Annotated in this window: 66 protein-coding genes and 1 tRNA gene (1 of these 67 cut by a window edge); 32 read left to right on the forward strand and 35 right to left on the reverse strand. The window is 34.5% G+C overall.

What is annotated here, in order from left to right; all coding sequences use genetic code 11:
- The first annotated feature begins 241 nt into the window (after positions 1–241).
- Together DNG35_RS05625 and DNG35_RS05630 are read left to right on the forward strand one after the other, a co-directional pair.
- Complete coding sequence (locus tag DNG35_RS05625; RefSeq protein ID WP_111126790.1) at positions 242–808, forward strand: helix-turn-helix transcriptional regulator; 567 nt, start codon at positions 242–244, stop codon at positions 806–808.
- Between the two features lie 31 nt (positions 809–839).
- Positions 840–1,217, forward strand: a complete 378-nt coding sequence (locus tag DNG35_RS05630; RefSeq protein ID WP_111126791.1) for a PH domain-containing protein — start codon at positions 840–842, stop codon at positions 1,215–1,217.
- Positions 1,218–1,959: 742 nt separating this feature from the next.
- On the opposite strand, the gene truA is transcribed toward DNG35_RS05630, so the two are convergent.
- The 13 genes from truA to DNG35_RS05700 all read right to left on the reverse strand — a co-directional run bounded on the left by truA (position 1,960) and on the right by DNG35_RS05700 (position 14,629).
- Entirely contained in the window at positions 1,960–2,745 is a 786-nt protein-coding gene (gene truA / locus DNG35_RS05640) for a tRNA pseudouridine(38-40) synthase TruA (protein ID WP_111126793.1), read from the reverse strand.
- A gap of 3 nt (positions 2,746–2,748) precedes the next feature.
- Positions 2,749–3,426, reverse strand: a complete 678-nt coding sequence (locus tag DNG35_RS05645; protein WP_111126794.1) for a DUF2461 domain-containing protein — start codon at positions 3,424–3,426, stop codon at positions 2,749–2,751.
- A gap of 4 nt (positions 3,427–3,430) precedes the next feature.
- Positions 3,431–4,261 (reverse strand): prohibitin family protein, encoded by an 831-nt coding sequence (locus DNG35_RS05650; protein WP_111126795.1) that lies wholly within the window; start codon positions 4,259–4,261, stop codon positions 3,431–3,433.
- Between the two features lie 10 nt (positions 4,262–4,271).
- On the reverse strand, positions 4,272–6,293 hold the full coding sequence (locus DNG35_RS05655) for a VWA domain-containing protein (protein WP_111126796.1): 2,022 nt from the start codon (positions 6,291–6,293) through the stop codon (positions 4,272–4,274).
- Positions 6,294–6,448: 155 nt separating this feature from the next.
- Positions 6,449–7,195, reverse strand: a complete 747-nt coding sequence (gene fabG, locus DNG35_RS05660; RefSeq protein ID WP_111126797.1) for a 3-oxoacyl-[acyl-carrier-protein] reductase — start codon at positions 7,193–7,195, stop codon at positions 6,449–6,451.
- 112 nt (positions 7,196–7,307) lie between these two features.
- Positions 7,308–8,180, reverse strand: coding sequence for a succinate--CoA ligase subunit alpha (gene sucD, locus DNG35_RS05665; protein WP_111126799.1), 873 nt, complete (start codon positions 8,178–8,180; stop codon positions 7,308–7,310).
- A gap of 61 nt (positions 8,181–8,241) precedes the next feature.
- The gene (locus tag DNG35_RS05670) at positions 8,242–8,649 is read right to left on the reverse strand and encodes a nuclear transport factor 2 family protein (protein ID WP_111126801.1); all 408 of its coding nucleotides are present in this window, start codon (positions 8,647–8,649) and stop codon (positions 8,242–8,244) included.
- On the reverse strand, positions 8,649–9,587 hold the full coding sequence (gene lpxD / locus DNG35_RS05675) for a UDP-3-O-(3-hydroxymyristoyl)glucosamine N-acyltransferase (RefSeq protein ID WP_111126803.1): 939 nt from the start codon (positions 9,585–9,587) through the stop codon (positions 8,649–8,651). The genes DNG35_RS05670 and lpxD (DNG35_RS05675) overlap by 1 nt, the downstream gene beginning before the upstream one ends.
- A complete protein-coding gene (gene efp / locus DNG35_RS05680) occupies positions 9,588–10,154 on the reverse strand; it encodes an elongation factor P (protein WP_111126805.1) in 567 nt (188 codons plus the stop codon).
- Positions 10,155–10,171: 17 nt separating this feature from the next.
- Positions 10,172–10,954 (reverse strand): acyl-ACP--UDP-N-acetylglucosamine O-acyltransferase, encoded by a 783-nt coding sequence (gene lpxA, locus DNG35_RS05685; protein WP_111126807.1) that lies wholly within the window; start codon positions 10,952–10,954, stop codon positions 10,172–10,174.
- Positions 10,955–10,958: 4 nt separating this feature from the next.
- Positions 10,959–12,344: a bifunctional UDP-3-O-[3-hydroxymyristoyl] N-acetylglucosamine deacetylase/3-hydroxyacyl-ACP dehydratase gene (locus DNG35_RS05690; protein WP_111126809.1), complete on the reverse strand. Its 1,386-nt coding sequence runs from the start codon at positions 12,342–12,344 to the stop codon at positions 10,959–10,961.
- An 11-nt stretch (positions 12,345–12,355) separates the two neighbouring features.
- Positions 12,356–13,378, reverse strand: a complete 1,023-nt coding sequence (gene lpxD, locus DNG35_RS05695; RefSeq protein ID WP_111126811.1) for a UDP-3-O-(3-hydroxymyristoyl)glucosamine N-acyltransferase — start codon at positions 13,376–13,378, stop codon at positions 12,356–12,358.
- A 27-nt stretch (positions 13,379–13,405) separates the two neighbouring features.
- Positions 13,406–14,629, reverse strand: coding sequence for an HD domain-containing protein (locus DNG35_RS05700; protein WP_111127064.1), 1,224 nt, complete (start codon positions 14,627–14,629; stop codon positions 13,406–13,408).
- A gap of 32 nt (positions 14,630–14,661) precedes the next feature.
- Between DNG35_RS05700 and DNG35_RS05705 the strand changes: the two genes are divergently transcribed.
- The 6 genes from DNG35_RS05705 (at position 14,662) to DNG35_RS05730 (ending at position 19,426) form a co-directional block, all read left to right on the forward strand.
- On the forward strand, positions 14,662–16,209 hold the full coding sequence (locus DNG35_RS05705; RefSeq protein WP_111126813.1) for a bifunctional response regulator/alkaline phosphatase family protein: 1,548 nt from the start codon (positions 14,662–14,664) through the stop codon (positions 16,207–16,209).
- Entirely contained in the window at positions 16,209–16,640 is a 432-nt protein-coding gene (tsaE, locus tag DNG35_RS05710) for a tRNA (adenosine(37)-N6)-threonylcarbamoyltransferase complex ATPase subunit type 1 TsaE (RefSeq protein WP_369908050.1), read from the forward strand. The genes DNG35_RS05705 and tsaE overlap by 1 nt, the downstream gene beginning before the upstream one ends.
- A gap of 199 nt (positions 16,641–16,839) precedes the next feature.
- On the forward strand, positions 16,840–17,370 hold the full coding sequence (locus DNG35_RS05715) for a hypothetical protein (RefSeq protein WP_111126815.1): 531 nt from the start codon (positions 16,840–16,842) through the stop codon (positions 17,368–17,370).
- A gap of 32 nt (positions 17,371–17,402) precedes the next feature.
- The gene (locus DNG35_RS05720; RefSeq protein WP_111126817.1) at positions 17,403–18,599 is read left to right on the forward strand and encodes an alanine dehydrogenase; all 1,197 of its coding nucleotides are present in this window, start codon (positions 17,403–17,405) and stop codon (positions 18,597–18,599) included.
- 3 nt (positions 18,600–18,602) lie between these two features.
- On the forward strand, positions 18,603–18,971 hold the full coding sequence (locus DNG35_RS05725) for a hypothetical protein (protein WP_111126819.1): 369 nt from the start codon (positions 18,603–18,605) through the stop codon (positions 18,969–18,971).
- Between the two features lie 89 nt (positions 18,972–19,060).
- Entirely contained in the window at positions 19,061–19,426 is a 366-nt protein-coding gene (locus DNG35_RS05730; protein ID WP_111126821.1) for a hypothetical protein, read from the forward strand.
- A 33-nt stretch (positions 19,427–19,459) separates the two neighbouring features.
- On the opposite strand, the gene DNG35_RS05735 is transcribed toward DNG35_RS05730, so the two are convergent.
- A complete protein-coding gene (locus DNG35_RS05735) occupies positions 19,460–19,780 on the reverse strand; it encodes a hypothetical protein (protein WP_111126823.1) in 321 nt (106 codons plus the stop codon).
- 39 nt (positions 19,781–19,819) lie between these two features.
- Complete coding sequence (gene folE, locus DNG35_RS05740) at positions 19,820–20,416, reverse strand: GTP cyclohydrolase I FolE (protein ID WP_111127068.1); 597 nt, start codon at positions 20,414–20,416, stop codon at positions 19,820–19,822.
- 84 nt (positions 20,417–20,500) lie between these two features.
- On the opposite strand from folE, the gene DNG35_RS05745 reads away from it, so the two are divergent.
- The 7 genes from DNG35_RS05745 to DNG35_RS05775 all read left to right on the forward strand — a co-directional run bounded on the left by DNG35_RS05745 (position 20,501) and on the right by DNG35_RS05775 (position 27,380).
- Positions 20,501–21,163, forward strand: a complete 663-nt coding sequence (locus DNG35_RS05745; RefSeq protein WP_111126825.1) for an ABC transporter ATP-binding protein — start codon at positions 20,501–20,503, stop codon at positions 21,161–21,163.
- A gap of 1 nt (position 21,164) precedes the next feature.
- Positions 21,165–21,929 carry a TIGR02757 family protein gene (locus DNG35_RS05750; RefSeq protein WP_111126827.1) on the forward strand — a complete coding sequence of 255 codons (765 nt, stop codon included), beginning with the start codon at positions 21,165–21,167 and terminating at the stop codon, positions 21,927–21,929.
- Positions 21,930–21,993: 64 nt separating this feature from the next.
- Positions 21,994–23,208, forward strand: coding sequence for an ATP-binding protein (locus DNG35_RS05755; protein ID WP_111126829.1), 1,215 nt, complete (start codon positions 21,994–21,996; stop codon positions 23,206–23,208).
- Between the two features lie 7 nt (positions 23,209–23,215).
- Positions 23,216–25,141, forward strand: a complete 1,926-nt coding sequence (locus DNG35_RS05760) for a BatA domain-containing protein (protein WP_111126831.1) — start codon at positions 23,216–23,218, stop codon at positions 25,139–25,141.
- 7 nt (positions 25,142–25,148) lie between these two features.
- On the forward strand, positions 25,149–26,402 hold the full coding sequence (locus DNG35_RS05765; RefSeq protein WP_111126833.1) for a dihydroorotase family protein: 1,254 nt from the start codon (positions 25,149–25,151) through the stop codon (positions 26,400–26,402).
- Positions 26,395–26,730 (forward strand): hypothetical protein, encoded by a 336-nt coding sequence (locus DNG35_RS05770; RefSeq protein ID WP_111126835.1) that lies wholly within the window; start codon positions 26,395–26,397, stop codon positions 26,728–26,730. The genes DNG35_RS05765 and DNG35_RS05770 overlap by 8 nt, the downstream gene beginning before the upstream one ends.
- Complete coding sequence (locus tag DNG35_RS05775) at positions 26,727–27,380, forward strand: alpha/beta hydrolase (protein WP_111126837.1); 654 nt, start codon at positions 26,727–26,729, stop codon at positions 27,378–27,380. Before DNG35_RS05770 ends, DNG35_RS05775 begins: the two co-directional genes overlap by 4 nt.
- Here DNG35_RS05775 and DNG35_RS05780 read toward each other — a convergent pair.
- Both DNG35_RS05780 and DNG35_RS05785 read right to left on the reverse strand, forming a co-directional pair.
- Positions 27,377–27,871 carry a hypothetical protein gene (locus DNG35_RS05780; RefSeq protein ID WP_111126839.1) on the reverse strand — a complete coding sequence of 165 codons (495 nt, stop codon included), beginning with the start codon at positions 27,869–27,871 and terminating at the stop codon, positions 27,377–27,379. The two genes, DNG35_RS05775 and DNG35_RS05780, sit on opposite strands and share 4 nt — an antisense overlap.
- On the reverse strand, positions 27,868–28,632 hold the full coding sequence (locus DNG35_RS05785) for an MBL fold metallo-hydrolase (protein ID WP_111126841.1): 765 nt from the start codon (positions 28,630–28,632) through the stop codon (positions 27,868–27,870). The genes DNG35_RS05780 and DNG35_RS05785 overlap by 4 nt, the downstream gene beginning before the upstream one ends.
- A gap of 97 nt (positions 28,633–28,729) precedes the next feature.
- On the opposite strand from DNG35_RS05785, the gene DNG35_RS05790 reads away from it, so the two are divergent.
- Positions 28,730–30,202: a TonB-dependent receptor gene (locus tag DNG35_RS05790; protein WP_111126843.1), complete on the forward strand. Its 1,473-nt coding sequence runs from the start codon at positions 28,730–28,732 to the stop codon at positions 30,200–30,202.
- 43 nt (positions 30,203–30,245) lie between these two features.
- Here the strand turns inward: DNG35_RS05790 and murA are convergent, their stop codons facing one another.
- The 3 genes from murA to DNG35_RS05805 form a co-directional block, all read right to left on the reverse strand.
- Positions 30,246–31,562 carry a UDP-N-acetylglucosamine 1-carboxyvinyltransferase gene (gene murA / locus DNG35_RS05795; protein ID WP_111126844.1) on the reverse strand — a complete coding sequence of 439 codons (1,317 nt, stop codon included), beginning with the start codon at positions 31,560–31,562 and terminating at the stop codon, positions 30,246–30,248.
- 3 nt (positions 31,563–31,565) lie between these two features.
- Positions 31,566–32,204, reverse strand: a complete 639-nt coding sequence (locus DNG35_RS05800) for a DUF4290 domain-containing protein (RefSeq protein WP_111126846.1) — start codon at positions 32,202–32,204, stop codon at positions 31,566–31,568.
- Positions 32,205–32,304: 100 nt separating this feature from the next.
- On the reverse strand, positions 32,305–32,598 hold the full coding sequence (locus DNG35_RS05805) for a DUF493 family protein (protein WP_111126848.1): 294 nt from the start codon (positions 32,596–32,598) through the stop codon (positions 32,305–32,307).
- Between the two features lie 82 nt (positions 32,599–32,680).
- On the opposite strand from DNG35_RS05805, the gene DNG35_RS05810 reads away from it, so the two are divergent.
- The 5 genes from DNG35_RS05810 to DNG35_RS05830 all read left to right on the forward strand — a co-directional run bounded on the left by DNG35_RS05810 (position 32,681) and on the right by DNG35_RS05830 (position 37,205).
- On the forward strand, positions 32,681–33,223 hold the full coding sequence (locus tag DNG35_RS05810) for an AAA family ATPase (RefSeq protein ID WP_111126850.1): 543 nt from the start codon (positions 32,681–32,683) through the stop codon (positions 33,221–33,223).
- On the forward strand, positions 33,216–35,126 hold the full coding sequence (locus DNG35_RS05815; protein ID WP_111126852.1) for an ATP-dependent DNA helicase RecQ: 1,911 nt from the start codon (positions 33,216–33,218) through the stop codon (positions 35,124–35,126). The genes DNG35_RS05810 and DNG35_RS05815 overlap by 8 nt, the downstream gene beginning before the upstream one ends.
- Positions 35,119–36,069 (forward strand): methionyl-tRNA formyltransferase, encoded by a 951-nt coding sequence (gene fmt / locus DNG35_RS05820; protein ID WP_111126854.1) that lies wholly within the window; start codon positions 35,119–35,121, stop codon positions 36,067–36,069. The genes DNG35_RS05815 and fmt overlap by 8 nt, the downstream gene beginning before the upstream one ends.
- Before the next feature lie 184 nt (positions 36,070–36,253).
- Positions 36,254–36,526, forward strand: a complete 273-nt coding sequence (locus DNG35_RS05825) for an HU family DNA-binding protein (RefSeq protein WP_111127070.1) — start codon at positions 36,254–36,256, stop codon at positions 36,524–36,526.
- 112 nt (positions 36,527–36,638) lie between these two features.
- Entirely contained in the window at positions 36,639–37,205 is a 567-nt protein-coding gene (locus tag DNG35_RS05830; protein ID WP_111126856.1) for a YqgE/AlgH family protein, read from the forward strand.
- A gap of 5 nt (positions 37,206–37,210) precedes the next feature.
- Here DNG35_RS05830 and DNG35_RS05835 read toward each other — a convergent pair whose 3' ends face one another.
- Together DNG35_RS05835 and DNG35_RS05840 are read right to left on the reverse strand one after the other, a co-directional pair.
- Entirely contained in the window at positions 37,211–38,056 is an 846-nt protein-coding gene (locus DNG35_RS05835; RefSeq protein ID WP_111126858.1) for an aminotransferase class IV, read from the reverse strand.
- Between the two features lie 51 nt (positions 38,057–38,107).
- Positions 38,108–38,494, reverse strand: a complete 387-nt coding sequence (locus DNG35_RS05840; protein ID WP_111126860.1) for an START-like domain-containing protein — start codon at positions 38,492–38,494, stop codon at positions 38,108–38,110.
- Between the two features lie 128 nt (positions 38,495–38,622).
- Between DNG35_RS05840 and DNG35_RS05845 the strand changes: the two genes are divergently transcribed.
- A tRNA-Met gene (locus DNG35_RS05845) sits at positions 38,623–38,696 on the forward strand.
- A gap of 76 nt (positions 38,697–38,772) precedes the next feature.
- Positions 38,773–39,231, forward strand: coding sequence for a hypothetical protein (locus DNG35_RS05850; protein WP_111126862.1), 459 nt, complete (start codon positions 38,773–38,775; stop codon positions 39,229–39,231).
- Positions 39,232–39,285: 54 nt separating this feature from the next.
- On the opposite strand, the gene DNG35_RS05855 is transcribed toward DNG35_RS05850, so the two are convergent.
- Together DNG35_RS05855 and hisS are read right to left on the reverse strand one after the other, a co-directional pair.
- Complete coding sequence (locus DNG35_RS05855; protein ID WP_111126864.1) at positions 39,286–39,846, reverse strand: hypothetical protein; 561 nt, start codon at positions 39,844–39,846, stop codon at positions 39,286–39,288.
- Positions 39,839–41,218 (reverse strand): histidine--tRNA ligase, encoded by a 1,380-nt coding sequence (gene hisS, locus DNG35_RS05860; RefSeq protein WP_111126866.1) that lies wholly within the window; start codon positions 41,216–41,218, stop codon positions 39,839–39,841. Before hisS ends, DNG35_RS05855 begins: the two co-directional genes overlap by 8 nt.
- Before the next feature lie 97 nt (positions 41,219–41,315).
- Here hisS and DNG35_RS05865 point away from each other — a divergent pair, with 97 nt between their 5' ends.
- Positions 41,316–42,557, forward strand: coding sequence for an ABC transporter permease (locus tag DNG35_RS05865; protein ID WP_111126868.1), 1,242 nt, complete (start codon positions 41,316–41,318; stop codon positions 42,555–42,557).
- A 3-nt stretch (positions 42,558–42,560) separates the two neighbouring features.
- Here DNG35_RS05865 and DNG35_RS05870 read toward each other — a convergent pair whose 3' ends face one another.
- The 4 genes from DNG35_RS05870 to rpsF all read right to left on the reverse strand — a co-directional run bounded on the left by DNG35_RS05870 (position 42,561) and on the right by rpsF (position 44,213).
- Positions 42,561–43,031 carry a DUF6495 family protein gene (locus tag DNG35_RS05870; protein WP_111126870.1) on the reverse strand — a complete coding sequence of 157 codons (471 nt, stop codon included), beginning with the start codon at positions 43,029–43,031 and terminating at the stop codon, positions 42,561–42,563.
- Between the two features lie 78 nt (positions 43,032–43,109).
- Complete coding sequence (gene rplI, locus DNG35_RS05875) at positions 43,110–43,559, reverse strand: 50S ribosomal protein L9 (protein WP_111126872.1); 450 nt, start codon at positions 43,557–43,559, stop codon at positions 43,110–43,112.
- A gap of 12 nt (positions 43,560–43,571) precedes the next feature.
- Positions 43,572–43,871 carry a 30S ribosomal protein S18 gene (gene rpsR / locus DNG35_RS05880; protein ID WP_111126874.1) on the reverse strand — a complete coding sequence of 100 codons (300 nt, stop codon included), beginning with the start codon at positions 43,869–43,871 and terminating at the stop codon, positions 43,572–43,574.
- 3 nt (positions 43,872–43,874) lie between these two features.
- On the reverse strand, positions 43,875–44,213 hold the full coding sequence (gene rpsF / locus DNG35_RS05885; RefSeq protein WP_111126876.1) for a 30S ribosomal protein S6: 339 nt from the start codon (positions 44,211–44,213) through the stop codon (positions 43,875–43,877).
- A gap of 126 nt (positions 44,214–44,339) precedes the next feature.
- On the opposite strand from rpsF, the gene DNG35_RS05890 reads away from it, so the two are divergent.
- The 4 genes from DNG35_RS05890 to DNG35_RS05905 all read left to right on the forward strand — a co-directional run bounded on the left by DNG35_RS05890 (position 44,340) and on the right by DNG35_RS05905 (position 46,704).
- Entirely contained in the window at positions 44,340–44,915 is a 576-nt protein-coding gene (locus DNG35_RS05890) for an RNA polymerase sigma factor (protein ID WP_111126878.1), read from the forward strand.
- The gene (locus DNG35_RS05895) at positions 44,916–45,110 is read left to right on the forward strand and encodes a hypothetical protein (protein ID WP_111126880.1); all 195 of its coding nucleotides are present in this window, start codon (positions 44,916–44,918) and stop codon (positions 45,108–45,110) included.
- Complete coding sequence (locus tag DNG35_RS05900) at positions 45,103–45,921, forward strand: mechanosensitive ion channel domain-containing protein (protein ID WP_111126882.1); 819 nt, start codon at positions 45,103–45,105, stop codon at positions 45,919–45,921. The genes DNG35_RS05895 and DNG35_RS05900 overlap by 8 nt, the downstream gene beginning before the upstream one ends.
- A gap of 69 nt (positions 45,922–45,990) precedes the next feature.
- Positions 45,991–46,704, forward strand: coding sequence for a LytTR family DNA-binding domain-containing protein (locus DNG35_RS05905; protein ID WP_233494462.1), 714 nt, complete (start codon positions 45,991–45,993; stop codon positions 46,702–46,704).
- Here the strand turns inward: DNG35_RS05905 and priA are convergent.
- The 4 genes from priA to ruvX form a co-directional block, all read right to left on the reverse strand.
- Complete coding sequence (priA, locus tag DNG35_RS05910) at positions 46,701–49,142, reverse strand: primosomal protein N' (RefSeq protein ID WP_111126884.1); 2,442 nt, start codon at positions 49,140–49,142, stop codon at positions 46,701–46,703. The two genes, DNG35_RS05905 and priA, sit on opposite strands and share 4 nt — an antisense overlap.
- Before the next feature lie 78 nt (positions 49,143–49,220).
- Positions 49,221–49,646, reverse strand: coding sequence for a DUF5606 domain-containing protein (locus DNG35_RS05915; RefSeq protein WP_111126885.1), 426 nt, complete (start codon positions 49,644–49,646; stop codon positions 49,221–49,223).
- 58 nt (positions 49,647–49,704) lie between these two features.
- Complete coding sequence (def, locus tag DNG35_RS05920) at positions 49,705–50,295, reverse strand: peptide deformylase (protein WP_111126887.1); 591 nt, start codon at positions 50,293–50,295, stop codon at positions 49,705–49,707.
- Between the two features lie 44 nt (positions 50,296–50,339).
- Positions 50,340–50,750 carry a Holliday junction resolvase RuvX gene (gene ruvX / locus DNG35_RS05925; protein ID WP_111127074.1) on the reverse strand — a complete coding sequence of 137 codons (411 nt, stop codon included), beginning with the start codon at positions 50,748–50,750 and terminating at the stop codon, positions 50,340–50,342.
- 86 nt (positions 50,751–50,836) lie between these two features.
- Between ruvX and DNG35_RS05930 the strand changes: the two genes are divergently transcribed.
- On the forward strand, positions 50,837–51,652 hold the full coding sequence (locus DNG35_RS05930; protein ID WP_111126889.1) for a 2,3,4,5-tetrahydropyridine-2,6-dicarboxylate N-succinyltransferase: 816 nt from the start codon (positions 50,837–50,839) through the stop codon (positions 51,650–51,652).
- Positions 51,653–52,705, forward strand: a complete 1,053-nt coding sequence (locus tag DNG35_RS05935; RefSeq protein ID WP_111126891.1) for a glycosyltransferase family 9 protein — start codon at positions 51,653–51,655, stop codon at positions 52,703–52,705.
- On the opposite strand, the gene DNG35_RS05940 is transcribed toward DNG35_RS05935, so the two are convergent.
- Together DNG35_RS05940 and DNG35_RS05945 are read right to left on the reverse strand one after the other, a co-directional pair.
- Positions 52,690–53,508: a glycosyltransferase family 2 protein gene (locus tag DNG35_RS05940; RefSeq protein ID WP_111126893.1), complete on the reverse strand. Its 819-nt coding sequence runs from the start codon at positions 53,506–53,508 to the stop codon at positions 52,690–52,692. The genes DNG35_RS05935 and DNG35_RS05940 overlap by 16 nt on opposite strands.
- Complete coding sequence (locus tag DNG35_RS05945) at positions 53,505–54,332, reverse strand: glycosyltransferase family 2 protein (RefSeq protein WP_111126895.1); 828 nt, start codon at positions 54,330–54,332, stop codon at positions 53,505–53,507. Before DNG35_RS05945 ends, DNG35_RS05940 begins: the two co-directional genes overlap by 4 nt.
- 80 nt (positions 54,333–54,412) lie before the next feature.
- On the opposite strand from DNG35_RS05945, the gene DNG35_RS05950 reads away from it, so the two are divergent.
- Positions 54,413–55,174: a glycosyltransferase family 2 protein gene (locus tag DNG35_RS05950; RefSeq protein ID WP_111126897.1), complete on the forward strand. Its 762-nt coding sequence runs from the start codon at positions 54,413–54,415 to the stop codon at positions 55,172–55,174.
- Between the two features lie 2 nt (positions 55,175–55,176).
- Here DNG35_RS05950 and DNG35_RS05955 read toward each other — a convergent pair whose 3' ends face one another.
- Positions 55,177–55,932, reverse strand: coding sequence for a lipopolysaccharide kinase InaA family protein (locus DNG35_RS05955; protein ID WP_111126899.1), 756 nt, complete (start codon positions 55,930–55,932; stop codon positions 55,177–55,179).
- Positions 55,933–56,042: 110 nt separating this feature from the next.
- On the opposite strand from DNG35_RS05955, the gene DNG35_RS05960 reads away from it, so the two are divergent.
- On the forward strand, positions 56,043–56,284 hold the 5' end (the start) of the coding sequence (locus DNG35_RS05960) for a CDP-glycerol glycerophosphotransferase family protein (protein ID WP_111126901.1). It continues 886 nt past the right edge of the window; only the first 242 of its 1,128 coding nucleotides appear in the window; it begins with the start codon at positions 56,043–56,045; the stop codon falls past the right edge of the window.

Raw genomic sequence — 56,284 nt, forward strand, 5'->3', positions numbered from 1 at the left:
TTTCATCAAAAAACAATTACTATTTTTAATAATGAAATAAATGTTTAATAACGGTCAACTCTATTCAGGGAAGTTCAGTAACGGTCAACGATATTCAGGGAAGTTCAGAACAAGTTTGAATTTTGAATGATGAATTAAGAATTCCGAGTTAATCATTAGTAAATAGCTTTAAAAGTCGTAAAAAAGTCGGCTTATTTTCGTTTGGTGGTAATGCACAAATCTTTAATTTCGAAAATAAAAAATGAATCTATTAAGCGAGCAAATTACTGAGAGTAGAAAAGCAAAAGGATTAACACAAGAAGAATTGGCGGCATTAGCAAAAGTCAATTTACGAACGATTCAACGTCTAGAAAATAACGAAAATATACCAAGAGCAAAAACACTTCAGTTGGTGGGTAATGCTTTAGAGATTGACTTGATAAATGAAATAGGTTCATCAGAAAACAAAATGGAGTTTTATTTCACAAAAGTGATGAATGTAATTTTTTTTATTATTCTAAATATCGTCATCATAATGGCATTGGGGTACCTCACGATAGACTCCGCTGCCAATACAAATAGTAGGATTGGTGCATTTTTACTAAGTCTTTTTATCCCTTATTTTATAGTAAGACAAACTGAGCATATGAACAGTATGGAGCGTTTTCTGAAATTAGGTAGTGGTTTAATTCTCTATTTCTTATTGTTTTTTGTGCTTCATGGTTTTCCAGCTGGCTTTACTTCAGGTTTGTTTGTATGTATTCCTATTTTTATAAGTATTTTGTTTTACGGAAATAAACTGAACTTATCTTCGCTTTTGAAAATCTAGATTTGTTTATCTTTATCAGAAAACAAATCCAATGAAAATCCTAAATACCATTCTGGGCAATGCCAGTGAAGTTTCGGTAGAAAAACTGACCGATAAATACAGCCGATTATTAACTGATAGCGAAAGTATTGAACTCGGCTTCCAACTTTTTCGCGACACGTTTATGTTTACCAATAAACGCTTGATTTTAGTCGAAGTGCAAGGCGTTACGGGCAAAAAAGCAGAATACCGTTCTTTTCCCTACAAAAGTATGTCGCGTTTTTCGCTCGAGTCTGCAGGCACTTTTGACCTCGATGCCGAACTAAAAATCTGGATTTCGAGTGCGACTGAACCTGCCGTTAATAAAAAATTTAATAAAAGCATAGATGTTTACGCCGTGCAAAAATATTTAGCAACAAAGATTTTATAATTATAACTTATGTTTTTCAATTAAATTCGGAAGTTGTGATTAATATGAAAACTGAACGCAAATAGACTTTAAAATCACTGAATTGAGATGAACGAAGACGTAAAATGGACATTTTTTCCTTTTATTTTTTTATCTAAAATTTATATCAAATTCTATCGTGGAAAAAAAGACTTTTGGATTATTTTTCCTTCACTTATTTTAAGTCTAATCGTTAGTTTGAATATTTATGTTTTCTTAAATCTGAAATACGATATAAATATTTACTGGATAATCGGGCTTTACTTTCTACTCTATTTTGTTTTCTTTTTTATTTTTCATCGAAGATTTCCAGATTATGAACTAGTTGAAAAAATTAAACTGACTAAAACTGAAAAAACAATAACTCTGATTACTATTTTATCAGCAATAGCGATGTCTTTCATAATCCTTAATATCTTAAGGAGTCAAAACATCTGAATTAAAAATTAATGAATTAATGGAAAAATACTAACCGCAACAACGTAAATCGCAAATTGCTACGGATTTGTCCTCACGGATAAATCCTTGCGTAATCGCAATATTTGTGTGTTCTAAATTTTAGTCCAAACTCGACCGCAAATTAGATCGATATAGAAAAGTGTTAATGTTTTTAAACCCGACAACCTATGCCGAAACTAAAAGAATTTCAGGTTCTCACAACAGTAAACTATAATGGGATTCTGAAATAAATTCAGAATGACGGTAAGCAGGTTCAGAATGACTTTTATGATTTCAACTCTACCCGATGTAAAATCAAGCCAGAAGGTGGAGCAATGCGTTCGAGTTTGATGCGCTGTGTTCCATCTAGCGCGTTCTTTAAATCCTCAATCGTTTTTTGGTGTTCGCCAATATCCAGCAACATGCCCATCATCAGGCGAATTTGCTGTCGTTTAAAACCCTTACCTTCTACCCTGAACAAATAACTCTTTCGAGGGAAAAAATTGGCTTGGTATATCGTATTTTCGATAATTTCAGCTTCCTGTATTTCAAACACCGTTTGCGTTTCGGCTTTGGGTTTGTAACAAAACGACCAAAAATCGTGTTTCCCAGTAAATAATTGGGCGGCTTCTTGCATCAATTCAATAGACAAATCGTGCGGTGCATTATGAATAAAAGGAGCCGCAAACGGATGGTTTTTTTCACCAAACGAAAACACATAATGGTATTCCTTGCGTTTTGCATGTTTGATGATATTAAAATCTTTGGTGGTGGGTTCAATCGATAAAGCCCGGATGTCTTGTGGCAAATTCTGATTAAATAGCATTAAAAAAGCTGCTAAGTCATCTATTTCTTTTTCCACAATCAGTTCTATATAGGTTTGATTAACCGAAACTTTTGCATCGGTTCTACCCGAAGCAATGACCTTAAAATATGCTCTTTCGAGAATATAGGAAAAGGTACGTTCAACCATTTTTTCTACCGTTTTCACTTCTGGTTGTTTTTGCCACCCGTGAAAACGAAAACCTAAATACTGCAAACCAATAATGTAAAAGTACTGTTGACGTTGCATGGTTTATTTTAAAAGCGAAACCCCATTCAAATCGGTGGTGAGTACCGAAGTCATATAATCAAAAAAAGGTCGAATGCCCTTGAAATGTTCGTTTACTTTCGCAGTAAAATTTTCACTTAATACTTCTTTATCGGTAAATTTCGCGGTAAAAATAAATTGTTTGTGATTGATATAGTTAATCGCCGCATGTTCTTTATCAAAACCTTTGGGTGCCGTTTTGAGTTGTTTACCTTCTAATTCGCCCCAATATTTCTGTAATTTTTTATCTAAAACCACTGCTTTAAACTCATCGGCATCACTTTCTATTTCTTTGCGAATGCGATACAAGTCATTTTTCTCAGGACTCCAAAAACCAACCGCCAAAAAAGATTGGTCATGAGGTTCTATATGTAAATAATAGCCTCCTCGTAAGGTCGGTTTTTTTCGCATAAAATGCGCCGCAAAATGATGTTTGTAAGGGGTTTTATCTTTACTGAATCGTACATCTCGATAAATTCGAAAAGCTTTGGTTTTCTCAATCTCATCGTGTTGTTGCATCAAACTTTCTACATGCTTATAGAAGGTTTTCATTTCGCTTTCAAGCTTCTTAAATTTTGGTTTGTTTTCTTCAAACCACTCGCGGTTATTGTTTATTTTGAGTTGTTTTAGAAAGCTCAGGGCTTCTTTATTGATACTTTCCATAGGATTAATTATTTCCTAAAATTAAAGGCATTCCGTCTTCGCCACTTCCAATCACGATTACTTTAGAATTAGATGACTTTGAAAGCTCTATAGTCGCTTGGATACCCTTTTCGCGAAGTATGGCATCGTTAAGCGAAGCACTTAAAATTTTATTGGCCATGGCCTTTCCTTCGGCTTCTATCTTTTGGCGTTGCGCTTCTTTTTGCGCTTTCGTTAAACGGAATTCGTATTCCAAAGATTCCTGCTCTTGTTTTAATTTACGCTCGATAGCGTCTTTGATACTTGGCGGAAGTGAAACATCACGCACTAAAACCTCATTTACCTGTACGTATTGATTTTCAAGAAGCATTTGGGTCTCTTCTAAAATTTCTTTCTGTATCGCTTCTCTTTTACTCGCATACAACTGCTCAGGATTATAACGGCCCACCACTGCTCTTGCTGCAGATCTAATGGCCGGTTTTAAAAGCCGCTCGATATATTGTTCTCCCTTTTCCTTGTGGAGTCTTCCCAAATCTTCGTATGTAGGCTGAAACCAGGTAGAGGCATCTAATTTGATTTCTAAACCGTTTGAGCTCAAGACCTGCATTTTTTCTTCCAAAGACTGTTGCCTTACTTCGTAAATAAAGACTTTATTCCACGGGGCGATGACATGAAAACCTTCGCCCATAGGTGGTTCTTCAGTCACTACTCCGCCTCCTAAGGTTCGGTATAAAACTCCGGCTTCACCTGAACCAATTGTAACTGTAGACCTCAATAGTATAATGATAAGCACTATAAAGACGATTACTAACGGAACGGCTATTTTTGGAAAGTTGAAGTTGGATTGATTGTTCATTTTTTGTATTTTAAATTAAACCTCTGTATTTTCTTAAAAACCACTCTGCTGAAAGGCAAAGCACAATGATTGCCAATAAATGTTTCCAATCGATTAAGTTTGTTTTTTGTGTCGTACTTTTTTGAATGGTTTTAAAATTTTCATTTTCGATTAGATTGTTGATCAGTTTTTCTACCTGATTTTTATCGTATATTTTACCTTTACTAGCTTGCGATAGTTTGGTTATATTGGCATTTACAAACTGTTCTTCGATGTTGTAGTCTAATATGCTAAAACTACCTGACTTTTGCAAATTTTCGCCCTCAACCACCACCGTATAACGGTAATCTCCCGCAGGTAATAGATTGAGGTTGACGTTGTAAAAATTATTATTCGCGATAAACGGATAGGTTTTAGAAGTGTTCGTATTGACATCGCTGACGCGGATATTGATTTTTGCCCGATTGTCGAAGACGTAGTTTTTATCGAAATAGCTTACCGAAATTGCTAACTCCTCACCAAAATTGTATATATTTTCAGCATCGACACGCAAACGCTCTTTTCGTTTTTTAGAAGAAGTAAACTGTACTAAATTGGCCATAAAATTGTCGAATGCCACAAAATCACCTGAATCACGATAGGCTTTTGCTCGCCACTGCCATAAGTTTTCGCCAAACCAATAAGCTTTTTTATGGTTGTTATCCTCAACAAAAAACAATATTGGGTTTTCGATGACCACCCCATTGATATTTTGATACAACAAAACTTGTGCTTCTGAAGTAATATTGATTTCTCCAAACTTATCCTTGAGGGGTGGAAAGTCTTGAAAGCCTATATTTTCTTGTTGAAAAAAACCAAAATCCTTGTTCTGAAATGGTTGAAACTCTTCCGTCTGATTGGTCAAATCTTTCTTAAAATCTTCTTGAGTTTTATTGACGAAATTATAGTCCGTTTTTTCACCTGTAACCAGTATGTAATTTATTTTCTGGGATTCGATTTGAGTAAAAACACTATTGAATCTTTGGTTAGGTTGATACAATATAACCAATTGATAATCCGATATATTCAAATCTTTATCGTTAATCAATTTTATAGTTGCTTTTCGCTGTTTATTGGCTGCTATTGCATTTTTAAAAGCGCCTAAATCGGGATGTAAAATCGAACTTAAAATAAGTACATTGGTTTGCTCGTCGATTACTTCTACTAAAAAGGATTTTACGTTATTCGAAGTATTTTTTTCGTTCGTCAAAGTTTCGATGGAAGCGACATAGTTTTTTAGCCCTACGCTATTGGTTTTGATATGGGTGGTGACCAATTCGCTATTTTTTGTGGGTGAAAATTCTAATGTCTTTGAAAAGATTTCTTCATTTCCCGATTTAATCACAAATCGTTTACGCACATTTTCGTCACCTGCATAGGTTACAAAGGTTTCGACCGGAAAATTGTTTCCTAAAAAAGAATAACGATTGTTGTTGATGCGATCTATTTTAATGTCGCTATATTGTGTGGTGTCGCCAACAGCGATAGCATACACTTCATTGGGTTGGTCTAAAGCCTTGTAGAGGTAATCTTCGCCCAGGGTTTGGTTTCCGTCGGAAATGAGTATCATGGGAGCAATTTGCTCGGTGTAGATTTCTCTTAGGTTGGAAAAAACCTGATCGATTTTTGTTTGTTGCTCAGAAAAACTTAAGCTATCCCGAAGCTTAAATTCGTTACCAAAACGGTAATAATCAATGTCAAATTTTTCGCTTAAAGCTTTGTGGGTACTTATTTCATCAAGTATTTGATTAACCTTGGCTGTTTCTTCAAAATAAGCTATCGATTCCGAGTTATCGATTGCCACGATCAAATGAGGCTTTTCTTGGGTGTATTGGGTGTTGGTGATTTTTGGGTTGACCAACAACAAAAGAAGTGAAAAGTAAGTGATTGTACGTAAAATAAAGTACCACCACCAGTTTTCACTTCTCTTTTTAGTAAAATAATATTGAAAAAGTGCGATGCCTACGGCTACTATAAAAAATAGTATCAATAAAAGAATTGTTTTTGTGGGCATTAATTTTCTGTCTATTTTATTATGTTTTGTCATTAAAAACCGTCAATTCGAGTGAAATTCTGAAAGAATTTTGTATCGAGAATAGGTTTTTGAGCATCAGTTCTCGATACAATTTTTGTTGAAACAAAAATCCCTCGAACTGACCAATAATGAAATTAAGTCAACATTCCACCATCAACATTCAAGACTTGTCCGGTAACGTAGCTACTCAAATCACTACCCAAGAAAACACAAGCATTCGCAATATCTTCTGGAGATCCGCCACGTTTTAATGGAATGGCATCGCGCCAACCCTCAACAGTTTTTTTGTCAAGCTTGGCGGTCATTTCAGTTTCGATAAATCCGGGAGCAATCACATTGGTTCTGATGTTACGCGAACCTAACTCCAATGCCATCGATTTGGAAAAACCAATCATTCCCGCTTTAGAAGCCGCATAATTGGCCTGACCAGCGTTACCTTTTACCCCCACCACAGAACTCATGTTGATGATACTCCCTTTCTTCTGCTTGAGCATCGTACGTTGTACGGCTTTGGTCATATTGAAAATTGACTTTAAGTTGACTTCGATGACCTTATCGAAATCCTCTTCCGTCATACGCATTAACAAGTTATCTTTGGTAATTCCTGCATTATTTACTAAAATATCGATACTTTCGAAATCGTTATTTACCTGATCGATCAAGGCTTGGGCTTCTTCAAAACTAGCGGCATTACTTTTATAGCCTTTGGCTTTTACCCCTAAACTTTCCAATTCTTTTTCTAATGCTCTAGCCGCTTCTTCTGACGAACTATAGGTAAAAGCAACATTGGCACCGTGTTCTGCAAAGACTGTCGCAATACCCTTACCAATACCACGGCTTGCTCCGGTAATAATGGCGTTTTTTCCTTCTAATAATTTCATTTTTTTATATTAAAACCAGTTAGTTCACCAAATATAACAAACTCCCACTTTTGAGCATAAAAAAACCGCTCTTAAATGAATAAGAGCGGTTATAATTTTATCGAATCTATGTTTAGCCTAAAACTTCGGCTACTTTTTTACCAATTTCAGCTGGAGAATCTACCACGTGGATTCCGCAATCTTTCATAATTTTCTTTTTTGCTTGAGCCGTGTCTTCACTTCCGCCAACAATCGCTCCTGCGTGCCCCATGGTTCTACCTGCTGGAGCAGTTTCACCTGCGATAAACCCAACGATAGGCTTTTTAGAACCACTTTGTTTGTACCAGTTTGCCGCATCTGCTTCTAACTGACCTCCAATTTCACCAATCATGACCACAGCTTCTGTCTCTGGATCGTTAATGAGCATTTCTACCGCATCTTTTGTTGTCGTCCCGATAATTGGATCTCCACCAATTCCGATTGCCGTAGTAATTCCTAAATTTTGCTTGACCACTTGGTCTGCAGCTTCATAAGTTAAGGTTCCTGATTTAGAAACAATACCTACTTTTCCTTTTTTGAAAACAAAACCTGGCATAATCCCAACTTTTGCCTCCCCTGGCGTAATCACACCCGGACAGTTTGGTCCGATTAAACGGCAGTCTTTGTCTTTGATATAATCCGCCGCTTTTACCATATCCCCTACAGGAATACCTTCGGTAATGGTGATGATGACTTTAATTCCTGCGTCAGCAGCTTCCATAATGGCATCGGCAGCAAAGGCTGGTGGAACAAAAATAATGGTGGTATCTGCGCCTACTTCTTTTACCGCTTCTGCAACGGTATTGAATACAGGTTTATCTAAATGTTTCTGACCTCCTTTTCCCGGAGTTACCCCACCAACAACGTTGGTACCGTATTCTATCATTTGTTCGGCGTGAAACGTACCTTCACTACCTGTAAAACCTTGTACTATTATTTTGGAATCTTTGTTTACTAAAACGCTCATATTATTTTCTTGAATTTATGGAATGCAAATTTAATTTTTATAACGCAACTCTAAAAAGATTTTACTCATTTTTTGAGAAAAACGAAGTCATGTTTTCCGGACTATCGTCATCCAATTGGCTTATGATATACATTTTATGGATTTTTTCTTCTTTTATTTCTGCCATCACCATAAAATGTGCCAACGGAATTTCCGTACCTGGATTTTCGATAATGTCTGCAAAATAAGTAAATCGGGCACTCACCTGATTGTTTTCTGCTATGAGGTGGGTAAACTCACACACCAAGTTGTTGTATGATTTCCCCATTTCTTTTACCTTGCTTTTAAATTTATCGAAATCAAGGTGAAGAAAACCAATCGTACTATTCCAGAAGAACTCTACTTCCGGATGTAGGTATTTTTCTAAATCGCTAGAGTTCTTGTAAAATGAAGAATTAAAAAAATCTTTTATAATCTGTTTGTTGTTCATCACTTCGATGATTTTTGTTGTTGAATTAAATATGGAATTTGTCGAATGGATGCAGCTTCTTTAAACCATTTTTTAGCTTCAATGGCAGGCGAACCAAAATACTGTTGGTTTCCTTCTAAGGTTTTACTTACGCCCGATTGTGCAAAAATTTCGGCTTTCGTTTTGATGGTCACATCACTTCTAATCCCTACTTGCCCCCAAATGGTGACTTCGTCTTCGATGATCACACATCCTGCAATTCCTACTTGCGAGGCAATCAAACATTTTTTGCCAATCACGCAATCGTGACCGATATGCACTTGGTTATCGATTTTAGTGCCTTCGCCAATGGTTGTATCTCCGCTAACCCCTTTATCGATCGTACAAAGCGAACCAATATGCACATTGTTTTCTAGAATTACCCGTCCACCCGAAACTAATTGATCGAAACCTGTTTCCCGCTTTTTGTAATAGAAAGCATCGGCTCCTAAAACGGTTCCCGCGTGAATGACAACATTATCGCCAATTTCGGTATGGTCATAAATGGAAACGTTGGAGTGAATGATACAATTTTTACCAATTTTCACATGATTTCCCACAAAAGTGTTGGGCTGAATCACCGTACGCTCGCCTATTTGAGCGGTTTCGGAAATACGGTTTGACGAAGATTGAAAAGGTTTAAATTTGCGCGTCAGCTTATTGAAATCCCTAAACGGATCGTCTGAAATTAGTAAAGCTTTCCCTTCGGGACAATCTACTTTTTTGTTGATTAAAACAACAGAAGCCTTAGAGTTTAAGGCTTTGTCGTAATATTTTGGATGATCTACAAAGACGATATCGCCTTCACGAACCACATGAATTTCGTTCATCCCCAAAATTTTATAATCAGGGTTTCCAACAAATTCAGCCGCTATTATGGAAGCAATTTGCTGAAGTGTCTGTGGTTGTGGAAAATCCATTTATTCTTTGATTCTTTCTTTGTAAGTTCCCTTTTCGGTTTCAATACGAATTTTATCGCCTTCGTTGATAAATAAAGGCACGTTTACTTCCGCCCCTGTTTCTACCGTTGCTGGTTTGGTGGCATTGGTGGCGGTATTTCCTTTTACACCCGGTTCTGTATGCGTCACTTCTAACACTACACTTGCTGGCATTTCTACTGAAAGTGGCATACTATCTTCTGTATTTATTAAAACAGTTACCACCTCACCTTCTTTCATCAAACCTGGCATATCTAAAGCAGACTCCGTAAGACGAATTTGTGTGTAGTCTTCTGTATTCATAAAATGGTAAAACTCACCATCGTTGTACAAAAACTGAAATTTGTGTGTTTCTACGCGCACATCTTCGATTTTGTGACCGGCAGAAAAAGTGTTTTCGATGACTTTTCCTGTGGTAACACTCTTGAGTTTGGTACGTACAAAAGCTGGTCCTTTTCCAGGTTTTACGTGTAAAAATTCGATGATTTTATAAATATCGTGGTTGTATCTAATACATAAACCGTTTCTGATGTCACTTGTACTTGCCATATTTTATTTTGTATAATTTAATTTGAAAAATAGCCTTTCATAATTCCTCGTTGGGAGTTTTTGATAAACTCTAAAATATCATCTCTCTCTGGTGTAGCCTCCATTTCGGCTTCAATAATGGCTACCGCTTGAGAATTGTTATAATTTTTTTGGTAAAGTATTCGATATATATCTTGAATCTCTCTTATCTTTTCGGTGCTAAAACCTCTTCGGCGTAAGCCAATAGAATTGATACCCACATACGAAAGCGGCTCACGTGCTGCTTTTACAAACGGAGGAACATCTTTTCTTACCAAAGAACCTCCAGTGATAAAAGCGTGACTACCAATACTACAAAATTGTTGCACAGCTGCCATACCAGCCAAAACTACATAATCTCCAACGGTAATATGTCCGGCTAAGGTACTGTTGTTTGAAAAAATACAGTTATCTCCCACAAAACAATCGTGAGCGATATGGCAATAGGCCATAATCCAGCAATTGTTACCAATAACTGTTTTCATTTTATCGGTTGTGCCACGATTGATCGTAACACATTCTCTGATAGTGGTGTTATCGCCGATAATAGTTACCGTATCTTCGTCGTTAAATTTTTTATCTTGTGGAACTGCAGAAATCACCGCTCCTGGAAAAATATTTACGTTCTTCCCGATTCTTGCGCCTTCCATAATGGTAACGTTAGAACCTATCCAAGTTCCTTCGCCAATCACTACATTGTTGTGAATAGTCGTAAAAGGCTCTATCACCACATTTTTGGCAATCTTTGCTCCTGGATGAACGTATGCTAAAGGTTGATTCATAACTTTATTTTGATTTTACAATTTGTGCCATCAGTTCAGCTTCAGCACACAATTTTCCATTCGCGTAAGCGTAACCTTGCATATGACAAATTCCTCTTCTGATAGGTGATAACAATTCACACTTAAACACCAACACATCTCCCGGAACTACTTTTTGCTTGAATTTTACTCCATCTATTTTCATAAAATAAGTAAGGTAATTTTCCGGGTCCGGAACGGTACTTAAAATAAAAATCCCGCCTGTTTGTGCCATGGCTTCTACAATAAGAACGCCGGGCATTACTGGAGCGCCTGGGAAGTGACCTCTAAAAAAATCTTCGTTCATCGTGACCGATTTTGAACCAATAACGTGATTGTCGGTAAGTTCAAAAATTTTGTCAATCAGTAAAAATGGCTGTCGGTGTGGCAACATCTTCATGATTTTATTGACATCCATAAGCGGTTCTTGGTGAAGGTCTACTTGCGGAATGGTATTTCTACGCTCATTTTTGATATGATTGGCCATTTTTTTGGCAAACTCGGTATTGACTTTATGACCAGGTTTGGTCGCAAAGACTTTTCCTTTGATTTTTGTTCCGATTAAAGCTAAATCACCAATAACATCGAGTAATTTATGTCTTGCAGCTTCGTTTGGATAATGAAGTGTCAAATTGTCTAAAATACCATTTGATTTGATAGAAAGTGAGTCTTTATTGAAAACCTTCTTTAGTTTTTCGGTAGTTTCTGGAGATAGCTCTTTATCTACATAAACGATGGCATTATTCAAATCTCCTCCTTTGATTAACCCGTGGTCCAACAAAGTTTCTATTTCGTGAAGGAAACTAAACGTTCTAGAATCTGCAATTTCTGATTTAAACTCTGAAATCTTATTAATGGAGGCATTTTGAGTTCCTAAAATTTTAGTCCCAAAATCTACCATGGTTGTAATCTCATACTCTTGAGAAGGTACAATCATAATCTCACTTCCAGTAGCTTTATCTTTATAGCTGATTACTTCTTTTACTTCGTAAACATCTCTTTCTGCATCTTGCTCTTCAATTCCAGCTTTTTCAAGTGCTTCAACAAAATATTTTGCTGACCCATCCATAATTGGAGGTTCACTCGCGTCTATTTCTATCAAAATATTGTCTAAATCTAAACCTACACAAGCCGATAACACGTGTTCTGTGGTATTGATTTCTACACCTTTATTTTCGATAGTTGTGCCGCGCTGTGTATGGGTAACAAAATTTGCTTGCGCAGGAACTTCGGGTTGGTTTTCTAAATCGGTTCTTTTAAAAACAAAACCGTGATTTACAGCCGCAGGTTTAAAAGTTAAAGTTACTTCTTTTCCTGTGTGAAGACCAACACCTTTTAGTGAAACTTCTTTTTGAATAGTTTGTTGTTTCATTATATCAATTTCTAGCTATTCAGCTTTTTTTCTAATTTATTTAATCGTTCTATATTTTGAGGTAAATTTTTAAAGTGTACATAAGATTTATTGAAATCTCCATAATTTAGAGCGGGTGAACCCTGTAGGATTTCTCCATCTTTTACATGTCTACCTATGCCTGTCTGCGCTTGTATCCTTACATTATTTCCAATAGTAATATGTCCTACAATTCCAACTTGACCACCAATCAAACAATGTTTACCGATTTTGGTCGATCCTGCAATGCCTGTTTGAGCTGCGATAGCGGTATGTTCGCCAATTTCTACATTATGGGCAATTTGTATTTGATTGTCAAGCTTTACTCCTTTTCTAATGATCGTTGAACCTAAAGTTGCTCTATCGATTGTGGTTCCCGCGCCAACATCTACAAAATCTTCGATGATCACGTTGCCAATCTGCGGAACACGTTGGTATTCTCCTTTTTCGTCAGGCGAAAACCCAAAACCATCTGCACCAATCACAGCACTACTGTGAATAACACAGTAATCACCTATAATGGTTTCTGAGTAAATTTTTGCACCAGCAAAAATCACTACATCATTACCAATACTTACATTATCACCTATGTAAACATTGGGATATATTTTTACGTTGTCACCAATTTTTACATTTTTACCAATATAAGCGAAAGCTCCGATAAAAATTTCGTTGCCATAGCTAGTGTTTTCACCAATAAAATGTGGATCTTCTTTGCCTGCCTTATTTAGTTTTACCTGATTGTAATACTCTAAAAGCCTGTGAAAAGACTTGTAAGCATCATCTACCTTGATGAGTGTGGTGTCTACTTCTTTTTCTAATATAAAATCTCTATTGATGATACAAACGCTTGCGGCAGTTGTATAAATATGGTGCTGATACTTTGGATTTGCCAAAAAAGTAAGCGACTCGTCTGAACCTTCTTCTATTTTAGAAAGTTTAGATACTTCAGCTTCTGGGTTACCTTCTATTTCCCCTTCTAAAATATCGGCGATTTGTTGAGCTGTAAATTTCATTCTGACAAAAATAGAAAAAAATGTTTATTACGGTTTAGGGTAACAGATATAATATTTAACAACAGGTTTGGTGAGTGCGTTTAAATTGAGTTGATCTGAAGCTTTTACGACATCGCTCACTTTTCCGTTTTTATGTAAAACCTTTACACTTTCTTGATTTTCGCTGTAAGCTAAATTATCTACACTTCCCGTAAACACAAAATACGCGGCTTCTTCTTCGCTTATTTTATATTTCTCGATAAGTTTTTTCTTCTCTGCGTTTACTTTCGAGATTTCAATTGACTTTTTCTTGAGCTTTACTTTGAGCAAGTCTCTATTAATAATAGTGCCACATAAATTAGACAGCACAAAATCATCACTATGCTGCCATTCTTTCATAGCTGAAATGATATCATAATCATCTAATTTACTGAAAATTTCTAAGGTTTCCTCTGTAAAATCATCTATGGTAATTTCATTTTTCAGAAAATACCCAAAAGCCGAACTCGCGGGTAAATCGACACCTTGACTTACCAAATATTTTACTCTTTTCAGTACTCTTATCAGTAATTGTTCTGCTCCTAAACTGGTTTTATGCAAATAAACCTGCCAATACATTAGACGTCTTGCTACCAAAAATTTTTCTACAGAATAAATTCCTTTATCTTCAATCACTAACTGATCATTGTGCACATTCAGCATGGTAATGAGACGTTCTGAATTGATATTTCCTTCGGCAACACCTGTGTAAAAACTATCTCTTTTGAGGTAATCTAACCGGTCTATGTCAAGTTGACTTGAGATAAGGTCTTTAAAAAACTTTCGGTGGTATTCTCCTTTAAAAATTTGAATCGCAAGCGTTAAACTTTGGTTAAATTCTGTATTTAATTTCTCCATAAACTGAAGTGAAATCCACTCATGGTTCACATCGTTTACGATACTGTTTTCCATGGCGTGAGAAAAAGGGCCATGACCAATATCGTGTAAGAGAATAGCCTTGAGCAAGGCATCTGCTTCTGTTTCAGAAATATCAACACCTTTAAAGCGAAGCACTTGTATGGCTTTTTGCATCAGGTGCATACAACCTAAGGCATGGTGAAATCTGGTGTGATGTGCTCCAGGATAAACCAAATACGACATTCCCATTTGGGAAATTCGGCGCAATCTTTGAAAGTATTTATGTTCAATAATATCAAAAATGCCCGAGTTGGGTATTGAAATAAATCCGTAAATTGGATCGTTAAATATTTTGAGTTTATTACGGTGATTCAAAATCAAACAATTTTAATAACAAAAATACAAATATGAGCAATATAAGTGTACTTTGGGTAGATGACGAAATAGATTTATTAAAACCACACATTCTTTTTTTAGAGAACAAAGGTTATAAAGTCACCACTTGCCAAAGCGGTACCGAAGCTATAGAAGAAATACAAGATCAAAATTTTGATATCGTCTTGTTAGATGAAAATATGCCAGGTTTAACTGGATTAGAAACCTTGACAGAAATAAAATCGAAACGAAATAGTCTTCCCGTGATTATGATCACCAAAAGTGAGGAAGAATATATTATGGAAGAAGCCATTGGCTCCAAAATCGCTGATTATCTAATAAAACCTGTTAATCCCAACCAGATTTTACTAAGCTTAAAAAAGAATCTTGACCACTCGCGATTAGTTTCCGAAAAGACCACTTCTAATTACCAACAAGAGTTTAGAAAGATTGCGATGGATATGAATATGATCAACTCTTTTGAGGAATGGCAAGAACTCTACAAAAAACTTATCTATTGGGAAATTCAATTAGAAAATATAGAAGATACTGGAATGTTCGAAATTTTGGAATCCCAAAAGATTGAAGCCAATAATTTATTCTGCAAGTTTGTTGAAAAAAATTACACCAATTGGTTTGAGGGCGATGACAAACCAACCATGTCGCATACCTTATTTAAAGATAAGGTTGCACCTGAATTATCTAAAGAACAACCTACACTTTTGGTGGTAGTAGATAATTTACGTTATGACCAATGGATGGCGTTTGAACCTATCATCAATAATCATTATAAAAAAACCAAAGAAAACTCGTATTATAGTATTCTACCAACAGCAACACAGTATGCAAGAAATGCTATTTTTTCAGGTTTGATGCCTTCCGAAATGGAAAAACGCCACCCCTACTTATGGCTTAACGATACCGATGAAGGCGGAAAAAACATGCATGAAGAAGCGTTTTTACGTGCGCAGATGAAACGTCTTGGACTCGATTACCAAATGGAATACCATAAAATAACCAGCCTTCGAGACGGAAAAAGCCTTGCGAACAACTTTAAATCTCAAAAAGATAATGACTTGGTTGTGGTGGTTTATAATTTTGTAGATATGCTTTCACACTCCAAAACCGAAATGGAAGTCATCAAAGAGTTAGCTTCTAACGATAAATCATACCGTTCGCTTACAGAGAGTTGGTTTAAGAACTCACCATTGTTAGAAATGATACAAAAAGCACAGCAATTAGGCTTTAAATTGATCATCACTACCGATCACGGAACCATCAATTCTAAAAACCCTTCAAAAGTTATTGGTGATAAAAACACCAGTTTGAATTTAAGGTATAAAACCGGGAAAAGTTTGACTTACGAAGAAAAAGATGTGATTGCAGTAAAAAACCCAAAAGACTTTTACTTACCGAGTATCAATATGAGCAGTTCTTACATTTTTGCCAAAGGTGATTTATTTTTTGCTTACCCCAACAACTACAATCATTATGTAAGTTACTATAGAAATACCTACCAACACGGTGGTGTTTCACTAGAAGAAATGATTATTCCTTTTGCAGTTTTATCTCCCAGGTAATGAATATAGAATTAGATTACAGCTTACGCGAAATTGAGGATGTCGCCAAAACGATTATCGAAAATGCTTCTTCAAAAACATTGTTGTTTTACGGTGATTTAGGCGCCGGGAAAACCACTCTTATTAAAACCATCGTATGTTTATTAGGTTCAGATGATATAGTGACAAGCCCTACTTTTTCTTTGGTAAATGAATATAAAAACAAAAAAGAAATCATGTATCACTTCGACTTTTACCGTATCGAAAATGAAGATGAAGCCTACGATATTGGTTTTGAAGAATATTTTACCTCTGGAAAATGGCTTTTTATCGAATGGCCTGAAAATATTTCGAATATCTTGTATGGAGAAGCGATTTCCATCAAAATAGAGAAAAACGAAAAAACAGAAGGAAAAGCAAGAAATGTTAAGATAAATTCAATAATTTTATAAAAAAAATGATTATTTTTCATTAAAAATTTGCAAAGGTACGGCAAAGAAAATTATTTTTTTTAAGTATTTTCGGCTTAGGTTTGTAGTGTAATTAAGTAAAATAAACAACTAAATATTTACACTATGAAAACAAAAAACTTTATTTTCGCCCTTGCAACATTAGCATTTTTAACTATTTCATGTACTCCTCAATCTATTGATGAAGATACGACAGACATCCAACAAACGACAGACATCGAAAAGAAAGATATCAAAATCCCTAGTAACGGGTAGTATTATCGCTGCTATCATTGCAGCGACACCATACTTATTTTATATATACGAAAGTTTTCCAGATGAAAAAATTTGGAAAACTTTTTTGTTTACTTACGAAGCTAATTACTACGAAATGGTAAACGTAAGTGTGTGGACCATCATGAGTAAGTTTGTTCCCTTACTATTACTAGTTATATGGTTTTTTACATGTAAACATTGGTGGTACCATGTGCTGCTTATCCCTATGGGAATGTACTTTTTTCAATTGGTAACTGTTCTTAATGATGATTTGAGTTTTACCGATGAAACCGAATTTTGGTACGTTTTCATCATTATGGTTATTATTGTGCCTTTTATTTATCTTATTAGGACTAAGATTTTCACCAACGTTCATTATAGTGATCTAGAAGACGTAGAAAGAGAAATGCTCGAAAACAAAGGTTTTGTTCAGCAGATTAAAGATTTATTCAAATAAACTTACTATTTTAGTGTTTAATCTTTTGATGTATGAATCAACCTAAAACACCTTTTAGTCAATCTGAGCTAATCCCGCAAGAAGAGACCTTAGAAATTCAAAAAAAGAAAGGGCAACTTTATATAGGTGTTCCTAAAGAAACGAGCTATCAAGAAAAGCGAGTTTGCCTCACTCCAGACGCTGTGGCGGCAATTACTGCAAATGGTCATCGTATTCTTATGGAAAGTGATGCTGGAAAAGGCTCTAATTTTACTGATAAAGACTATAGCGACGCTGGCGCAGAAATTACCAAAGACACTGCTAAGGTTTTTGCTTGTCCTATGATTCTAAAAGTAGAACCACCTTCTTTTAAAGAATTAGAACTCATCAATCCGCAAACGATATTAATTTCTGCCGTACAGTTAAAAACGCGTGATAAAAAATATTTTCTAAAACTAGCCGAAAAAAGAATTACCGCTTTAGGGTTTGAGTTTTTACGTGATGAAGATGGCAGTTATCCTGCGGTAAGAACTTTAAGCGAAATTGCAGGAACCGCTTCTATCCTTATCGCTTCAGAACTTTTGGCAGATCATCGAGCAAGCAGGGTTATGTTTGGTAACATTACAGGTGTTCCTCCTGTAGAAGTAGTAATTCTAGGCGCAGGAACTGTTGGCGAATTTGCAGGAAAAGCAGCTATTGGCCTTGGGGCTAACGTCAAAATTTTTGACAATTCACTTACCAAACTTAGAAACATCCAAAACTGTCTTGGAAGAACAATCTATACTTCGACTGTACAACCCAAATACCTTCTAAAGGCTTTGAAAAGAGCAGATGTTGTTATTGGTGCTGTTCGTGGTGATAATCGTTCACCAGTACTGATTTCAGAAGACATGGTCATGCAAATGAAAAAGGGCGCGGTCATTATAGATGTAAGCATCGATATGGGTGGCTGTGTAGAGACTTCAGAAATTACTTCCCATAAAGAACCTATTCATATAAAACACGGAGTGATTCACTATGGTGTCCCTAATATTCCGTCAAGGTATGCGAGAACTTCTTCTATTTCTATTAGCAATATTTTCACACCATACCTCTTGCATATTGGTGATGAAGGCGGGTTGGAGTATGCTCTACGTTATGACAAAACCTTACGTAGTGGTTTATATTTTTATCACGGGGTGCTCACCAACAAATCTATTGCCGAATGGTTTGGGTTAAACTATCGTGACATCAATCTTTTAATTTTTTAATGTATGAAACTCATTCATAGAATAGGCTACTACTCTATTGGTTTATTTTTTGGTATTATTATTTTAATCTTTTTCCTTGGCGGAAAAAAAACTTCATGTGATTACGGCCCAAACGCAAGGGTCCTAAAAAGCATAAAAAACAAAGAGAAAACCTATTCTCCTGAAACCTTATTGTTTTTCAATAACAATGACACCACAAATTTTCACCTAATATTCGAAAATGGGGAAGTTAATTTCAACGAAAGCGAGGTAAAAAAAGACACTTGCAGTTGGTATGTTATTGAAGGAAAACTACAAGCAAAAGCTATCGCTCTAAAGGTAGAAAACTGCGACTCTATTGCAAAAATTCAACAGGTAAGTTTTAAAAATTAATTTTTTTAAAATTTTTAATAGAAGCTACCTAATTAAAAATCTTTTTATATACTTGCTCTAAACTTACAAAGCTTAAATACCATATTCATATGAAACGAGTAATTGTTGATTACAAGAAACTTACCCCCGAAATTCTCGGCCTATTGGTCGAAAAATATCCTGACGGATATGATGATGATCATATAATTACCTTTAAAAATGCAAAAAACGAGACCATAGAGGCTGTTGAAGTAAGAACAGAAGACGCTATTTATCTCGTAAAAGTAAGTACACGATTAGAAAACACCATGGCAAATTATGACGAAGATGATTATGAAGATGGAGACTTTAATGAGCCAATTGTTGAGATTTCTCAAAGTGACAAAAAGCTCATCGAAGAAGAAGATGATGATTTAAACGATGAAGATGAAGACGATGATGATTTAAACAACGATAATGACGACAGCGAAGAATAGATTTTAAGCTACCACACTTGGTAGCTTTTTTATTTATTTAGAAATGATTTCTGCGTCTATAATTTTTGGTTCTTGGTTGTGGTTTTCTACATTTTTACTGAAAACAAAAGTATAAAACCACATGATGGTAAAAGTGGGCACAAAATCAGTAAATGGTAAAATCTCTTCCACAAAAACAATTACCGAAGCTATTTTTCCTTTTCTATCAGGATACATTTCGCTCATTTGTTTAGCCGCAAACGGTGCCCATACAATATCCAAAAAAAGTCCGATTGCAGGAATAAAACTAGTAGCCATCCCAAGAGCATCAAACAAAAGACCTTTCAAAAGCAAATTACTTTTTAGGTTATTCATAGTGTTTTTTATGTATTATCAACAATAAAAATGCCAAGCTTAAGCCAAATCACTACTGATGAGTTTTAAAAACTCATTTCTGGTTTCAATTTTCTCAAATTGACCTCTAAAACCAGAAGTTGTTGTCGAACTATTTTGTTTTTGCACACCTCTCATCATCATACACATATGCCTTGCTTCGATAACCACAGCAACCCCTTTGGGTTTTAAAGTGTTGTTGATGGCTTCTAAAATATCATGCGTTAAACGTTCTTGCACCTGCAAACGCCTTGCAAAAACATCGATGAGTCTTGGTATTTTACTCAACCCAATAATATGACCGTTTGGGATATAAGCCACATGTGCTTTTCCGTAAAAAGGCAACATATGGTGTTCACATAGCGAATAGAGCTCGATATCTTTTACGACCACCATATCGTCATAATCTTCCTTAAACATCGCTTTTTTGATAATCTTTTCAGCATCCATGGTATAACCCTGCGTAAGAAACTGCATGGCTTTGGCTGCTCTCTCGGGTGTTTTTAAAACTCCTTCCCTATTTTTATCTTCACCCACACCCGTAAGAATCGAAGAAAAATTTTCTTTCATTTGGTTGGTCGCTTCTTCCGAAAATTCTTCAAAATATTTATAGCCCATAGATAAATCTGTCATGATTGATGCTTTAAAAATAAAGACTATTTCATAAATCTTAATATATTAGCACTACTTTTTACCAAGAAAATGATTAAAGTAAACCATCTACATAAATATTACGGCGATTTACATGTTTTAAACAACGTAAATTTAGAAATAGCTCAAGGCGAAATCACTTCTATTGTTGGAGCCTCTGGTGCCGGAAAAACGACACTTCTTCAAATTTTAGGAACTTTAGACAAAGCCAGTAACCCAAAAGAAAGTGTAGTAGAAATCAACCACACCAATTTACATCATCTTTCGAAAAAAGAATTAGCACGATTTCGTAACCAACAAATTGGTTTTATTTTTCAGTTCAACCAACTTTTACCCGAGTTTACGGCCATAGAAAATGTTTGTATTCCTGCTTTCATTGCCGATAAATCGAAGAGCGAAGCCGAAAAAAGTGCCAAAGAACTTTTGTCATTTTTAAACCTTGAACAACGTATGCATCACAAACCTTCTGAATTGAGCGGGGGTGAACAACAACGTGTTGCGGTTGCTCGTGCACTAATGAACAATCCAAAAATCATTCTTGCCGATGAACCTTCAGGAAATCTAGATTCGGAATCTGCAGAAAATTTACACCAGCTTTTTTTTAAACTTAGAGAAGAGTTTGGCCAAACCTTTGTGATTGTAACCCACAACGAGCAATTGGCAAATATGGCAGACAGGAAACTTACGATGATTGACGGAAGTATAGCACAATGAAATGAACCGACAAGAACTGAAAGATTTTCTAGACTACAAAGCAGATTTTTATGAGAATTCAGATTTTATCAGTTCAGATCCTATCCAGGTTCCTCATAAGTTTTCTAAAAAAGAAGATATAGAGATTATCGCTTTTTTAGTATCGACCATTGCTTGGGGTAAGCGAAAAATGATCATCAACAACGGTAAAAAAATGGTTGAACTCTTAGACCATCAACCTTATGATTTTATTCTCAACCATCAGGAAAAAGATTTAAAAAAACTAGCAGCTTTTGTGCATCGTACTTTCAACCATTTAGACTTTTGTTATTTCCTAAAAGCCCTTCAACACATTTATAAGCATCATCAAGGTTTAGAGACTATTTTCACCAAATACAGTACTTCCTATTCTACACAAATTGCCATCACAAAATTTAGGGAAATCTTTTTTGAAATTCCGCACTTAGCAAGAACAGAAAAACATGTGAGTAATCCGCTTAAAAATTCCGCTTACAAGCGTATCAATATGTTTTTACGTTGGATGGTTCGAACGTCAGAAAATGGTGTTGACTTTGGACTTTGGAACAATATTTCTACATCAGCTTTATCCTGTCCGCTAGATGTTCATTCAGGGAATGTTGCGAGGAAATTAGGTTTACTTTCGCGTAAGCAAAATGATGGAAAAGCACTAAAAGAATTAGACGAAAATTTAAGGAAATTTGATGCGGAAGACCCTGTAAAATATGACTTTGCTCTGTTTGGTTTAGGTGTTTTTGAGAAATTTTAAAATTTATGATTTTTGTATGGAAATATTACTATCTTTAATAACTTAAAATTTTGTTAAAGAAAGAATGTTACCAAAAGTATTACTTAGTGAAAGAGAGCGACTTAAAGCATTAAAATCTTATAAAATTCTTGACACTGCTAGCGAAAAAGAATATGATGATATCGCTAAACTCGCCACACAAATTTGTGACGTTCCCATTGCACTAATTTCATTTATTGACAAAAATAGACAATGGTTTAAAGCAAAAGAGGGTTTTGATGAGCAGGAAACACCTAGAGACATTTCGTTTTGCACCTATGCTATCGAACAAAAAAATGATGTTTTAGAAATTCAAAACGCTTTGTTTGATGATCGGTTTAAACATAACTCTTTAGTTACTTCAGACGAAACCCCAGTTATTTATTACTTAGGCCAAAAGCTAATTGATGAGAATGGTTTTTCTTTAGGAACTTTGTGTGTCATCGACCATAAGCCCCGAAAACTGACAAATGCCCAGAAAGAAGCGATTGCCATATTGGCAAAACAAGTGGTACAACTTTTAAAACTTCGTAAAAAGAACAGAGAGCTTAAAAAAACAAAGAAAAAACTTGTAGAGAAAAACAACTTACTTCGTGACTTTGCAGGAACCGTAAGTCATGACATCAAAATGCCTTTATCTAATATCATCATGATTTCAGATATTCTAAAGGAAAAATACAATAAGAGTGATGATAAAGAGAGTTTAGAATATTATAATTACCTCAAAAATTCATGTTTCCACTTAAGTGATTACATAGATAGTCTATTAGAATATTACGAAACCGATACTGAGAAAGGTATTGTTAATAACAAGGCTAAAGAAAAGTTTGATATCCACCATTTGCTTGAAGATATTATCGATCTTCTACAAATAAAAAATAATTGCCATATCAACCTTCCAGAGAAAAATATGGAGCTTTTTGCTAATAAAAGTGCCCTTGAGCAGATTTTACTTAACCTTATTGGAAACAGTTTAAAGTATAACAATAAAGAAACTGCTGAGGTTAATATTGATTGTTGGGAGGATATAAAAAGCTATTATTTTTCTGTTTCTGATAACGGAATGGGAATTCCAAAAGAAAATTTCAAAAAGATTTTCAATTTGTTTGAAACAGGTGGTTACACTGATAAAAACAACAAAAAAGGAAACGGAATTGGTCTTTCGACTGTAAAGAAACTCGTAAAGAAAATGGGTGGTAAAATTACGGTAAGTTCAGAAGTAAATAAATTTACTACTTTTACCTTCAGTATCGCAAAATAACAGATAAATGCAATTTAAGAATCCAGCGTTTTTATATGCTCTTTTCCTTATTCTCATCCCGATTCTTATTCACTTATTTCAGTTTAGAAAATTTAAAAGGCAGTACTTTACCAATGTCAAATTCTTAAAAAGACTCCAAGAAAAGTCTAGAAAAAGTAGTCAAATCAAAAAATGGTTGGTACTCACGACTAGAATCTTGGCATTGGTAGCAATGGTTTTAGCTTTTGCACAACCTTATTTTCCTGCAACTCAAGGTAAATTAAAGAACGAAGAGCTAGTGATTTACCTCGATAATTCGTTTAGCCTTCAGCAAAGCAACCAAAATGGCAAACTCCTGCCTCAAGCCGTTCAAAAACTCATACAGTCTGTTCCGTTAGAAAAAGAGTTCACGCTAATTACCAATGACAAAACTTTTCCTAAAACTACGACTTCTAAAATCAAAAACGAACTGATAGATTTGCCTTACAGCGAAAAGAAAATCAGTCTGCAAAACACCTATCTCAAAGCAAAAAATCATTTCTCAGATGCCAAAAATAGTACGAAAACTTTTTTGGCAATTTCAGACTTCCAAAGCAATCAGTTTTCAAGTAATGTGATTTTTGATCCCGAGGTCAACAACCAATTTTTACCTTTAAAAGGAAATGAAAACATCAATATAAGTATCGATACTACTTATATTACTGATAAAGTGGGTGATAATTATAAGTTACACGTACAGATTTCAGCATCAAAAAAAAATAACGAAAATTATTCCGTAGCGATTTACGACAGTATTCAACTTTTGGCAAAAAACAGTGTGCGATTTGATGAAAATTTAAGCAATGAAATTGTTTTTAACCTCAATCATCCAACCATAAAAAACGGAAAAATTGCACTCGAAGACAAATCTTTAGATTATGACAACGAGTTATTTTTTAGTATCAACCCTATTGAGAAAATAAAAGTTGCTGCAATTGGTGCAAACAACCAGTTTCTAAATAAAATTTTTGTCAACCAAGAGCAATTTGATTTTCATGCTTTTACCGAAAGCAATATCGATTTTAATATTTTGGAAAAAAGTGATTTGATCGTGCTCAACGAACTCAAACAAATTCCTAATAGTCTACAAACCCTCATACAGCAACATTTGCAACAAGATAAAATTGCAGCTTTTATTCCAGCTTTAGAAGGTGACATTAACAATTACAATACGTTTCTGGTCAACACACAAGCAGGTGATTTTTCCGCTATAAGCGAAAACGAACTCAAAATTATCGATATCAATTTTTCGCATCCATTGTACCAAAATGTGTTTGAAAGACAAATTTCAAATTTTGATTACCCACAAGTAAAATCAGTGTTTACTACAAACGCCAGTCGAAAAGTTTTGAGTTATGCCAACAATCAAGCTTTTTTATATGAAAACAATGGTCTGTATGTTTTTACTTCATCTTTAACTACCGAAAACTCTAATTTTACCAATTCGCCTTTGGTTGTGCCTACCTTTTACAATATGGCAATTTTGTCTTCAAAGTTTCCAAAACTCTATTACGAGATTGGCAAAAAAGCCGATATCGACATCAATTATTCACTCAATAACGATGATGTCTTAGCCTTAGAAAAAGAGGATGTAAAAATCATTCCGCTACAAAGCGTAAAAGACAACAAAGTTGCTGTTTCTACACTCGAAACTCCAGAAATATCAGGTGTTTACAAGGTAACACATCAAGAAAATACCATTACCCATTTGTCCTATAATTATGCACGCAACGAGAGTGATTTGCAGTTCTACCCAATAGAAGATATCGAGAATGCTTCGGTGATTTCCGATTTAGAAAATTATTTTGACGAAAATAGAAAGAACAGTCAAGACGTCGAACTTTGGAAATGGTTTATTATTTTTGCCTTACTATTTCTGATGATCGAAATGTTACTTTTAAAGTTTCTGAAATAAAAAACCTATGAAAATACTTTTAAAAAACGTCACGGTAATACAGCCACAAAGCAAGTTTCACCAACAAAAAGTACATCTATTCATAGAAAACGGAATCATCAAAAAGATCGATAAAAAAGGCGATTCAAAGGCCGATAAAGTTATCGAAATAAAAGACTTACACATTTCAGAAGGTTGGTTTGACAGTAGCGTTTCGTTTGGCGAACCAGGTTATGAAGACCGAGAAACACTTGAAAACGGCCTAAAAACCACTGCCAAAAGTGGGTTTACACAAATCGCACTCAACCCCAATACTCTTCCGGTTTCAGACACAGCAACAGCTTTAGAATTTTTACAGAAAAACAATGCGAAAAGTCCGGTTCAGGTTTATCCTGTCGGAGCTTTAACCCAGCAAAGTAAAGGCGAACATCTTGCCGAACTTTTTGATATGCAAAAAGTAGGAGCAATTGTCTTTGGCGATTATAAAAGACCAGTTGCCAATGCCAATCTGCTTAAAATCGCTTTACAATATGCTAAGCCTTTTGGCGGAATCATACAATCGTTTCCGCTAGACCAATCAATTGCGAGAACGGGTTATGTCAACGAAGGTAAAGAAAGTACGATTCTAGGTTTAAAAGGCATCCCAAATATTGCAGAAGAAATGCAAATCGAACGTGATTTGACCTTATTGGCTTACACCGAAGGTAAACTGCATATTCCAACCATTTCTACCAAAAGATCGGTAGAGCTCATCAAAAAAGCAAAGAAAGACGGTTTAGATGTGAGTTGCAGTGTTTCGGTACATCATCTTTTTTATACAGATGATAAGCTAGAAAGTTTTAACGCCAATTACAAGGTTTTGCCACCTTTACGTACTAAAGAAGACAATAAAGCCTTGCAAAAAGCCGTAAAAGATGGTACTATCGATATGATTACTTCTGACCATCAACCGATAGAGATTGAAGGTAAAAAAGTAGAATTTGAAAATGCTGCTTATGGAACTATTGGTTTAGAGTCTGCTTTTGGAGTTTGTAATAAAATTCTGGGAACAGAAAAAACGATTGAAATGTTTACCCAATCTAAAAAGCGTTTCGGCATCGAAAATTCGATTATAAAAGAAAACGAAAAAGCTAATCTTACACTTTTCACTACGAACGAAACTTCGACTTTAAGTGAAAGTAACCTCTACTCTACTTGTAAAAATGCTATTTTCCTTGGCGAAAAATTACAAGGAAAAGTAGTGGGTGTGATTGCCAACAAAAAAATAATTCTGAATGACTAATCCAGGAATTAGTAAACAAGGTAAAATAAATGCGATTGTGGCTTACCTCACTTTTGTAGGAGCTCTTATCGCTATTTTTATGAATATTGACGAAAAAAGCAAATTTGCCACTTTTCACATTCGTCAAGCAGTTGGTATTCATCTTTTCCAGATTGCCGTATTGCTTACCGTAAGTGGTTTTAATGAGTTATATGTTGTGCTTCCGTTCTGGATCTTTTTTTTTATTTTGTGGTTTTACGGTTTTATCGGAGCCATTTCAGGTAATTATAATTTAATTCCTATCATCGGAAAATATTTTCAAAACTGGTTTAACAAAATTGTACCATGACAACTTTAGATTTATCGCTAACGCATTTGGTAAGACCATCTAATTTAAGTGAAAAAGCACCTGTAATTTTGATGCTTCACGGTTACGGAAGTGACGAGAACGATTTGTTTTCTTTTGCATCAGAGTTGCCAGACAAATATTTAATTGTTTCAGCAAAAGCCCCGAATGCGATGATGCCTTACGGAAATGCCTGGTATGATATCAATTTTGATGCTTCGGGAGATAAGTTTACCAACGATAAGCAAGCAATTGCTTCCCGGGATTTGATTACTAAATTTATTGATGAGATAGTCGAAAATTATAACGGAGACAAAGAAAATATGACTCTGCTAGGCTTTAGTCAAGGGGCTATTTTAAGTTATGCGGTAGCGATTTCTAACCCCAAAAAAGTACAACGTGTAGTCGCTTTAAGCGGATATGTTCATCCGTCTATTTTTAAAGAAGGTTATAAGGATCTTGATTTTTCAAACCTCAAGATTTATGCTTCACACGGAAGTGTAGACCAAGTAATCCCCGTTGATTGGGCAAGAAAAAACAAACCATTTCTCGACAACTTAGACATCAAAAATACCTACTCGGAGTTTCCCGTTGGTCACGGTGTAAGCCCACAAAACTTTTTTGAATTTAAAAAGTGGTTGGAGGAAAATTAATTTGCAAATAAAAACGAATCAATCACTTCTAAGGTAATGGTTTTATCGTCATTGATAAAGTAACTCAACAAAACTTCTCCCCAATAGGTTCCGTCGGTAAATTCGGCGATGATCCATCGATGATTGAGCACTTTCATACTGTTGATACGCATCATACCAGCCATTCCAGAGTAAGGCACAAGCGGGTTATCGCTATCTACCGCATTTTTAGAAAAAATCTGATTTTCCAATATTTTTTTAAAATCGTAAACATTGTAACCAAAGTCTTCGATATACATTCTTGCTTTGTCGTTGTTTTGCAGCGAAAAACGCGAACTTTTATCTAATAAAGTAGCTATAGAATCGTTGTGCGTTCTAAACGTTTCTACTTCTGTGGTGAGATCTGCAATTTCTTTTTCTTGTTTTTCGAGTCCTTTTTTAGAATTTACAAACTGAAATATGATGTATAGTACCGCAAACAAAAACAGGTACATGAATATTCTTCCTTTCATGAGATGGTAATTTTTAAATTATCGTAAGCCAAAAATACATTTTTTGGGAGACTTGCTTCTACTTCATCGTGAAAACCTAGCAAATGACTTATATGCGTAAGGTAAGCTCTTTCTGGTTTTACCTTTTCAATTATTTCTAGGGCTTCTTGTAAATTAAGATGTGAGTGATGTGGCTCTATCCGCAACGCATTCAACACCAAAACTTTTATACCCTTCAACTTTTCAAGCTCTTGCGCTTCAATTTTTTTAGCATCAGTAATATATGCAAATTCGCGAAAGCGGAACCCCAAAACAGGCAATTGGTTATGCAGGACCTCAATGGGTTCTACTTCTATACTTTTGAGGGTAAAAGGCCTGTTTTCTATCTCGTTGATATGTAGGGTTGGCGCTCCAGGATATTTGTTTACCGTTTCAAAAACATAGGCAAAACGATGTTGAAGTTCTTTAATTACACGTTTGTGAGCGTAAATAGCAATATCGCCTTGGCGGAAGTAAAACGGACGAACATCATCTAAACCAATCACATGATCATTGTGTTCATGGGTAAATAAAATACCATCAATTTTTTGTACATTATTAGCAAGCATCTGCTGCCGAAAATCTGGTCCACAATCAATAACATAAGTAAAATCGTCCCATTCTACCATCGCAGAAACACGCAACCGCTTATCTTTCGGATTGTCGCTAAGACAAACTGGATGGTTTGATCCGATGACCGGAATACCTTGAGATGTACCTGTACCGAGAAAAGTTACTTTCACTCCTTAAATTTATCACAAAATTAATTATATTTTTTTGTTTTTAGGGCAATTCGTTACCTTTGATAATAGAAACAAATTTTAAATATATTATTGAGCTATGCCAATAACTATAATGGGTGACAAGGAGTTTGAAAACATTCCTTCGATAAGCACTAAAGCACTTCGTATAAATCTCAACGAAAATATTTACGGTACTTTTGCAGAAATTGGTGCCGGACAAGAAACTGTTCGAAATTTCTTTAGAGCTGGAGGTGCTTCTGGGACGATTGCAAAGACGATGAGTGCTTACGATAAAGACTTTAGTGATGCAATCTATGGTATAGAAGATGACAAAAGATATGTTACCGAGTCGAGACTTAAAAAAATGCTTTCTCACGAGATGCGACTTATTGAAGAACGAATGGATCGTGAGAAACACCCTAATAAACTATTTTTTACTTATGCAAATACCGTAGCAACCATTGATTTCGCAAAAAAATACAAAGGACACGGTTGGGTAGGTATACGTTATCAAACCGACCCTAAAGAAGGTTATAACGAAATTATATTGCATGTAAGATTTCACGAAAATGATGCTAGGTTACAACAAATTACATTAGGAACCTTAGGGGTAAATCTTATCTACGGAGCTTATTACAAGCATGATAATCCAAAAAAACTATTAAGATATCTGTACGATCACATCGATAAAGACCAGATAGAAATCGATACTATCAATTTTTCTGGACCAAGATTTGAAAAGGTAGATAATCGATTAATGAGCTTACAATTGGTAAAAAACGGAATGACCGAAGCCGTAATGTTTTCACCTGAAGGAAATAACGTATTACCAGCCAAAATACTTTATAAAAAAAATGTCCTTGCGTTACGAGGAAGTTTCCGTCCTGTGACCAAAGTAAATATGGATATTTATAAAAATGCCCTTGAACTGTTTCTGGAAGAAAATAATGTTACCAAAGAAAGCACTGTTAGCGTTTTTGAGATTACCTTATCTAACTTAAGAGCAGAAGGAGAAATTGACGAAAAAGATTTTATGGACAGGGCAAATTTACTCTGTTCACTAGGTCAAACGGTTATGATTTCTAATTTTAAAGAATATTATCGCTTAGTAGAATATTTTTCTCGACTCACCAATGAACGAATGGGATTGGCGATGGGCGTTAATAATTTAATAGATATTTTTGATGAAAAATATTACCGTCATTTAAGTGGTGGGATTTTAGAGGCTTTTGGTAAGCTTTTCTTTAAAAAACTAAAAGTATACCTCTACCCACTTAAAGACCCTAAAACTGCAGAAATTACAGATAGTGACACCCTAAAAGTTCACCCACGAATGAAGGAGTTGTATAAATTCTTTAAATACAATGGTAAGGTAATCGATATCAAAGATTACGACCCAAGTATAATGGATATTTATTCGCGCGATGTCTTGCAACGAATTCACAACGGAGAAAGTGGTTGGGAAGAAATGTTACCCGAAGGCACTTCACAACTTATCAAAGAAAAAGGTTTGTTTGGTTATCATCAAACCGATGTTGATGAAGGAAAATTAGAGAAAAGTAAAAATTAGTCTCTTCTTTATAAAAAATAAAATCCGCTTAAAGCGGATTTTTTTAATTATCTAAACGCTCAATCTTCGCTCCGATAGCGCGTAAACGTTCATCTATATTTTCGTAACCACGATCGATTTGTTCGATGTTATGGATGATAGAAGTTCCTTTAGCAGAAAGTGCTGCTATCAATAGCGAAATACCAGCTCTAATATCTGGACTGGTCATCGTGGTGGCTTTTAGTTGTGACTTGAAATCATGACCAATAATCGTCGCTCGATGCGGATCGCAAAGAATAATTTTTGCTCCCATATCGATAAGCTTATCGACAAAGAACAAACGGCTTTCGAACATTTTTTGGTGTATCAAAACACTACCATTGGCTTGTGTGGCTACCACCAACATAATACTTAACAAATCGGGCGTAAAACCAGGCCATGGCGCATCGCTGATGTTCATAATCGAACCATCGATAAAACTTTGTACTTCATAGCCATTAGTATGTGCTGGAACAAACAAATCATCACCTTTTTGCTCGATCGTAATTCCTAATTTTCTGAACGTATTCGGAATTAAACCTAAATTTCCCCAGCTTACATTTTTGATAGTGATTTCACTTTTGGTCATGGCTGCAAGACCAATCCAAGAACCGATTTCGATCATATCGGGCAGAATGGTATGAGTACAACCACTTAGTTTTTCAACCCCTGTTATCGTGAGTAAGTTAGAACCAATTCCTTTGATATCGGCTCCCATAGAAACCAACATTTTACATAGTTGTTGTAAATAAGGTTCACAAGCAGCATTATAGATGGTGGTTTCGCCTTGAGCGAGAACTGCCGCCATCACAATGTTTGCCGTTCCGGTAACCGATGCTTCTTCCAGTAACATATAGGTTCCTTGCAAACCATTGGGTGCTTCTACCCCATAAAAACGTTCTTCTTTGTTGTAACGGAATTTTGCACCGAGTTTGATAAAACCTTCAAAGTGTGTATCTAACCTTCTTCTTCCGATTTTATCGCCTCCAGGTCTTGGGATATAACCTTTACCGAAACGAGCCAATAATGGTCCAACAATCATAATCGATCCGCGTAAGCTACTGCCTTCTTTTTTGAAAAGTTCGCCTTCAAGGTAATCTAAATCGAGTTCGTCACTTTGAAAAGAGTAACTTCCTTTCCCAAGTTTATTAACTTTTACACCAAGATTTTTTAAGATTCCGATAAGTTTATTGACATCTAAAATGTCTGGAATATTGTGAATGATAATCTCTTGATCGCTGAGCAAAACAGCACATAAAATTTGTAATGCTTCATTTTTTGCTCCTTGTGGTTGAATTTCACCTTTGAGTTGGTGACCGCCTTCAATTTTGAATGTTGCCATAGATTAGTAGCGCTTTCTTTTTTTGCTTCTTTTTCTGTTGTTGCTGCTGTTGGTCTTTTTGTAGTTTTTCTTATTATGAATAAGGTTTGAAGCTTCCGATAGGTCTTCTTCTTTTTTGTTTAAATTTATTTTGCCTTCGCTCAACTCAAACAAATGATCAAAAATCACTTTATCATCCACCGTGTCTTTGTTCCAATTGAGGTAGCACTTTTTCATATGATTGGCAATCGCGTAAATAAGTGCCTCTTTTTTCTCGCCATCTTCCCATTTTAAGGCTTCATCAATCATTCTGTTGATGTTATTTCCGTAAAATCTATATTTAGGATGATTTTGAGGATAATCTAAAGGTGAAGGTGATTCTTCTAGCTTTTCTTTTGAAGGTTTTGGAAAGGGCGATTCTACATCAAGCTTAAAATCACTGATGATAAAAAGCTGATCCCAAAGTTTGTGCTGAAAATCGGGCACATCACGTAAATGCGGATTGAGGTTTCCCATCACGGCAATAATTGCTTTTGCTACTTCATTACGCTCTTTGTCATCTTCTATCGCAATAGCGTGTTCTACCATTTTTTGAATATGTCTACCATATTCCGGAATAATAAGTTTACTCCTTTCTGAATTATATTCTAACTGATCGACCAAAATAAAATTTGTTTAGTGATTATATTTAAGCGGTGAGTCTTTGCTTAAACTGTTGCAAAATAATAAATCTTAGATTTATATTTCTATAAAAAAGCTTTTTTTACAAAGAAATAACATCTGGTACTTTCTCTCCTACTTCTTTGTACTTTTCGATAACGGCGTCAGGACTTTCCATCTTTAGGTTCACCGATATACTCGTATAATTTCCGTTAGAAGATTTTATGGTATTGATAACCGCACCCATATTGTCGAAAATGTCTTCTATTTTTACGATTTTGTCTTGCTGTGTAGGAACAATAAATTTATATAAATATTCGCTTGGCCAATTGGTAGTATCTTCAAGTTTTTCCTTTAGTTTTTTATAAAATTCTTCTTGTTTACTATTTTCGCTCATAAATTATTCATTACTTTAGAATCACAAATATAAGGGTAATTCCCTCATTTTAGGATATTGTTTATTATTAATTGACATAAGCTTGCATACTACTAAAATAGTTATTATTGGCGGTCCATCGACCGGAAAATCGAGTATCATCAACCAACTCACTGATTTAGGTTATTACTGTTTTGAAGAAATTTCACGTCAAGTAACACTCCAAGCTCAGGAAGAAGAAGGTATTGCCCAACTTTTTTTGGATAAACCCTTGCTCTTCAGCGAAAAATTACTTGAAGGCAGAATACAGCAATATTTAGATTCTACCCAAATAGATGATACTATTGCCTTTTTTGATAGAGGAATTCCAGATATTTCTGCTTACATGGATTATAAGGGAAAAGAATACCCCGACACATTTCATGAAGCGAACAAAAAATACAAATACGACAAAATCTTTATTTTACCTATTTGGGAAGAAATTTACCTTTCGGATAACGAACGTTATGAAAACCTAGAAGAAGCTAGAGAAATTCAACAATACTTGATTAGGACCTACACAGATTTAGGTTACGAGCTCATAGAAGTGCCTAAAGATACGGTAGACAACAGAATTAGTTTTATTTTTAATCATCTTAATGAATGAAACACCACTACATATTCTCCAGAAATATTGGGGTTACACGTCTTTTAAGCCTGCTCAAGAAGCTATAATCGAAAGTGTTTTACAGCAAAAAGACACTTTAGCTCTTCTTCCAACAGGCGGCGGAAAATCTATTTGCTATCAGGTTCCCGCGCTGCTTAAAGAAGGCATTTGTATTGTCGTTTCGCCACTCATCGCACTTATACAAGATCAAGTGGCTCAATTACAAAAGAAAAATATAAAAGCAATCGCTTTAAGCGGAAAATTAAGCTTTGCCGAAGTAAATCAATTGTTGGATAACTGCCTATACGGAAATTACAAGTTTTTATACCTTTCGCCAGAAAGACTGCAAAATCAATTGGTACAAGAACGTATCAAACAAATGCAAGTTTCACTTATTGCTATCGATGAAGCACATTGCATTAGCCAATGGGGCCACGATTTTAGACCTGATTACAGAAAACTTACGATTCTAAAAGAACTACAAGCGCAAACCCCTATTATTGCACTTACGGCAACAGCGACACCACAAGTTGTCGATGACATCATCAAAACATTAGAAATAGACGAACCACAGGTTTTTAAAAGTAGTTTTAAAAGAGAAAACATACATTTTTACATTCAAGAGCGAGCAGACAAAAATTTATATTTACTTGATTATCTAAAGAAAAATGAAGGCTCAAGTATTATTTATGTGAGAAACCGTAAAAGCACGTTGCAACTTCAAACACTTTTATCAGAAAATAAGTTTTCCGCGGAAGCTTATCACGGAGGAATTGCCAACGACGAGCGAAAAAAAATACTAAACCATTGGCTGGCAAATAAAACCCAGATTATCATAGCAACGACCGCCTTTGGAATGGGCATCGATAAAGCTGATGTGAAGAACGTAATTCATTACCACATCCCTGAGAGTATTGAAAGTTATTACCAAGAAGCTGGTCGTGCAGGAAGAAACGGTAAAAAAGCGACAGCACTTCTGCTCTACAATCAATCAGATTTTGAGTTGATAGATAATCAGTTTGTGAGAAATATTCCTACCAAAAAACAAGTGGCGTTTATCTATAAAAAACTCAACAATTATTTTGAAATCGCTTATGGTGAGCTACGAGAAGAAACACTCAACTTTGGTTTTTATGAGTTTTGCAAAACCTATAAGATTCCGCTGCAAATAGGGTATAATAGTTTAGAAACCCTAAACAACTGTGGCATTTTACAATTAGAAAAACAATACCAACAGCAAATAAGTTTGCAAGTCATTATTTCCCAAAAAGCTGTAATAGCCTATGCTCAAAATAATTTTAAATATAAATTTTTAATTGAATATTTACTGCGTAATCAAACGGCTATTTTTGATGAAATGATCTCCATTAAGCTAGAAAAAATAGAGAAAAAAATCGATTTACAACCACAGGATATCATAAAGAGGCTTCAAGAGCTACATGACAGTGAAATCATCCGCTTGGAAATCAAAAATCAAGATACATCGATTCGGTTTTTGGTGCCGCGAGAAGATAAATATACCCTAAACACCAACACAGAATCTATCAAGCAGATTAGAAAAAGTAAACTCGATAAAATTGAAGCCATAAAAAAACTTATTCTTCAACAAAAAACTTGCATCGTTATACAGATATTATCTTACTTTGGCGAAGAAAATAGCAAGCCTTGCGGAAAATGCTCGGTTTGTGCTGGAAATAAAAATTCGCGACAAGCGATAAATAAAACAGAGATAAAAAATAAAATCATCGACTTACTAGCACACAAATCTTTCAATTTAAAAGACTTGGTATTGCAGTTTGATGAAAATCATGAAACGGTCATCAACATCATCAGAGATTTAAACGAACAGCAAATCATCAAAATTTCTGAAAATAATATAGTAAAGCTCCAAAAGAATGAATAGAAAACTTCGTGTTTTATTTATGGGAACACCCGAATTTGCGGTCAGTATTTTAGATAAGATCCTACAAGAAAATTATGAAGTAGTTGCCGCAGTAACTGCGCCAGATAAACCTGCTGGTCGTGGACAGAAATTACATCAATCTGCCGTAAAAAAATACGCCGATAAAAACAACCTACCTGTTTTACAGCCTACCAATTTAAAATCAGAAAGTTTTCTGGAAGATTTAAAAAAATATAACCCCAATGTGATTGTGGTGGTTGCTTTTAGGATGTTGCCCGAGCAAGTTTGGAAGTATCCTGAGTTTGGTACTTTTAACCTTCACGCTTCACTCCTTCCGCAATATCGTGGAGCAGCGCCTATCAATTGGGCAATTATAAACGGAGAAAGCAAAAGTGGTGTGACTACCTTTTTTATTGACGAAAAAATAGATACCGGAGAAATTATCCTACAGAAGGAAGTCGCTATCGAAAACGATGCTACTGCTGGTATTTTACACGATAAATTGATGAATGAAGGAGCCAATTTGGTTATTGAAACCTTAAAATCTCTTGAAGAAGATTCTATCAACACTCAAAAGCAACCGCAATCAGGAGAATTAAAAACCGCTTACAAGCTCAACCCTGAAAACACCAAAATCGATTGGCAAAAATCAACCACAGAAATTTATAACCTGATTAGAGGTTTGTCTCCTTATCCTGTAGCTTGGTCATATTTTATAAATGAAAATAAAAAAGACCGCTGTAAAATTTATTCCGCGAAAGCTGAAATAACAGAACATAATATAGAAATTGGGAAAATAATCGTAGCAGGTTTTGAAATGAAAGTTTCCACCAAAGATGGTTTTATCGTTATAGAAGAAATGCAATTACCAGGAAAGCGAAAAATGAAAATAAAAGAGCTTTTGAATGGTTTTAGTTTCGAAGATGGAGCAACCATGCTGTAACACCCCATAAACACTGACTTTCTTAAAATTTACATAAAACCAACTGGTTTTATCAACAATATGTTAAAGTTATCAACAATACAGCGTATTTCCCTTGCTATTACTTGCGTGAATGAAAAAAGCGTATAAATTTGTAGGAGTAAATCATTATTGTTTAACCAACAAACACTTAAAAAACAAAATTATGAACAAAACAAATTTGATCGACTCGATGGCTGCAGACGCAGGAATCTCTAAAGCATCTGCAAAGAAAGCATTAGAATCATTTTTAGGAAACGTAGAAGGCTCTCTTAAAAAAGGAGACAGAGTTTCTTTAGTAGGTTTTGGATCTTGGTCTGTATCTAAAAGAGCTGCTCGTGAAGGAAGAAACCCACAAACAGGAAAAACCATTAAGATTGCTGCTAAAAATGTAGTAAAGTTTAAGCCAGGTTCAGATTTACAGAAATCTGTAAACTAATTTTAGGTTTTCACAAAAAAACCAAGAGGCTCATAAATTGAGCCTCTTTTTTATTAAAAAAATTGCACTTTTTCTTTTTTTGTTTTAGCTTTAAATAACAAATCAATATATTTTGACAGAACTTAAACCCAAAAAAGGAAATCTCCTTGTAGCCGAACCCTCTATTATTGGTGACATATCTTTTCACCGATCTGTTGTTTTGTTGGCAGACCATAACGAAACCGGATCTGTTGGCTTTATCTTAAACAAAACTTTAGACTTTCAATTAGACGAGTTACTGCCAGAACTGAACATCGCAAGCTCTTTTCCTGTGTATAACGGCGGACCTGTAGAACAAGATAACCTATATTTTATACATAAAATTCCTGAGCTTATACCCGACAGTATCGAAATTACCAACGGTATTTTTTGGGGTGGTAATTTTGATGCCGTAAAAGAACTTATCGAGAAAGGACTCATTTCACAAAAAGATATAAAATTTTTCTTGGGTTATTCAGGTTGGGATTTTTTACAGTTAGATACTGAGCTAGAAGCAAAAGCATGGATCATCATTGAAAATTACCGACAGGAAGAAGTGCTTAAAAACAATCAATCTTCTTTTTGGAAAGAAAAGTTGGAAGAATTGGGCGGCCAATACCTTATTTGGTCGAATGCGCCTGAAAACCCGAGTTATAACTAACTTTTCTACCCTAACCTTGCGATGGTATTGAGTTTTCCTCTCAATAAATCTGCTTTCTCAGAACTGTAAGACTTTTTTCTATAATTGGTTACTGACTGTATGCCGATAATGGTATTGGTCAAAAACAACTCATCTGCTTTTTGAAGTTCAAAGGGCGAAATACTTTCTTCTTTTATCGTTAAACCTTCGGTTTTTTCAATAATTTCTATAAGTTTTTTTCTGATAATTCCGTTAAGACAACCCTCTGCCAATGGCGGAGTTTTTATTTCATGACCATTTACCAAAAACAAATTACTGTTTAAAGCTTCTATCACCATTTTCTTTTCATTTAGAATAAAACAGTTGTCGTAGTCGTTTTCTTGTGCATAAATACTCCCTAAAATCGCTATGTTTTTTGTCGTTGTTTTTAAGGTGGAAAGCAAGCCTGAAACTTGATAATGATCTTTAAATAATTCGACAGTATAATTTTTATGATCTGATATGTAAAACTGATTTTCTAATTTTTTAGCTGAAATAAAATAATTGATTTCTCGATGTTCGGGCAAGTAGAATCCACCAGCTATTCTATAAACATTTATTTTTACTCTTGCAGCATCGTTTTCGAGGCCATTTGCAGCGACGGTTTTTAAGATTTCTTCCTCTAATATTTCAGGAGAAAAATTCATCGGAATTTCCATACGCAACACCCGCATCGAAGCCATCAATCTAAAATAGTGATCTTCCCAAAAAACCACTTTGTTGTTGATGACTCGTAAAGTTTCGAATAGACCATCACCGTATTGAAACCCACGATTATCGATATCTATAGCTACTTCGTTTTTGTTTTGTATAATTCCGTTATTATTGATCATAAAAAAGCCCGAAAGTTTAATTTCGGGCAAATTTACTAATTATATATGGCTTTATACCGAACCTAAGACATGTTTTAAATCGGTAATCATATTATCCCAAAGCATTTTTCCCTCTTCGATATCTTCTTCGTCTTCGGCAAAATCGGTTACCATAAGTGACACGTCTTTGGTAATCTCATCTACCTGTATACGCATTTCAAAGAAATAAGACTCTCCTTCGTCTGCTAACCAACGCATCTTAATACGTTCGCCGCTTTTTTTACTCAATAGTTTTGCTTGCTCTTCGCTCCCTTCCCAAATAAAGGTGAATATTTCACCACGTGAATTCACGTTATCGGCAAACCATTCGCTTAAGCCCGAAGGCGTAGAAATGTATTGGTATAAAAGTGATGGAGATGCTTGAATCGGAAACTCCATTTCGTATTTAATTTTACTCATGTAAGTTATTATTAGTTGGATGCACAATATATAGAATCTTGCGAAAATAAAAAGCGAAATAGGTGTTTTTTTATTTTTAGTTTCTATTTGTTCAAATACAAAATAGTTTTATATTTGCACCCTCAAACGGCGAGGTAGCTCAGTTGGTTAGAGCGTCGGATTCATAACCCGGAGGTCACGAGTTCAACTCTCGTCCTCGCTACACTTTTAAAAGAAACTCTAATTTTATTAGAGTTTCTTTTTTTTTGACATAAGAAAACACGTTACACTCAAATTTTATGAAAAAAATACTCTTTATTTTTATTTTATCTGCTATACTTTCTTCTTGCGATAATGATAGTTCTCACACGGAAGATAAAAGTATTCCGGATTTGTTAATTGAAGGGAGTCCTTGGGTATATAATAGTACTGAAATAATTGAAATCACGCAAAACTCAACTCCTCCAACAACGGAAGAAGAACTAGAGCAATTAATAGATAATGCCCAACAATATTTAACTTTTAAATTTTATCAAAATGGTACTGCTGAAATATGCACTTCAGAAATTCAAAACTTTTTTTCTGTTGACTATATTATAAATACAGAAGAGCAAAGTGTTGAGTTTATAGATGATAGGTTTTACACTTTAGATGAAATAGAAGTAACTGAAGACAAGTTTACATATACTGTAGATTTACTGTATGGACTCAGCATCAATAATGGCGTAGAATTTAAAGCAAAATTAATTTTAAAGTAAAGAAGTTGATCTATAACGTAGATAAAGTAATCCTTAGTTTTTACTAAGGATTTTTTATTTCTTTGGAGTTTGGCGAAGTATATTATCTATTGTTGGTTTCCAGGTATTGATTCTTTCTAAAATAGGCAAACTATCATCATATAATTTGTCTTCAATGACCTGTAATTCTTCGTAAATACTATCTCCTATTATTTCTAAATCTGAAAAACTTTTCTGTTCAATATTTTTTATTTCATCTAATTTCTTTTGATATTTCCGAGCATGTACTTCATATAGATCAAAACGAATTTGAAGTAATCTCATTTCATATTCAAAATTAATTCCAATAGTGTCTTTTATCCAAGATCTACTTTTATCAAAAACAGCATAAACCTCTTTATCGTGGATGTTAACTGCTTTTAAGTATAAAGCTTGATAATTTGATATTTTTTTATTTGAATTGATGTCTACCTCTCCTTCAAAATCATCATAATCAATTCGAACATCATCACTCCAGTATATAAAATCTTTAGCGTAAAAATAGTGTTGAATTTCAATCTTATAAGCAAAAAGCAATATAATTAAAGTAAAACATACACCTATAACTCCCAATATGAACCAAACTGGCTTAGACATAATCTAAAATTCTACTTTTCAACCCCTCAAAATCCACCAATTCCTGTTCCCCTGTTTTCATATTTTTTAAGGTAAACTGTTCGGCTTCTATTTCTGAAGTTCCTGCTAAGACTACAAAGGGTATCTCTCTTTTGTTGGCGTAATTCATTTGTTTTTTCATCTTGGCAGCGTCCGGATATAGTTCTGCGCTGATGTTTTCCTTTCTTAGTTTTGTGATAGCTTTTAAAGCATACAAAGCTTCTTTTTCTCCAAAATTGATAAAGATAATTTTAGTTTTCGCTTCCGCGGAAGTTGGGAACAAACCCAATTCTTCCAATACCAAATAAATACGATCCAGCCCGAACGAAATCCCTACACCGCTCATATTTTTGAGTCCAAAAATACCCGTAAGGTCATCATACCTTCCGCCACCACCAATCGAACCCATTTTTACGTTCTCGGGAGCAGCAACTTCAAAGATGGCACCTGTGTAATAATTAAGTCCACGTGCCAAGGTAATATCCAGTTCTAAAGTAGCCGATTGCAACGGAATTTCCTGAAGTGTATCTAAAATAAACTGTACTTCTTCAATTCCTTTTTGGCCGATAGTTGATTCTTTTAAAATAGTGTTTAACACTTCGAGTTTGGCTTTATTATCGCCTTTCGCATCAAAAATCGGGTTGATCTTTTCTATCGCCTCTTGAGAAATATCTTTTGAAAGCATTTCGTTGATCACACCATCTTTTCCAATCTTATCCAATTTATCTAGCGCTACCGTAAAATCGATGAGTTTGTCGGATTCACCAATCACTTCGGCCATTCCGGTTAAGATTTTACGGTTATTGAATTTGATGCTTGTTCCTCCTAATTTTAAATCCGTAAAAACGTCATCGTACAATTGTACCAGCTCAACCTCTTGCCATAGACTCTCGCTACCTATCACATCGGCATCACATTGGTAAAACTCCCTGAACCGACCTTTTTGAGGTCTATCGGCACGCCAAACAGGTTGTATTTGATAACGTTTAAACGGAAATTCAATCTCGTTTTGGTGCTGCACTACATAACGAGCAAACGGAACAGTAAGATCATAACGGAGTGCTTTTTCTACAATTTGTGGTGTCATCTTTTGGCTATCTTTTTCCGCGAAAGTGTCATCTTTAACCTTGCTTAAAAAATCACCACTATTTAGAATTTTAAAGATCAATCGGTCACCTTCTTCTCCGTATTTTCCCATCAAGGTTTCGTAGTTTTCAAAACTTGGGGTTTCAATCGGTTGAAATCCGTATTTTACAAAATTACGCTTGATGATCTCAAAAATGTAATTTCGCTTATTCACTTCTTCGGGTGAAAAATCTCGGGTTCCTTTGGGTATAGAAGGTTTTTGTGCCATAATTAAAAATAAAGTGCAAAGATAATTAAACAAAATACATTTTTTAAGTAACTTTTTGGCGATAAAACAGTCTTATAACTAAACTACAACTTTCTACATGTTTTCATTAGTACGCGAGAATATAAAAATTGCCTTTGATAGTATTAGAACACAACTGCTTAGAACTATTTTAACTGTTCTGATTATTGCTATTGGCATTACCGCTTTGGTGGGTATTTTAAGTGCTGTAAATGCGTTGGAAAACACGATTAATAATGATTTTGCGAGTATGGGAACCAACACCTTCAACATCCAGCGGTATGATTTTACCGTGCGAACTCGTGGTAGTGATGAAGGTTTTAAAGTAAATCCAGTTATAGATTACCGAGAGACCTTAGAATTTGAGAAAAACTATCTTTACCCCAACACCAGGGTTTCTGTTTCTTTTGCCGGAACCGGAACTGCAGAAATCAATTACAACAAAGTAAAAACAGATCCTGAAGTTGCCGTTTACGGAATCAATGAAAACTATTTAGGCAATTCCGGATTAAAACTTGAACAAGGTCGAGATTTTACTGCCTCTGAAATAAAAAATAACGCCAATAGCTGTATTGTCGGTGCCGATTTGGTCGAAAAGCTTTTTAAAAATATCGATCCTATTCATAAAACTATTTCGATAAGAGGCAACCGTTTTAAAATTATTGGTGTGTTAGAAGGAAAAGGCTCTACCTTTGGAAACAACCAGGACTTGCGTGTACTTATTCCGTTGCAACGTGCAAGAACCATCTACAATTTACCCAATACCAATTACAACATCAGTATAAAAGTAGATGATAAAGAAATGATGGAAGGCGCTCAAGACGAAGCAATTATTACTTTTAGAAAAATTAGAAAGTTACAACCTAAAGAGGAAAATAATTTTGGGATTGAGCGTAGCGATAGTTTACTCAACGAAATCAATAACATTACCGGTTATTTAGATGCTGCCGCTTGGATCATTTCGATTATTACTATTTTGGGTTCATCCATTGCTTTAATGAATATCATGTTGGTTTCGGTAACCGAGCGAACACGTGAAATTGGGGTAAGAAAAGCGCTTGGCGCGAAAAAGAATACCATTGCTTTTCAGTTTTTTAGCGAGACCATCATCATTGGTCAACTTGGCGGAATTATCGGAATTATTCTCGGGATTTTAATTGGTTATATCGTTGCTAAATCTGCTGGTTTTAATTTTACTATTCCTTGGATGGCGATGTTCTGGGCCGCGTTTATTTCCTTTGTCATAGCCATTATTTCCGGAGGTTATCCAGCAATGAAAGCTGCAAAACAAGACCCAATTGAATCGTTGAGGTACGAATAAAAACTAATCAACCATATTGTCGAAATAATTGAATAATTCACCTTTGGTGATGTTGGCTCCTTGCTGAATCAATGCAAAAATATCTTTATTTCTATCGTCTTTAATAACTTTCGTAGAAGTATATATTTCTACATTTTCATCCATCAAGTTGCCTTGCAACCAAGCATAACCTTCTTTGGTAGTGATATTTATCGCTTCGTTTTTTACTTTGATACCGATGAGTTGCATTTGTACTTCGCTAATTTTAAAAAGAAAAATATGCTGGGGCGAAAAATGCTCTAGATATTCTGCTTTAGATAGTACACCTTCCCAAACCAAGTCGCTAAAAATATCGAGTTCTTCTTCGGCAACTTCAGGTTTGTTTTGTTTGATGTCTTTCCATTCTTCGGCAGTTATCGATTGTGTTGCCAAAAAATTGATGAATTCTGGATGTAACTCTTCAAGTTGTTCTTTGGTAAGTCTCGTGTATTTCAAAATAATTTCATTTTCAATGATAAAAAAGAAAAAAGCCTACTCAAACGAATAGGCTTTTATAATTTGCATAGGAAACGATTAAGCTTCTTTGATTACGTCGAAAGTAAAGTTAGAAATAACTTCTCTGTGGAAACGTAATTTCGCTTCGTATTGTCCTAATCTTTTGATGTTTCCACCTAAAATACTGATGTATTTTTTATCGATTTCCACACCTTCTTTAGCTAAGGCATCGCTTAAATCTGCAGCGGTAATACTACCAAACATTTTATCGTCGTTACCAGCTTTTGCGGTAAGTTTAAGTTCGATACCGTTTGCTTTTTCAGCGTTTTTCTTAGCTTCGTCTATGTTCTTTTGCTCTTTATAAGCTCTCTGCTTTAAGGTTTCTGCCAACATTTTTTTAGCAGAAGGGGTTGCAAGTTCTGCAAATCCTTGTGGGATAAGATAGTTTCTTCCGTAACCGTTTTTTACGGTTACTACATCATCAGCAAAACCTAAATTCTCTACGTCTTTCTTTAATATTAATTCCATAATTGCTGTTTTTTATTTTAATAAATCACCAACGTAAGGCATTAATGCTAAATGGCGAGCTCTTTTTACGGCAGTTGCTACTTTTCTTTGGTATTTTAAAGAAGTACCTGTAAGACGACGTGGTAAAATTTTACCTTGCTCATTTACAAATGCCATTAAAAAATCTGGATCTTTATAATCGATATACTTAATACCCGATCTTTTAAAACGGCAATATTTTTTTGTTGATGTTGTCTCTATATTCAACGGAGTTAAATATCTGATTTCTCCGTCTTTTTTTCCTTTTGCTTGTTGTTCTATAGAAGTTGCCATAGCTTAAGATTTGTCTTGGTTTCTTTTTACTCTTTTTTCTGCCCACTCTACAGCGTACTTATCTAACTTTACCGTTAAATAACGCATAATACGCTCGTCACGTCTAAACATCAATTCTAGTTCATCGATAACCTCACCAGCAACTTGGTACTCAAAAAGGTTATAGAATCCGCTTTTTTTGTGTTGAATTGGGTAAGCTAATTTTTTTAGTCCCCAGTTCTCTTTGTTAACCATCTTAGCGTCTTTAGAAACAAGAAAATCTTCGTATTTCTTTACTGCTTCCTTTACCTGATCTTCAGATAAAACGGGATTTAAGATGAAAACAGTTTCATAATGATTCATAAATTATTTATTTAAATTTGGCTGCAAAAGTAAGTGTTCTTTTCGATAAATCAAAACATTGTTGTATAATTGTTAATCTATTTTTTTAGAAGTGACCTTTTAAGGTTTTAAGTGTCATAATGTAAAATGAGCAAACTGAAAGAAAAAGTTTCTACACTTTTAAGTGACGAAGATTTGGTTGATAGGATTGTCCAGACCAAAGACACTTGCCTATTTGCTGAAATTTATGACCGGTATGCTCAGAAAATATATCACAAGTGCTTAAGCTTTGTAAAATCTACTGAAGAGGCACAAGATTTAACACACGACATTTTTGTAAAACTATTTTTAAAACTTAAATCCTTTAAACATCAATCTAAATTTTCTACATGGTTGTATTCATTCACCTATAATTTTTGCTTAAATTACGTCAATAGAGAATTGGCAAAGCAAAAAAACATTTTTGTAAATTCTTATGAATTAGATGAAAACCGCCTAGAAGAAATAATTTCGGATGATGAAATATATAAACTTAAAACAGAAAAATTAGAGCTCGCTTTAAAAAAAGTTGACCCAGAAACAAAATCTATCTTATTGATGAAGTATCAAGATGATTTTAGTTTAAAAGAAATTATGGACGTTTTTGATATTGGTGAAAGTGCTACAAAAATGAGACTAAACAGAGCAAAACAAAAACTAATCGAAGTTTATAAAACGATATAAATGCAAAACCCATTTAAAAATATAATCAATAACGAAAAACTTCCAGACACTTTAAAAAATAAAGTGATGAATGATATCGATTTGATTAAACTTTCGTTAGACTTTACAGACCTAATCGCTATAAAATACCCTGCTTCTTTGCAAGAGCTTTTAAATTTAAAAAACAAAAATAAAAACAACCAAAATAATGAATAATCAATTAGATTTTAAAGTTTTAAATGAACTCTATTCTAAAATTGCTGAAATAACCCCTAAAATCATCTTGTTTATCCTTTTCGTAATCATCGCCTGGTTATTACTAAAAATAGTTTTAATAATTGTGCGTGGCTTACTCAAAATCACGAAAATAAAAAGATTAGAGGAAAAACTAAATGACAACGAATTAGTAGAAAAACTAAATATCAAAATCAAACCAGACAAAATCATCTTAGCTTTTGTAAAATGGTTTCTAATTTTGGTTTTTATCATTATTGGTGCAGAGTTTTTAGGTTTAAAAGCTATTTCAGATGAAACTTCAAACCTCATCTCCTATTTACCACAATTTTTTACAGCCTTATTGATTTTTATAGGGGGTATTTATTTTGCAAACTTTATCAAGGTTTCGGTAAGAAATATCCTGAAGTCTTTTGATATAAATGGCTCTAAAACTATAAGTCTGTTGGTATTTTATTTCTTAGCCATAATGGTTTCTATTACTGCTTTAAATCACGCCGGTGTCGAAACAGAATTAATTACCAACAATTTATTTTTGATTATTGGAGCTTTTTTAGTAGCTTTTGCGATAGCTTTTGGTCTTGGCTCAAAAGAGGTAGTATATAAACTTTTGATAGGTTTTTATAGCCGAAAAAATATTGCTGTTGGTGATTTTATAAAAATTGATGAAATTGAAGGAATGGTTTTAGCTATAGAAAACATCTCTCTTAAGGTGAAAACTGTTGATAATAAAACAGTTATCATTCCCGTAGCAAATTTAGGTGAAAAAAATGTAGAAATTTTGCCTAAGTAATGTGACAAATTATAGAAATTTGTTTCTAAAATTATAAAGCATAATCATCAAAACTTAAAAAAGTAGCCCTTGAGTTCTTTAAAGTTAAAAACAATTGTAATTGACGATTCCACTATACAGCGTCTCACCATTTCTAAAATGGCTAAGAACAATCCACATATAGATTTTTATGCGGATTACAACAACGCTGTAAAAGCAAAAGAAAGCATAGTCAAAAACCAAATAGATTTAGTTTTTTTAGATGTTGAGATGCCATTATTCTCAGGTTTTGATATGCTAGATAGTTTAGAAAAACCACCTATTGTTATCTTTATTACTGGAAAGCAAAAATATGCCTTGCAAGCTTTTGAGTATAAAGCCATCGATTTTCTTCAGAAACCTATTCAAAAAAACAGGTTTGACAAAGCAGTGGAGAAGGCCTTAGAAATGCATAAGCTTAAACACAACTATGCACAAACAGCTCAAGAAGAAAGTAAATATATTTTTGTGAAAAGTAATTTTAAAAATCACAAAGTTTATCTCAACTCCATAAAATATATCGAGGCTTTTGGAGATTACGTAAAAGTACGTACCGATAATGGAAGTTACACTGTTTTATCTACCATGAAAAATTATGAAAAAGAATTGGCAAAAGACAACTTTTTCAGAATTCATAAATCTTTTATAGTTAACCTTAACCGTGTGAAAAACTTTAGTTCTAAAAGTGTTTGGGTAGGAGAACAGGAATTTCCTTTGAGCAGAAACAAAAAAGACAAACTCAAGGATTTATTAGAAAACCTCTAATAAGGGTCGACATCAAAAATTAGACGAATACCCCTAAAAGCAGCTACAGCCTCGTAACTCTTTTTTATTTTTAATAAATACTGCTTGGTTTTGTCTAAAGATTGCTTTGGTGGGATTTTCAGAATAATATTTTTGATAAAATCGTTATTAATCCGAGCTATTGCAGGAAATTCTGGCCCCAGAACATTTTCTTTAAACTGCATCATTAAACCTTTCGCAAACCAATCTGCAGCTTCATTCAGCCGGTTATAATCTCTTCCTTTAAAGATGATTTTAACCATTCTATATACAGGCGGATATTTAAAGTTGTAGCGATCATCAATTTGTTCTTTGTACATCGTTGCATAATCATTGGTAGTGACTTGCTGTAAAATCTGGTGATTAGGATTATACGTCTGTATCAAAACCTTACCTCTTTCTTGGGTTCTTCCTGCTCTACCCGCAACCTGAACCAACAGCTGAAAACATCTTTCGTGGGAACGAAAATCAGGGAAGTTCAACAAATTGTCGGCATTCATCACACCTACTAAATCTACATTTCTAAAATCGAGCCCTTTAGTCACAATTTGGGTACCCACCAAAATATCTATCTCTTGTTGCTGAAACCTGTTGATGATTTTTTCATAACCATATTTTCCTCGCGTGGTATCTAAATCCATTCGCCCAATTTGATGTTTCGGAAAAAGCACTTTCAACTCGGTTTCTACTTGCTCTGTTCCCAAACCTTTGGTAGATAATTCTGGGCTTTTGCAAACCAAACAATGACTTTGCATAGCCATTTGATAACCACAATAGTGACAACGCAAGGTGTTGTTTTGCTGATGATAAGTCAAGCTCACATCACAATTGGGACATTGTACCGAATGACCACAAGTGTTACATTCTAAAATAGGCGAAAACCCTCTTCTATTCTGAAATAAAATCACTTGTTTTCCTTTCTCCAAAGTCGCTTCAATTGCCAAAAAAAGCGTTTCAGAAAAATGCCCTTTCATTTTCTTTTTTTTGTGCGCTTCTTTCAAATCGACCAATTGAATTTCTGGGGGTAAAATGTTTTTAAATCGATTTTTTAATTCCACTAAAGTGAACTTAGCGTGCAAAGCGTTATAATAACTCTCTATGCTTGGTGTTGCCGTACCTAAGAGAATATTTGCTTTAGCAATTTTCGCTAAAACAATAGCAACATCACGTGCGTGATATCTTGGCGAAGGTTGGTATTGTTTATACGTATTTTCGTGCGATTCATCTACAATGACCAACCCCAAATTTTGAAATGGAAGAAATACAGACGAGCGAACGCCAATTACAATTTTTCCACCAGTATTATTTAAAACATGTTTATATACTTCTACCCTTTCGTTAGAAGTATATTTACTGTGATAAACCAAAACCTCGTTACCAAAATAAGCTTGCATACGACTCACCAATTGGGTAGTGAGCGCTATTTCTGGTAGCATATACAAGACTTGTTTTCCTTTTGCCAGTTGCTGTTTGATGAGTTCTATATAAATTTCGGTTTTACCCGAAGAAGTTACCCCATGTAACAAGCCAACCTCTCCTTTAGAAAAAGCATTTTTTATTTCATTGAGCACTTGTATTTGTTCTTCAGAATAGCTGATTTCTGATTTGTAACTTTCTGTATCTGTTTTTGTTCTGTCGGCTTGTAAATGATATTCCTTAAATATTTGCTTATCGATCAATGCTCTTAAAACTGCATCTGAAACCTCTTCTTCTTTTTTAAACTTCTTTTTGGAGATTGGTTTTGGTGATTTCGCTTTTAGCGAATAAAATTTTAGCAAGGCTTCCTTTTGTTTGGGCGCATTATTTAAGTCTTCTATAATTAGCTGTAAATTTTGCCCTACATCTTCTCCTAACTTTAAATATTTTACCAATTTAGGTTGGTATTTTTTGTAGATTTCCTGATGCAGCAAAACGGCATTTTTATCGACCATTTTCTTTAGGAGTTGCAACACATTTTTCTTTTCCAGAAGCTTACCAATTTCCTTAATTTTTATGACCGATTGGTTTTGCAAAGCTTCAAAAACAAGGTATTCTTCATCGGTAAGTTCATTTTCACTTAAAGTGAAATCTTGATTACGCTCGACAATTGTTTCGCTTTCCAACAAAAAAGCATTGGGTAAAACGGCTTTCAGTACTTCGCCTTCGCTACAGAGATAATAATCAGAAATCCATTTGATGAGTTGAAACTGGTTTGGTGTAATTAACGGATGCTCATCAATGATCTGCTCTATTTCTTTTAACTCGTATTTTTCTGGAAATCTATCGTGTATTTCTGCAACAATCCCAGTGTAAACCTTGGTTTTCCCGAAAGGCACCGCTACTCTACTTCCTATATTTATCTGACGAAAATCACTTTCGCTCACCGCATAAGTAAACCTCGCATCGAGCGGTAATGGCAAAATAACATCAATTAAATTCATAGGCGTTTTGAAATGAATTTATAAAAATAAAAAAGTCCGAAATAAAATTCGGACTTCAATTTAAAAAGAAATATATTTTTACTCTTCTTCTCCAAAAGTATCTTCCGTTTTTTCTTCTTCGGCAAAATTGTTAATTCCAGATTTTACCAACATATTATACCATTGCACTACTTTTTTGATGTCACTGGCATAAACTCTGTCTTCATCATATTCTGGTAAAACTTCCTGAAAATAACTTTCTAATTTTGCTTTAGACTCTTTGTGGCTTATGGTTTCTCCTCCGTTTTCTTTATCGGCAATTTTCTGAAAAACCTCTCTTAACGGAACTTCTTCTGTGTAGGTGTACATCGCGATTTCGCTAAGCATACTTACGTTATGTCTTAAATTGACATTTAGTTTTTTCTTGTCATCAATCTTTTGGGCAATAAAACCGCCTTTGGTTTGGGCTTTAATTTCATAAAGTCCTGGTTTTCCTGAAATAGATAATATTTTATCGAAACTCATAGTTAGGGTTTAATTTTAAGGATAGCAAATATCTAATCTTTATTGAATTTTGCAAAAATTATCTTGCTTTTTTAGCTTTAGGAAAACGCATACGGTAATCGATACGTATTTTCCCTTTTGAAATGTTTTCCAGTTTTCCTTTTATCAATCTTTTTTTGAGGGAAGAAAGCTTATCGGTAAACAAAACTCCTTCGATATGATCGTATTCATGTTGAATCACACGCGCTAAAATTCCGTCGAAAGACTTGACTTGTTTTTTAAAGTTTTCGTCTTCGTATTCTATAGTGATTTTAGGTTTTCGAAACACATCTTCACGAATTTCCGGAATGCTCAAACAACCTTCATTAAACGCCCATTCGTCACCAAATTCTTCAACAATCTGAGCATTGATAAAAACCAATTTAGAGTCTTTAAGACTGTTGATTTCTTCTTCGCTTAAATCGTCATCTTCGGCAAAGGGCGAAGCATCAACCACAAATAAACGAATAGGTAAACCTACTTGCGGAGCTGCCAAACCAACGCCAGTGGCATTGTACATGGTTTCCCACATGTTTTCTAATAACTCTTCTAACTTTGGATAATCTTTGGTAATTGGTTTTGCTTTTTTCTTCAATACCGGATCTCCGTAAGCAACAATTGGTAAAATCATAGGTTTTATTTTAACTCGCGCAAAGGTAAGCAATCGTATTTATCTTATCGACTATACAAGTAATTTTGAAGTATAATTGTAGCCGATATTTCATCTATCAAGGCTTTGTCTCGTCTTTTTTTCTTTTTTAATCCACCGTCAATCATGCTTTGGAAAGCCATTTTAGACGTAAAACGTTCGTCTACTCGTTCTACTTTCATAACTGGAAAATTTTCGCGAAAGCTCACTAAAAATTCTTGTATATAAACTTCTGATGGTGAAGGTGAACCATCTTTTTGTTTGGGTTCTCCTACCAAAACCAATTCTACGTTTTCTTTCTGAAAATAATCTTTTAAAAAAGAAATGAGATTTGGCGTTTCTACAGTTGTCAAGCCCGAAGCAATGAGTTGTAATTCATCGGTTATTGCAATTCCTGTACGTTTGGTACCATAATCTAAAGCGATAATTCTTGCCATCAAAAAACTTTTTACAAAAGTAATACTTCTTTCTAAAAGTTCTAAAATACGCATTAAACCTTATATTTGCGAAAAACAAAACCCAAATGAATAATATACAAACAATAATTGAGCAGGCTTGGGAAAATAGAGATTTATTGCAAAATCCAGAAACTCAGCATGCGATTAGAGAAGTCATCAACAAAATAGATATAGGCGAATTGCGTTGTGCAGAACCTACTAATGAAGGTTGGCAAGTGAACGAATGGGTAAAAAAAGCGGTGGTGCTTTACTTTCCTATCCAAAAAATGGAAACTTTAGAAGTTGGTATTTTTGAGTACCACGATAAAATTCCACTTAAAAGAGGTTATGAAGAAAAAGGAATTCGTGTAGTACCGCACGCTGTTGCAAGACACGGAGCTTATATTTCTAAAGGTGTGATTATGATGCCAAGTTATGTAAACATTGGCGCTTATGTAGATGAAGGAACGATGGTGGACACATGGGCAACTGTTGGTAGTTGTGCTCAGATTGGTAAAAACGTGCATCTTTCTGGCGGCGTTGGTATTGGTGGTGTCTTAGAACCTCTGCAAGCTGCTCCGGTAATTATTGAAGATAATGCATTTATTGGTTCACGTTGTATTGTGGTTGAAGGTGTAAAAGTAGAGAAAGAAGCTGTGTTGGGGGCAAATGTAGTGCTTACTGCTTCTACCAAAATTATTGATGTAACGGGCGACGAACCCAAAGAAATGAAAGGTTATGTTCCGGCGCGTTCAGTAGTGATTCCGGGAAGTTATACCAAAAAGTTCGCTGCAGGCGAATACCAAGTACCATGTGCTTTGATTATTGGTAAACGTAAAGAAAGTACCAACAAAAAGACTTCGCTTAACGACGCTTTACGCGAATATAACGTAGCGGTATAAATGAAAATATTAGTAATTCAGCAGAAAATGATAGGTGATGTACTAACGACATCACTCCTCTTTGAAGTATTAAGAAGCAATTTTCCTTCTGCTGAATTACATTATTTAGTCAATAAAAACACTATTCCTGTTTTAGAAAACAACCCATTTATAGATCAACTTATAATGGTGACTCCTGAAATGGAGAAAAGTAAAAAACTGTCTTTTCAGCTATTAAAACAGGTTCGCCAAGAAAAATATGATATTGTTATAGATGTCTACTCTAAGTTGTTTAGTGGGTTTTTGACTTATTTTTCTGGTGCCAAAACCAGAATTGGACTTCATAAAAGTTATACGAAATTATTTTATAGCCATACCGTAAAAACTTCCAAAACCAATACTTATGGTTTACCCATGGCTTTTTACAATCGGTTAGAATTTTTGCAGCACTCGGGTTTAGACATTGATTATGCTGTAAGTCCGAAAATATATATTCACGAAAGTGAAAAAGAAAAATTGATAGAAAAACTAAGCCATCAAGGTATCAATATCTTAAAAGGAGATTACCTCATGGTAAACTGCTTAGGAAGTGGAAAAGATAAAACTTACCCGCTCAAGTATATGGCAGAAATTCTAGATGCTGTTGTTGTAAATCATCCTGATAAAAAGTTTTTTTTAAATTATATTCCCAATCAGATAGAGGAAATTGAAGAATTGAAATCTTATTGCACCGCAAATACAAAAAAACAAATCTTAGATTTTTATGCGCCAAGCTTACGCGAATTTATTGTACTCACTTCATTTTGCCAAGCTGTTTTTGGTAACGAAGGTGGAGCTATAAATATGGGAAAAGCACTTGGTATAAAAACCTTTGCTATTTTTTCGCCGTGGATAAGACCAACTTCTTGGATGCATCAAAATAATGATTTTCATCAATATGCGCACCTAAACTTATACTGCCCTGAACGATTCAATCCATTTGATAAAAAAGAATTGAAAGCTGAAGTAGAAAAGCATTATGGTGATTTTACCCCAAATTTATTTAAAGAAAAACTGGTTCAGTTTTTAAACTGAATCTGAAAATATTCTGCCAAGGCATCCCATTGAACTCGGTTTTTATCCTCTCCAACATTTTCTTTTTTCAGAGAAACTCTTTGAGTTCCCAAAATTGGTATGGCTTGTTTAGGACTTTTTAAAGCTTTCATCGCTTTTTTTCCTTCAGCGAAAGCTACTGCTTTAAACCATAAATCGTCCGCTTTTGGCGCTAACTTTAAAAAAAGGTTTTCGTCGTGAACAATATTAGAAAAAACATTAGGGGGATATAAAACTCCTTCTGCACCAATAGGCAAAAATCTTTCTGAGGAACAATCATCGTTTAAATTCCAAGACTTGTAGGGTTTTGCTTTTCCTTTTTCATCGGTTTTGATACATCTCAAACGATGAGCCACAATTTTATCCGGATATTTAAGATATGTATCATATAAATCTTGTAGCCAATTTTGCCGATAGATCAAATCATCATCACAAGTAACCACAGGGAAATTGGGGTATAATTTTAAAGTATGAATTAGTTTGTTGTGCGGACAGTCTAATGAAGTGTATCTGATTTCGAATATTTCACCTTCTAACTTGGCTAAACTTTTCGGGATGTTTTTTTTGACACTCTCATGCAGCCATAATACTATTTTCTTTGGCGGGTAATTTTGCGCTAAAACACTTTTTATTACTATATGTAAGGTGCTAAACCTCGAAGGAATTGCAGTTAAAGAAACTACTATCGGTAAGCGCTGTTCATCTGAATTTTTAAGCTCTTTTACAGATAAGCATTTCAATTTTAGTGTATGAAATAAAGAAACGGGTAATTCTTTTAATTTCATGCACTAGTTTTTTTTATTCCGTAGTCTGTCCAAGTTTTATTTTCTAACTTTGTGGTATCTCTAATCGCTCTATTTTTTTCAATAGACTCTTGATTTTTATAACTTCTAGGATGATCTAAATGTACACAAATAGCGCTATATCTAATCTGTTTTGATTTTATGCCGTAATTCATCAGGCGCTCACCTAATTCTCGATCTTGACCTCCATATTGCATGCGTTCGTCAAATCCGTTTACGGCAAGTATATCTTTTTTCCAACCACTAGCGTTATGCCCATTCCAACTAGCATTGGTTGGTGTGATTAGGTTTAAAAATTCACTCACAAAACCTCTAGCCGTTAATTTGTTGTTCTTAAATGAAGGTGTTAGTCCTTTTCTCTTGAGCCAATTTACTTTAAAGCAATCTTGCGAATCGATATCTTTTTTGGTAATCGCTTCAGAAATATTCATCGGTAGCATAAAATAGCCCCCAGACAAAAAATAACCTTCTTTTCTGTACTTGGCATGAATTTTTAAGAAATCTTTACGAGGAATGCAGTCGCCATCACTCATTACAATATATTCTGCTTGACACTTTAAAATAGCCTTGTTGAGAATTTGGGATTTCTGAAAGCCATTATCTTCTTGCCAAACGTGGGTAATTGGGTAATTGACTTTCGTTTGCATTTCTTCGATCAAGTCGAAAGTGGGTTGTTTTGAGCCGTCATCTGCAATTACAACTTCAAAATTGGTAAACAATTGGTTGTTATAACCCCACAAGACTTTTTCGAGCCAGGATTCTGAGTTATACGTACTAATAATTACCGAAATTGCAATTTTATTCATAAAGATTATTAATCAAAACAATATTTATTTAGCTTTGCTACCATACAAATGTAATATTTTTTGTTTCGAAATCTGATAATATGATAAAACTTTCGGGGGTAATTATCACTTACAACGAAGAGCGTGCTATCGAAAAATGCATGCAATCGCTACAAAATGTGGTCGATGAGATTGTTGTAGTTGATTCTTTTTCGACCGATAAGACCAAAGAAATATGCCAAAAATACGGAGCAAAAATTATCGAGCAGCAATTCTTAGGTTATATTGAGCAAAAAAACTTTGCGCTAGAACAAGCAAGTCATAATTACATTGTTTCTTTAGATGGTGACGAATCTTTATCAGAAGAGTTACAAAAAAGCATCATTGAGTTAAAAAACAACTGGCAATTAGATGGTTATTATTGTAATCGTTATAATAATTTCTGTGGTCAGTGGATAAAATACTCAGACTGGTATCCTGAGAAAAAACTACGCGTCTTCGACCGTAGAAAAGCAAACTGGAAAGGAATTAACCCACACGATCAAATAAAACTACATAACAAAGAAAGTAAAATTGGTCACTTGAAAGGTGATATCCTCCATTGGAATTATCAAACCTATTCTGAGTATAACCTAAAGATGGAAACCTTCTCTTCTATCTCTGCAAAAGCCTATTATGATTTAGGCAGAAGAGCTACTTTATTTAATATTGTTTTCAATCCGTTTTGGGCTTTTGTGAAATCCTATATTTTGAGGCTTGGTTTTTTAGATGGCGTAAATGGCTTGGTGATTTGCAGTATTAAAGCACATTATACTTTTCTAAAATACATCAAGCTTTTAGAAATAGAAAGGAAAAACAAATAAGTTTAGGATTTCCAAAACTTTATTTTCTTTTTGATTCTTTTCTTTCGATGAAAAGCTTCTTGAAATTTATTTACATAAAACAACAGTTTTTCATAAATCATTTCTGGGTCTTCGTTTATCAATTCTGCATATTGTTGACTGATGATGCGGTGAATTTTTTGATGCGTGGTTATTTTAGCAAAATTCTTGATTCTATCTTCAAAAGTGAGCCTTTTGAAATTCATCCGATTTAAGTCTACAAGATAAAACTTATATATTCCGTTCTCTTTTTTAATAAGAGTGTTGCTTGGTGTATGATCGATAAACTCAATATCGTTTTGATGTAATTGATGTGTAAAGACAGTAAATTGCTTTACAATACTTTCTATATCTGGGTAATCAAGATTTTCGTTTAAATCTTTAAAAAGTAAATCGTATTCTAAATGCTTACAGACATAAAAACTCTTGCCAAAAAGATATTTATCTTCCTCGAAATAAGCAATAGGTTCTGGGGTTAAAATTTCAGATTTCAGTAATTCTTGGGCATATTCAAAAGAGCGCTGTGCCTTGGATTTTCTAATGAATTTATAAATAACTTTATTCGGAATATTAGGCTTTTTAAAAGCTTTTATGTTCACAAAAAAATCGTCGATAGAAAAAATTTTTATCTCATTTCTTTTTCCTCCATAAATAGTTTTCCCTTCCACATCGAAGTTTCGAATGAAAAGCTCTATCTTGGGTTGTAAATCGAGGTATTTTTCTGAAAAAATCATCTTCATACTGCAAAAGTAAAATAATTTAAAAGAAGAAAAGAGACTCTATTTAAGTTATAACATAAGTTTATAATAGTAAATTGCAAAACGAAAGTAAAGTTAAATTACTTTGTCATATGCTTAAGGAAAAACATAAAATAGCTTTTATTTTTATTGAAGAAATCCATCATCTCTACCATTTTATTTCGGTGGCAGATGAACTTTCCAAAAAAAACCAAGTACACATTCTTACTTTTCCTACACAAGATGTTATCTTAGAAAAAACTTTAGCTATTTTAAATAATAGCAATATCATTGTTGAAAGAAAATCAACCCATTTTTTTAGAGCAATTACCGATAAACTTAAAAATAGAAAACA

The sequence above is a fragment of the Mesonia sp. K7 genome, from assembly GCF_003233725.1.
Classification (GTDB): domain Bacteria; phylum Bacteroidota; class Bacteroidia; order Flavobacteriales; family Flavobacteriaceae; genus Mesonia.

Excerpts from the sequence above, each read along its gene's own strand:
- rpsR (WP_111126874.1), bottom strand. The coding sequence starts at position 43,871 with ATGGCAACTTCTATAGAACAACAAGCAAAAGGAAAAAAAGACGGAGAA.
- truA (WP_111126793.1), bottom strand. The coding sequence starts at position 2,745 with ATGCAACGTCAACAGTACTTTTACATTATTGGTTTGCAGTATTTAGGT.
- DNG35_RS05765 (WP_111126833.1), top strand. The coding sequence starts at position 25,149 with ATGAAAATACTTTTAAAAAACGTCACGGTAATACAGCCACAAAGCAAG.
- hisS (WP_111126866.1), bottom strand. The coding sequence starts at position 41,218 with ATGGCACAAAAACCTTCTATACCCAAAGGAACCCGAGATTTTTCACCC.
- DNG35_RS05835 (WP_111126858.1), bottom strand. The coding sequence starts at position 38,056 with ATGATCAATAATAACGGAATTATACAAAACAAAAACGAAGTAGCTATA.
- DNG35_RS05805 (WP_111126848.1), bottom strand. The coding sequence starts at position 32,598 with ATGAGCGAAAATAGTAAACAAGAAGAATTTTATAAAAAACTAAAGGAA.
- DNG35_RS05715 (WP_111126815.1), top strand. The coding sequence starts at position 16,840 with ATGAAGATACGACAGACATCCAACAAACGACAGACATCGAAAAGAAAG.
- murA (WP_111126844.1), bottom strand. The coding sequence starts at position 31,562 with ATGGCAACATTCAAAATTGAAGGCGGTCACCAACTCAAAGGTGAAATT.
- DNG35_RS05720 (WP_111126817.1), top strand. The coding sequence starts at position 17,403 with ATGAATCAACCTAAAACACCTTTTAGTCAATCTGAGCTAATCCCGCAA.
- fmt (WP_111126854.1), top strand. The coding sequence starts at position 35,119 with ATGAATAGAAAACTTCGTGTTTTATTTATGGGAACACCCGAATTTGCG.
- DNG35_RS05650 (WP_111126795.1), bottom strand. The coding sequence starts at position 4,261 with ATGAACAATCAATCCAACTTCAACTTTCCAAAAATAGCCGTTCCGTTA.
- DNG35_RS05930 (WP_111126889.1), top strand. The coding sequence starts at position 50,837 with ATGAATAATATACAAACAATAATTGAGCAGGCTTGGGAAAATAGAGAT.
- DNG35_RS05915 (WP_111126885.1), bottom strand. The coding sequence starts at position 49,646 with ATGAGTTTCGATAAAATATTATCTATTTCAGGAAAACCAGGACTTTAT.
- def (WP_111126887.1), bottom strand. The coding sequence starts at position 50,295 with ATGATTTTACCAATTGTTGCTTACGGAGATCCGGTATTGAAGAAAAAA.
- DNG35_RS05790 (WP_111126843.1), top strand. The coding sequence starts at position 28,730 with ATGCCAATAACTATAATGGGTGACAAGGAGTTTGAAAACATTCCTTCG.
- priA (WP_111126884.1), bottom strand. The coding sequence starts at position 49,142 with ATGAATTTAATTGATGTTATTTTGCCATTACCGCTCGATGCGAGGTTT.
- DNG35_RS05955 (WP_111126899.1), bottom strand. The coding sequence starts at position 55,932 with ATGAAGATGATTTTTTCAGAAAAATACCTCGATTTACAACCCAAGATA.
- DNG35_RS05825 (WP_111127070.1), top strand. The coding sequence starts at position 36,254 with ATGAACAAAACAAATTTGATCGACTCGATGGCTGCAGACGCAGGAATC.
- DNG35_RS05655 (WP_111126796.1), bottom strand. The coding sequence starts at position 6,293 with ATGCCCACAAAAACAATTCTTTTATTGATACTATTTTTTATAGTAGCC.
- DNG35_RS05630 (WP_111126791.1), top strand. The coding sequence starts at position 840 with ATGAAAATCCTAAATACCATTCTGGGCAATGCCAGTGAAGTTTCGGTA.
- DNG35_RS05950 (WP_111126897.1), top strand. The coding sequence starts at position 54,413 with ATGATAAAACTTTCGGGGGTAATTATCACTTACAACGAAGAGCGTGCT.
- DNG35_RS05670 (WP_111126801.1), bottom strand. The coding sequence starts at position 8,649 with ATGAACAACAAACAGATTATAAAAGATTTTTTTAATTCTTCATTTTAC.
- DNG35_RS05745 (WP_111126825.1), top strand. The coding sequence starts at position 20,501 with ATGATTAAAGTAAACCATCTACATAAATATTACGGCGATTTACATGTT.
- lpxD (WP_111126803.1), bottom strand. The coding sequence starts at position 9,587 with ATGGATTTTCCACAACCACAGACACTTCAGCAAATTGCTTCCATAATA.
- DNG35_RS05900 (WP_111126882.1), top strand. The coding sequence starts at position 45,103 with ATGAATAATCAATTAGATTTTAAAGTTTTAAATGAACTCTATTCTAAA.
- folE (WP_111127068.1), bottom strand. The coding sequence starts at position 20,416 with ATGGGCTATAAATATTTTGAAGAATTTTCGGAAGAAGCGACCAACCAA.
- efp (WP_111126805.1), bottom strand. The coding sequence starts at position 10,154 with ATGGCAAGTACAAGTGACATCAGAAACGGTTTATGTATTAGATACAAC.
- DNG35_RS05725 (WP_111126819.1), top strand. The coding sequence starts at position 18,603 with ATGAAACTCATTCATAGAATAGGCTACTACTCTATTGGTTTATTTTTT.
- DNG35_RS05940 (WP_111126893.1), bottom strand. The coding sequence starts at position 53,508 with ATGAAATTAAAAGAATTACCCGTTTCTTTATTTCATACACTAAAATTG.
- tsaE (WP_369908050.1), top strand. The coding sequence starts at position 16,209 with ATGAATATAGAATTAGATTACAGCTTACGCGAAATTGAGGATGTCGCC.
- DNG35_RS05730 (WP_111126821.1), top strand. The coding sequence starts at position 19,061 with ATGAAACGAGTAATTGTTGATTACAAGAAACTTACCCCCGAAATTCTC.
- DNG35_RS05625 (WP_111126790.1), top strand. The coding sequence starts at position 242 with ATGAATCTATTAAGCGAGCAAATTACTGAGAGTAGAAAAGCAAAAGGA.
- rpsF (WP_111126876.1), bottom strand. The coding sequence starts at position 44,213 with ATGAATCATTATGAAACTGTTTTCATCTTAAATCCCGTTTTATCTGAA.
- DNG35_RS05775 (WP_111126837.1), top strand. The coding sequence starts at position 26,727 with ATGACAACTTTAGATTTATCGCTAACGCATTTGGTAAGACCATCTAAT.
- DNG35_RS05645 (WP_111126794.1), bottom strand. The coding sequence starts at position 3,426 with ATGGAAAGTATCAATAAAGAAGCCCTGAGCTTTCTAAAACAACTCAAA.
- fabG (WP_111126797.1), bottom strand. The coding sequence starts at position 7,195 with ATGAAATTATTAGAAGGAAAAAACGCCATTATTACCGGAGCAAGCCGT.
- DNG35_RS05755 (WP_111126829.1), top strand. The coding sequence starts at position 21,994 with ATGTTACCAAAAGTATTACTTAGTGAAAGAGAGCGACTTAAAGCATTA.
- DNG35_RS05840 (WP_111126860.1), bottom strand. The coding sequence starts at position 38,494 with ATGAGTAAAATTAAATACGAAATGGAGTTTCCGATTCAAGCATCTCCA.
- DNG35_RS05945 (WP_111126895.1), bottom strand. The coding sequence starts at position 54,332 with ATGAATAAAATTGCAATTTCGGTAATTATTAGTACGTATAACTCAGAA.
- DNG35_RS05815 (WP_111126852.1), top strand. The coding sequence starts at position 33,216 with ATGAATGAAACACCACTACATATTCTCCAGAAATATTGGGGTTACACG.
- DNG35_RS05865 (WP_111126868.1), top strand. The coding sequence starts at position 41,316 with ATGTTTTCATTAGTACGCGAGAATATAAAAATTGCCTTTGATAGTATT.
- DNG35_RS05890 (WP_111126878.1), top strand. The coding sequence starts at position 44,340 with ATGAGCAAACTGAAAGAAAAAGTTTCTACACTTTTAAGTGACGAAGAT.
- DNG35_RS05750 (WP_111126827.1), top strand. The coding sequence starts at position 21,165 with ATGAACCGACAAGAACTGAAAGATTTTCTAGACTACAAAGCAGATTTT.
- DNG35_RS05895 (WP_111126880.1), top strand. The coding sequence starts at position 44,916 with ATGCAAAACCCATTTAAAAATATAATCAATAACGAAAAACTTCCAGAC.
- DNG35_RS05855 (WP_111126864.1), bottom strand. The coding sequence starts at position 39,846 with ATGTCTAAGCCAGTTTGGTTCATATTGGGAGTTATAGGTGTATGTTTT.
- DNG35_RS05760 (WP_111126831.1), top strand. The coding sequence starts at position 23,216 with ATGCAATTTAAGAATCCAGCGTTTTTATATGCTCTTTTCCTTATTCTC.
- DNG35_RS05935 (WP_111126891.1), top strand. The coding sequence starts at position 51,653 with ATGAAAATATTAGTAATTCAGCAGAAAATGATAGGTGATGTACTAACG.
- lpxA (WP_111126807.1), bottom strand. The coding sequence starts at position 10,954 with ATGAATCAACCTTTAGCATACGTTCATCCAGGAGCAAAGATTGCCAAA.
- lpxD (WP_111126811.1), bottom strand. The coding sequence starts at position 13,378 with ATGAAATTTACAGCTCAACAAATCGCCGATATTTTAGAAGGGGAAATA.
- DNG35_RS05850 (WP_111126862.1), top strand. The coding sequence starts at position 38,773 with ATGAAAAAAATACTCTTTATTTTTATTTTATCTGCTATACTTTCTTCT.
- rplI (WP_111126872.1), bottom strand. The coding sequence starts at position 43,559 with ATGGAATTAATATTAAAGAAAGACGTAGAGAATTTAGGTTTTGCTGAT.
- DNG35_RS05780 (WP_111126839.1), bottom strand. The coding sequence starts at position 27,871 with ATGAAAGGAAGAATATTCATGTACCTGTTTTTGTTTGCGGTACTATAC.
- DNG35_RS05705 (WP_111126813.1), top strand. The coding sequence starts at position 14,662 with ATGAGCAATATAAGTGTACTTTGGGTAGATGACGAAATAGATTTATTA.
- DNG35_RS05735 (WP_111126823.1), bottom strand. The coding sequence starts at position 19,780 with ATGAATAACCTAAAAAGTAATTTGCTTTTGAAAGGTCTTTTGTTTGAT.
- DNG35_RS05690 (WP_111126809.1), bottom strand. The coding sequence starts at position 12,344 with ATGAAACAACAAACTATTCAAAAAGAAGTTTCACTAAAAGGTGTTGGT.
- sucD (WP_111126799.1), bottom strand. The coding sequence starts at position 8,180 with ATGAGCGTTTTAGTAAACAAAGATTCCAAAATAATAGTACAAGGTTTT.
- ruvX (WP_111127074.1), bottom strand. The coding sequence starts at position 50,750 with ATGGCAAGAATTATCGCTTTAGATTATGGTACCAAACGTACAGGAATT.
- DNG35_RS05770 (WP_111126835.1), top strand. The coding sequence starts at position 26,395 with ATGACTAATCCAGGAATTAGTAAACAAGGTAAAATAAATGCGATTGTG.